The organism is Corynebacterium riegelii (genome assembly GCF_016728505.1).
GTDB lineage: Bacteria > Actinomycetota > Actinomycetes > Mycobacteriales > Mycobacteriaceae > Corynebacterium > Corynebacterium riegelii.
Map to the genome: position 1 here is coordinate 2,282,092 of NZ_CP068159.1, position 57,671 is coordinate 2,339,762.

Annotated in this window: 53 protein-coding genes (2 of these 53 only partly in view); 16 read left to right on the top strand and 37 right to left on the bottom strand. The window is 61.2% G+C overall.

Annotation, left to right across the window (positions count from 1 at the left end):
* From I6I71_RS10875 to hisD, 14 genes are all read right to left on the bottom strand, one after another.
* Nucleotides 1-2,061: the 5' portion of an excinuclease ABC subunit UvrA gene (locus I6I71_RS10875; protein WP_201821003.1), read on the bottom strand. It extends 363 nt beyond the left edge of the window; 2,061 of the gene's 2,424 nt are visible here — the first part of the coding sequence; its start codon is at nucleotides 2,059-2,061; its stop codon lies beyond the left edge, outside the window.
* An 18-nt stretch (nucleotides 2,062-2,079) separates the two neighbouring features.
* Nucleotides 2,080-3,504 (bottom strand): pyruvate kinase, encoded by a 1,425-nt coding sequence (gene pyk, locus I6I71_RS10880; protein ID WP_070495770.1) that lies wholly within the window; start codon nucleotides 3,502-3,504, stop codon nucleotides 2,080-2,082.
* Nucleotides 3,505-3,518: 14 nt separating this feature from the next.
* Nucleotides 3,519-4,400 carry a prolipoprotein diacylglyceryl transferase gene (lgt, locus tag I6I71_RS10885; protein ID WP_070496034.1) on the bottom strand — a complete coding sequence of 294 codons (882 nt, stop codon included), beginning with the start codon at nucleotides 4,398-4,400 and terminating at the stop codon, nucleotides 3,519-3,521.
* Between the two features lie 10 nt (nucleotides 4,401-4,410).
* Entirely contained in the window at nucleotides 4,411-5,226 is an 816-nt protein-coding gene (locus I6I71_RS10890) for an indole-3-glycerol phosphate synthase TrpC (protein ID WP_052206324.1), read from the bottom strand.
* A gap of 19 nt (nucleotides 5,227-5,245) precedes the next feature.
* Nucleotides 5,246-5,890 carry a TIGR02234 family membrane protein gene (locus I6I71_RS10895; RefSeq protein ID WP_201821005.1) on the bottom strand — a complete coding sequence of 215 codons (645 nt, stop codon included), beginning with the start codon at nucleotides 5,888-5,890 and terminating at the stop codon, nucleotides 5,246-5,248.
* Nucleotides 5,890-6,267, bottom strand: a complete 378-nt coding sequence (gene hisI, locus I6I71_RS10900; RefSeq protein WP_201821007.1) for a phosphoribosyl-AMP cyclohydrolase — start codon at nucleotides 6,265-6,267, stop codon at nucleotides 5,890-5,892. Before hisI ends, I6I71_RS10895 begins: the two co-directional genes overlap by 1 nt.
* Nucleotides 6,268-7,047, bottom strand: coding sequence for an imidazole glycerol phosphate synthase subunit HisF (gene hisF, locus I6I71_RS10905; RefSeq protein ID WP_201821009.1), 780 nt, complete (start codon nucleotides 7,045-7,047; stop codon nucleotides 6,268-6,270). It lies immediately after the preceding gene.
* A 25-nt stretch (nucleotides 7,048-7,072) separates the two neighbouring features.
* On the bottom strand, nucleotides 7,073-7,876 hold the full coding sequence (locus tag I6I71_RS10910; RefSeq protein ID WP_201821011.1) for an inositol monophosphatase family protein: 804 nt from the start codon (nucleotides 7,874-7,876) through the stop codon (nucleotides 7,073-7,075).
* Between the two features lie 2 nt (nucleotides 7,877-7,878).
* A complete protein-coding gene (gene priA, locus I6I71_RS10915) occupies nucleotides 7,879-8,616 on the bottom strand; it encodes a bifunctional 1-(5-phosphoribosyl)-5-((5-phosphoribosylamino)methylideneamino)imidazole-4-carboxamide isomerase/phosphoribosylanthranilate isomerase PriA (RefSeq protein ID WP_201821012.1) in 738 nt (245 codons plus the stop codon).
* Between the two features lie 10 nt (nucleotides 8,617-8,626).
* Nucleotides 8,627-9,274 (bottom strand): imidazole glycerol phosphate synthase subunit HisH, encoded by a 648-nt coding sequence (gene hisH / locus I6I71_RS10920; RefSeq protein WP_052203728.1) that lies wholly within the window; start codon nucleotides 9,272-9,274, stop codon nucleotides 8,627-8,629.
* A gap of 35 nt (nucleotides 9,275-9,309) precedes the next feature.
* Nucleotides 9,310-10,533 carry an MFS transporter gene (locus I6I71_RS10925; protein WP_236587316.1) on the bottom strand — a complete coding sequence of 408 codons (1,224 nt, stop codon included), beginning with the start codon at nucleotides 10,531-10,533 and terminating at the stop codon, nucleotides 9,310-9,312.
* 163 nt (nucleotides 10,534-10,696) lie between these two features.
* Nucleotides 10,697-11,317: an imidazoleglycerol-phosphate dehydratase HisB gene (hisB, locus tag I6I71_RS10930; protein WP_201821013.1), complete on the bottom strand. Its 621-nt coding sequence runs from the start codon at nucleotides 11,315-11,317 to the stop codon at nucleotides 10,697-10,699.
* On the bottom strand, nucleotides 11,310-12,398 hold the full coding sequence (locus I6I71_RS10935) for a histidinol-phosphate transaminase (RefSeq protein ID WP_201821014.1): 1,089 nt from the start codon (nucleotides 12,396-12,398) through the stop codon (nucleotides 11,310-11,312). Before I6I71_RS10935 ends, hisB begins: the two co-directional genes overlap by 8 nt.
* A 5-nt stretch (nucleotides 12,399-12,403) precedes the next feature.
* A complete protein-coding gene (gene hisD / locus I6I71_RS10940; protein ID WP_201821015.1) occupies nucleotides 12,404-13,711 on the bottom strand; it encodes a histidinol dehydrogenase in 1,308 nt (435 codons plus the stop codon).
* A gap of 50 nt (nucleotides 13,712-13,761) precedes the next feature.
* Here hisD and I6I71_RS10945 point away from each other — a divergent pair, with 50 nt between their 5' ends.
* Entirely contained in the window at nucleotides 13,762-14,793 is a 1,032-nt protein-coding gene (locus I6I71_RS10945; RefSeq protein ID WP_201821016.1) for a YbjN domain-containing protein, read from the top strand.
* Here the strand turns inward: I6I71_RS10945 and I6I71_RS10950 are convergent.
* Together I6I71_RS10950 and I6I71_RS10955 are read right to left on the bottom strand one after the other, a co-directional pair.
* Nucleotides 14,759-15,277, bottom strand: coding sequence for a hypothetical protein (locus I6I71_RS10950; RefSeq protein ID WP_201821017.1), 519 nt, complete (start codon nucleotides 15,275-15,277; stop codon nucleotides 14,759-14,761). The genes I6I71_RS10945 and I6I71_RS10950 overlap by 35 nt on opposite strands.
* Nucleotides 15,256-15,984, bottom strand: coding sequence for a hypothetical protein (locus I6I71_RS10955; RefSeq protein WP_157045273.1), 729 nt, complete (start codon nucleotides 15,982-15,984; stop codon nucleotides 15,256-15,258). The genes I6I71_RS10950 and I6I71_RS10955 overlap by 22 nt, the downstream gene beginning before the upstream one ends.
* Before the next feature lie 136 nt (nucleotides 15,985-16,120).
* Between I6I71_RS10955 and I6I71_RS10960 the strand changes: the two genes are divergently transcribed.
* From I6I71_RS10960 to I6I71_RS10985, 6 genes are read left to right on the top strand one after another with little or no spacing between them, the layout of a single operon-like run.
* Nucleotides 16,121-16,669 (top strand): TetR family transcriptional regulator, encoded by a 549-nt coding sequence (locus I6I71_RS10960; protein WP_070495752.1) that lies wholly within the window; start codon nucleotides 16,121-16,123, stop codon nucleotides 16,667-16,669.
* A gap of 36 nt (nucleotides 16,670-16,705) precedes the next feature.
* Nucleotides 16,706-18,883 (top strand): glycogen debranching protein GlgX, encoded by a 2,178-nt coding sequence (glgX, locus tag I6I71_RS10965; RefSeq protein WP_052203712.1) that lies wholly within the window; start codon nucleotides 16,706-16,708, stop codon nucleotides 18,881-18,883.
* 7 nt (nucleotides 18,884-18,890) lie between these two features.
* On the top strand, nucleotides 18,891-20,264 hold the full coding sequence (locus I6I71_RS10970; protein ID WP_052203710.1) for a 3'-5' exonuclease: 1,374 nt from the start codon (nucleotides 18,891-18,893) through the stop codon (nucleotides 20,262-20,264).
* Between the two features lie 56 nt (nucleotides 20,265-20,320).
* Nucleotides 20,321-20,926 (top strand): hypothetical protein, encoded by a 606-nt coding sequence (locus I6I71_RS10975; RefSeq protein ID WP_141738227.1) that lies wholly within the window; start codon nucleotides 20,321-20,323, stop codon nucleotides 20,924-20,926.
* A gap of 32 nt (nucleotides 20,927-20,958) precedes the next feature.
* Nucleotides 20,959-23,460 (top strand): malto-oligosyltrehalose synthase, encoded by a 2,502-nt coding sequence (gene treY, locus I6I71_RS10980; RefSeq protein WP_201821018.1) that lies wholly within the window; start codon nucleotides 20,959-20,961, stop codon nucleotides 23,458-23,460.
* Between the two features lie 2 nt (nucleotides 23,461-23,462).
* Nucleotides 23,463-24,473, top strand: coding sequence for a GTP pyrophosphokinase (locus tag I6I71_RS10985; RefSeq protein ID WP_201821020.1), 1,011 nt, complete (start codon nucleotides 23,463-23,465; stop codon nucleotides 24,471-24,473).
* A gap of 9 nt (nucleotides 24,474-24,482) precedes the next feature.
* Here the strand turns inward: I6I71_RS10985 and I6I71_RS10990 are convergent, their stop codons facing one another.
* The 3 genes from I6I71_RS10990 to I6I71_RS11000 are packed head-to-tail and all read right to left on the bottom strand — an operon-like array spanning nucleotide 24,483 to nucleotide 25,756.
* Nucleotides 24,483-24,866 (bottom strand): RNA-binding S4 domain-containing protein, encoded by a 384-nt coding sequence (locus tag I6I71_RS10990; protein WP_052203702.1) that lies wholly within the window; start codon nucleotides 24,864-24,866, stop codon nucleotides 24,483-24,485.
* A 3-nt stretch (nucleotides 24,867-24,869) separates the two neighbouring features.
* Complete coding sequence (locus I6I71_RS10995; protein WP_201821037.1) at nucleotides 24,870-25,103, bottom strand: hypothetical protein; 234 nt, start codon at nucleotides 25,101-25,103, stop codon at nucleotides 24,870-24,872.
* A 17-nt stretch (nucleotides 25,104-25,120) separates the two neighbouring features.
* Entirely contained in the window at nucleotides 25,121-25,756 is a 636-nt protein-coding gene (locus I6I71_RS11000; protein WP_201821039.1) for an IMPACT family protein, read from the bottom strand.
* A 28-nt stretch (nucleotides 25,757-25,784) separates the two neighbouring features.
* Here I6I71_RS11000 and treZ point away from each other — a divergent pair, with 28 nt between their 5' ends.
* Nucleotides 25,785-27,506: a malto-oligosyltrehalose trehalohydrolase gene (gene treZ, locus I6I71_RS11005; RefSeq protein ID WP_201821041.1), complete on the top strand. Its 1,722-nt coding sequence runs from the start codon at nucleotides 25,785-25,787 to the stop codon at nucleotides 27,504-27,506.
* A gap of 11 nt (nucleotides 27,507-27,517) precedes the next feature.
* On the opposite strand, the gene ilvA is transcribed toward treZ, so the two are convergent.
* On the bottom strand, nucleotides 27,518-28,792 hold the full coding sequence (ilvA, locus tag I6I71_RS11010; RefSeq protein WP_052203695.1) for a threonine ammonia-lyase IlvA: 1,275 nt from the start codon (nucleotides 28,790-28,792) through the stop codon (nucleotides 27,518-27,520).
* Nucleotides 28,793-28,906: 114 nt separating this feature from the next.
* On the opposite strand from ilvA, the gene I6I71_RS11015 reads away from it, so the two are divergent.
* The 3 genes from I6I71_RS11015 (at nucleotide 28,907) to I6I71_RS11025 (ending at nucleotide 31,787) form a co-directional block, all read left to right on the top strand.
* Nucleotides 28,907-30,760 (top strand): choice-of-anchor I family protein, encoded by a 1,854-nt coding sequence (locus I6I71_RS11015; protein WP_201821043.1) that lies wholly within the window; start codon nucleotides 28,907-28,909, stop codon nucleotides 30,758-30,760.
* A gap of 120 nt (nucleotides 30,761-30,880) precedes the next feature.
* Nucleotides 30,881-31,288 carry a hypothetical protein gene (locus I6I71_RS11020; protein WP_201821045.1) on the top strand — a complete coding sequence of 136 codons (408 nt, stop codon included), beginning with the start codon at nucleotides 30,881-30,883 and terminating at the stop codon, nucleotides 31,286-31,288.
* Between the two features lie 31 nt (nucleotides 31,289-31,319).
* Nucleotides 31,320-31,787, top strand: a complete 468-nt coding sequence (locus I6I71_RS11025) for a hypothetical protein (protein WP_052203689.1) — start codon at nucleotides 31,320-31,322, stop codon at nucleotides 31,785-31,787.
* Between the two features lie 75 nt (nucleotides 31,788-31,862).
* Here I6I71_RS11025 and I6I71_RS11030 read toward each other — a convergent pair whose 3' ends face one another.
* From I6I71_RS11030 to lspA, 8 genes are all read right to left on the bottom strand, one after another.
* A complete protein-coding gene (locus tag I6I71_RS11030) occupies nucleotides 31,863-33,068 on the bottom strand; it encodes a cobalamin-independent methionine synthase II family protein (protein WP_201821047.1) in 1,206 nt (401 codons plus the stop codon).
* A gap of 135 nt (nucleotides 33,069-33,203) precedes the next feature.
* Nucleotides 33,204-36,764 carry a DNA polymerase III subunit alpha gene (gene dnaE / locus I6I71_RS11035; RefSeq protein ID WP_201821049.1) on the bottom strand — a complete coding sequence of 1,187 codons (3,561 nt, stop codon included), beginning with the start codon at nucleotides 36,762-36,764 and terminating at the stop codon, nucleotides 33,204-33,206.
* 33 nt (nucleotides 36,765-36,797) lie between these two features.
* Complete coding sequence (locus I6I71_RS11040; protein ID WP_052203680.1) at nucleotides 36,798-38,069, bottom strand: ABC transporter permease; 1,272 nt, start codon at nucleotides 38,067-38,069, stop codon at nucleotides 36,798-36,800.
* Nucleotides 38,070-38,072: 3 nt separating this feature from the next.
* Complete coding sequence (locus tag I6I71_RS11045) at nucleotides 38,073-38,768, bottom strand: ABC transporter ATP-binding protein (protein ID WP_101734560.1); 696 nt, start codon at nucleotides 38,766-38,768, stop codon at nucleotides 38,073-38,075.
* A gap of 155 nt (nucleotides 38,769-38,923) precedes the next feature.
* Nucleotides 38,924-40,516: an efflux RND transporter periplasmic adaptor subunit gene (locus I6I71_RS11050; protein ID WP_201821050.1), complete on the bottom strand. Its 1,593-nt coding sequence runs from the start codon at nucleotides 40,514-40,516 to the stop codon at nucleotides 38,924-38,926.
* 40 nt (nucleotides 40,517-40,556) lie between these two features.
* Nucleotides 40,557-41,072, bottom strand: coding sequence for a hypothetical protein (locus I6I71_RS11055; RefSeq protein ID WP_201821052.1), 516 nt, complete (start codon nucleotides 41,070-41,072; stop codon nucleotides 40,557-40,559).
* A complete protein-coding gene (locus tag I6I71_RS11060; RefSeq protein WP_201821054.1) occupies nucleotides 41,044-41,973 on the bottom strand; it encodes an RluA family pseudouridine synthase in 930 nt (309 codons plus the stop codon). Before I6I71_RS11060 ends, I6I71_RS11055 begins: the two co-directional genes overlap by 29 nt.
* Entirely contained in the window at nucleotides 41,970-42,464 is a 495-nt protein-coding gene (gene lspA / locus I6I71_RS11065) for a signal peptidase II (RefSeq protein WP_083279074.1), read from the bottom strand. The genes I6I71_RS11060 and lspA overlap by 4 nt, the downstream gene beginning before the upstream one ends.
* Nucleotides 42,465-42,518: 54 nt before the next feature.
* On the opposite strand from lspA, the gene I6I71_RS11070 reads away from it, so the two are divergent.
* The 3 genes from I6I71_RS11070 to I6I71_RS11080 are packed head-to-tail and all read left to right on the top strand — an operon-like array spanning nucleotide 42,519 to nucleotide 46,351.
* The gene (locus I6I71_RS11070; protein WP_201821056.1) at nucleotides 42,519-43,469 is read left to right on the top strand and encodes a DUF6263 family protein; all 951 of its coding nucleotides are present in this window, start codon (nucleotides 42,519-42,521) and stop codon (nucleotides 43,467-43,469) included.
* Nucleotides 43,470-43,478: 9 nt separating this feature from the next.
* A complete protein-coding gene (locus tag I6I71_RS11075) occupies nucleotides 43,479-45,176 on the top strand; it encodes an ABC-F family ATP-binding cassette domain-containing protein (protein WP_201821058.1) in 1,698 nt (565 codons plus the stop codon).
* Nucleotides 45,177-45,193: 17 nt separating this feature from the next.
* Complete coding sequence (locus I6I71_RS11080) at nucleotides 45,194-46,351, top strand: chymotrypsin family serine protease (RefSeq protein WP_201821061.1); 1,158 nt, start codon at nucleotides 45,194-45,196, stop codon at nucleotides 46,349-46,351.
* On the opposite strand, the gene I6I71_RS11085 is transcribed toward I6I71_RS11080, so the two are convergent.
* Nucleotides 46,348-46,905 (bottom strand): WKL family lipoprotein, encoded by a 558-nt coding sequence (locus I6I71_RS11085; protein WP_201821063.1) that lies wholly within the window; start codon nucleotides 46,903-46,905, stop codon nucleotides 46,348-46,350. The two genes, I6I71_RS11080 and I6I71_RS11085, sit on opposite strands and share 4 nt — an antisense overlap.
* A gap of 43 nt (nucleotides 46,906-46,948) precedes the next feature.
* Here I6I71_RS11085 and I6I71_RS11090 point away from each other — a divergent pair, with 43 nt between their 5' ends.
* Nucleotides 46,949-47,842 carry an asparaginase domain-containing protein gene (locus I6I71_RS11090; protein ID WP_201821065.1) on the top strand — a complete coding sequence of 298 codons (894 nt, stop codon included), beginning with the start codon at nucleotides 46,949-46,951 and terminating at the stop codon, nucleotides 47,840-47,842.
* Here I6I71_RS11090 and I6I71_RS11095 read toward each other — a convergent pair.
* Nucleotides 47,839-49,221, bottom strand: a complete 1,383-nt coding sequence (locus I6I71_RS11095) for a DNA polymerase IV (RefSeq protein WP_201821067.1) — start codon at nucleotides 49,219-49,221, stop codon at nucleotides 47,839-47,841. The two genes, I6I71_RS11090 and I6I71_RS11095, sit on opposite strands and share 4 nt — an antisense overlap.
* 65 nt (nucleotides 49,222-49,286) lie before the next feature.
* Between I6I71_RS11095 and I6I71_RS11100 the strand changes: the two genes are divergently transcribed.
* On the top strand, nucleotides 49,287-49,757 hold the full coding sequence (locus I6I71_RS11100) for a carboxymuconolactone decarboxylase family protein (protein WP_052203661.1): 471 nt from the start codon (nucleotides 49,287-49,289) through the stop codon (nucleotides 49,755-49,757).
* A 40-nt stretch (nucleotides 49,758-49,797) separates the two neighbouring features.
* Here I6I71_RS11100 and I6I71_RS11105 read toward each other — a convergent pair whose 3' ends face one another.
* The 7 genes from I6I71_RS11105 to pgeF form a co-directional block, all read right to left on the bottom strand.
* Nucleotides 49,798-51,054 carry an HNH endonuclease signature motif containing protein gene (locus tag I6I71_RS11105; RefSeq protein WP_201821069.1) on the bottom strand — a complete coding sequence of 419 codons (1,257 nt, stop codon included), beginning with the start codon at nucleotides 51,052-51,054 and terminating at the stop codon, nucleotides 49,798-49,800.
* Nucleotides 51,055-51,110: 56 nt separating this feature from the next.
* Complete coding sequence (ileS, locus tag I6I71_RS11110) at nucleotides 51,111-54,293, bottom strand: isoleucine--tRNA ligase (RefSeq protein ID WP_201821071.1); 3,183 nt, start codon at nucleotides 54,291-54,293, stop codon at nucleotides 51,111-51,113.
* Between the two features lie 231 nt (nucleotides 54,294-54,524).
* On the bottom strand, nucleotides 54,525-55,496 hold the full coding sequence (locus tag I6I71_RS11115; RefSeq protein WP_201821072.1) for a DivIVA domain-containing protein: 972 nt from the start codon (nucleotides 55,494-55,496) through the stop codon (nucleotides 54,525-54,527).
* 60 nt (nucleotides 55,497-55,556) lie between these two features.
* On the bottom strand, nucleotides 55,557-55,868 hold the full coding sequence (locus I6I71_RS11120) for a YggT family protein (protein ID WP_219619651.1): 312 nt from the start codon (nucleotides 55,866-55,868) through the stop codon (nucleotides 55,557-55,559).
* A 14-nt stretch (nucleotides 55,869-55,882) separates the two neighbouring features.
* Nucleotides 55,883-56,338 carry a cell division protein SepF gene (locus I6I71_RS11125; protein ID WP_101734493.1) on the bottom strand — a complete coding sequence of 152 codons (456 nt, stop codon included), beginning with the start codon at nucleotides 56,336-56,338 and terminating at the stop codon, nucleotides 55,883-55,885.
* Between the two features lie 46 nt (nucleotides 56,339-56,384).
* On the bottom strand, nucleotides 56,385-57,080 hold the full coding sequence (locus I6I71_RS11130; RefSeq protein WP_201821079.1) for a YggS family pyridoxal phosphate-dependent enzyme: 696 nt from the start codon (nucleotides 57,078-57,080) through the stop codon (nucleotides 56,385-56,387).
* A gap of 3 nt (nucleotides 57,081-57,083) precedes the next feature.
* Nucleotides 57,084-57,671, bottom strand: partial view of a peptidoglycan editing factor PgeF gene (pgeF, locus tag I6I71_RS11135; RefSeq protein ID WP_201821088.1) — the 3' portion only. 138 nt of this gene lie beyond the right edge of the window; 588 of the gene's 726 nt are visible here — the last part of the coding sequence; the start codon falls outside the window, past its right edge; the stop codon is at nucleotides 57,084-57,086.

The window sequence follows — 57,671 nt, forward strand, 5'->3', positions numbered from 1 at the left end:
CAAGCGGAGATATCCCAAGCCCACTGCCTGCAGCGTTTCTACTGCACGCAGGATCTTCGGCTCGTCTGCAAATACCTCGGCCGCCTCATCAACGGTCAGGTCCAGCACCTGGGCGATGGTCATCCCCTGCCAGGTCACTTCGAGGGTCTCGTCGTTGTAGCGAGCGCCGCCGCAGTCCGGGCACGTGGTGTAGGAACCCGGTAGGAACACCAACTCCACCTCGATCTTGCCCGCACCCCCGCAGGTTGGGCATTGGCCTTGCTTGACGTTGTAGGAAAATCGTGACACGCTCCATCCGCGTCGCTTGGCTTCGTCGGTGTCGGCGAAGAGTTTGCGTACTGCGTCGAAAAGACTGGTGTACGTGGCCAGCGTTGAGCGCGGCGTGCGCCCAATCGGCTTTTGGGTGATCTGCACGATTCGGTTGACAGCGTCGGTGCCTTCTTGCTTATCGACGCCCCACGTACCCTCATCCACCCCTTCCCCATCTTCATCCGTGGCCGAGTTTGCTGTGTTGGTCGCTGCGCGAAGCACACCTGCGAGCACGGTGGAGACCAGCGTGGACTTACCAGAGCCAGACACACCAGCTACCGCGGTGAATTGGCCCAAGCCGAATTCCACATCCAGGCCGTCAATGGAGCGTGCGCGGATCCCTTCCAGGGAGAGGGTGCCTTGCGGGTTACGTGGGGCGTCGTTAAGCAAAAGGCTCCTGTTAGCAAGAGCACGGGCGGTGGGGGCATCGCCGCTGTAGTCGCTGGTGGGACCGGAGTAGACCACCTCCCCGCCACGTTCACCGGCGAGCGGGCCGACATCGACCAACCAGTCGGTTTGGGCCACGAGGTTCATGTCGTGCTCTACAAGCAGCACCGAATTGCCAGCGTCAATGAAGCGGCGGCAAATGTTGAGCACCGCATCGCGCTCTGCAGGGTGTAGTCCCGCGGACGGCTCGTCCAATACATACGCCACACCGAACAGGCCGCTGCGCAGCTGCGCTGACAAACGAATGCGCTGTAGCTCGCCAGCAGACAACGTGCGTGCAGGCCGGTCCAGACTCAAGTGCGCAAGCCCCAAATCCAGCGCGGACTGCAACGCCGGCAGAATCTGCTTCAGCAGCAAATCCTCCGCCGAGCCTGCCTTCGGCGTTTGCGCATCCAACACCTCATAGACGCGGTCAAGCGGCAACGCGCCAAGCTGATCAATAGGCATGCCCGCGTAAGTAACCTTGAGCGCCTCAGGGTTTAGGCGCCGCCCACCGCAAGTCTCACACACGCGCGACTCCATGTAGGACAGCACGCGTTTGCGCAGCGTATCCGACTGCGTCTCCGCCAACGTGGTAGTCAGATAGGAGGCCACGGAACGCCACGTCCCCTTGTAATTTCGCTGAATCTGATCCGCGCCGCGAACCGGCTTCACGGTTACCACAGGGCGCTCATCAGTAAACAGGATCCAGTCCCTGTCCTTCTTCGACAGGTCCTGCCACGGGCTATCAAGGTCATAGCCTAGGGTTTGCAAAATGTCGTGAAAGTTCTTACCCGCCCAGGCACCGGGCCAGGCTTGAATTGCGCCATCCTCAATCGACAGCGTCGGATCCGGCACCATCGACGCCTCAGTCGGCTCATGCACCACACCTGTACCTTGACACGTCGGACACATGCCCTCAGGTGTGTTGGGTGAGAAAGAATCCGAATAAAGACCCTTCGGGTTATCCCCGGCGCGCGAATACAGCAAACGGATGCTGTTGGACAACGCGGAAACCGTCCCCACCGTCGAGCGCGCCCCACCGCCGGAGGTGGACTGCTCCAGCGCCACAGTTGGCGGAAGGCCCTCCACTGAACCCACCTGCGGGTCAACGGCAGAACCGATCAGACGACGCGCAAACGGCGCCACCGACTCCAGGTAACGCCGTTGCCCCTCCCCGTGGATAGTGCCAAAGGCCAGCGATGACTTCCCAGAGCCCGAGACCCCCGTTACCGCCACCAGCGTCCCGCGCGGGATATCCACATCCACGTTGCGCAGATTGTGCAGGTGAGCGTCACGTACCTGGATGCCATCAGAAACAGTCATGGCATCCAGGGTAACTACTTAGGGGTTACGGGTGTCCTCGCCCAGCTGGTGCACGTGAATCGTGTTCGTGGTGCCAGCAACCCCCGGTGGGATACCGGCCACAACCACCATGGTCTCGCCCTTCTTGTAGTCATCCAGCGCAAGCAAGATGTCATCTACCGTGCGGATCATGTCATCCGTGGAGTATACGTCCGGGCACAGGAAGGTCTCCACACCCCACGTGACCGCCAGTTGGGAACGAACCTGCTGCACAGGGGTGAACACCAAAAGCGGCAGCTCCGGGTGCAGGCGTGCCACGCGGCGAGCCGTGTCACCAGAGGTAGTAAACGTGACAATCGCGCGCGCGTTCAGGCGGCTAGCAATGTCATTTGCGGAATACGACACCACGCCACGCTTGGTGCGCGGAATGTGATTGAGCGGCGGCACCGTGCCCATGGTCTCAGCAGAACGCACGATCCTGCTCATGGTGCGCACCACATTGTGCGGGTCAACACCCACCGACGTCTCGCCGGAAAGCATCACCGCATCCGCACCATCTAGCACCGCGTTAGCCACATCGGAGGCCTCAGCACGCGTTGGGCGCGAGTTATCAATCATGGAATCCAGCATCTGCGTTGCCACGATCACCGGCTTGGCGTTCTCACGCGCAATCTGGATCACGCGCTTTTGCACCAACGGCACCTGCTCGAGCGGGATCTCCACACCAAGATCACCACGAGCCACCATCACGGCATCAAACGCCAAAATGATGGACTCCAACGCGTCAACCGCCTCTGGCTTCTCCAGCTTCGCAATCACCGGGACGCGGCGGCCAACCTCATCCATGATCTCGTGCACCAAGTCCACATCAGACGGCGAACGAACGAAGGAAAGCGCGATCATGTCCACGCCCATACGCAGCGCAAAACGCAGGTCTTCCTTGTCCTTCTCGCTCAACGCCGGCACGGAGATAGCCATGCCAGGAAGAGACACACCCTTGTTGTTGGACACGGGGCCACCCTCGGTGACCTTGCACACCACATCGTTGCCATCAACTTCGAGGCAGACGAGGCCGACCTTGCCATCGTCTACAAGCAACCTGTCCCCCGGTTTCGCATCCAGCGCCAACTGCTTGTAGGTGGTGGAAACCCTATCGTGCGTGCCCACAACATCATCAACGGTGATGCGGACAATCTCACCGGTCTCCCAGTAGGTTTTGCCATCCCCCTCAAAGCGGCCCAGGCGAATCTTCGGGCCCTGCAAGTCAGCCAGGATGCCCACGGCGTGGCCAGTCTCATCCGTAGCCTCACGGACCCAGCGGTAATTCTGCTCATGGTCCGGGTAGTCGCCGTGGGAGAAGTTCAGGCGAGCGACATCCATGCCCTCTTTAACAAGGCCCACGATGGCATCTTTGCTTGCCACCGCGGGACCAAGAGTACAAACAATCTTCGTTCTTCTATCCACGCGCCTAACTCTACTCAGTTTTCACGCTCATGCGCGTTCGCGGGATCCACCTCCTGTGGAGTTTCACGTCCACGCTGCGCACGCAGGAACAACACCAGCGCCACAATGAACAAGATCCCAGACACCCACGTGTTCACACGCTGGCCCAAGATCATCGTCGCCGCATCAGTACGCATCAGCTCAATGAAGAACCTGCCGAAGGTGTAGCCGGCAACGTAGAGCCACAGCACACGCCCGTGGCCAAGCTTGAACCTGCGATCCGCCCAGATCAACAGAGCGAAAATGAGCACGTTCCAGATCAGCTCGTACAAAAAAGTCGGGTGCACGCTTGCAATGACCTCACCCGTGGAGTGGCCATTGAGCGGCGAGTAGTTGCCCGCTTCATCTACGCGGTAGTAAATATCCAGCGCCCAGGGCACGTCTGTTTCCGCGCCGTAGAGCTCTTGGTTAAACCAATTACCCAAACGCCCAATGCCCTGGGCCAAGATCACGCCCGGGGCAAGCGCATCCGCGAGCGGCAAAAACGGCAGCTTTTTCACCCGCATCATCACCATCAGCGCCACAGCGCCCAGTGCCACCGCACCCCAAATGCCAAGGCCGCCGGCGGTGATATTGAATGCCTGCCAGGGATCCTTGCCGGGTCCGAAGTACTTATCGTAATCCGTAATCACGTGGTAGAGACGCCCGCCGATAATGCCGGCCGGGATGACAACAATCAGCGCGTCCCACACCGTGTCCGCGCTGCCTCCACGCGCCTGGTAGCGGCGGATGCCAATAAACGTAGCCACGATGATGCCGGTCATAATGCACAGCGCATACGCACGGATAGGCACCGGGCCAAGGTGCCACACGCCCTGTGGCGGCGAAGGGATGTTAGCCAAGATCATGGTTTGCACCCCCAGCACACTACCGTCTCGGGCAGGAGGGGTGTTGGCCAGCTGCGGCGAGCTTGCGCGTAGCGGCAAAAATATCGTCGCCGCTCATGATCGCCTCAGCCGCCAATACGGCATCCGCACCACTTGCAGCCGCATCCAACAGGTCACGCACAGACGTCACGCCACCCAGCGAAATCTTGATCACCTCACTGGGCAGGCCCGGCACGATCTCGGCGAACACGCCATGGCGCAGATCATTGGTATCAAAGGTCCAGGAGTTCACCGCAATCACGCTCGCCCCCACCCGCAGCGCCAGATCCGCCTCCTGCGGGGTGCGCACCTCCGCCATCACCACCATGCCGAGTGACTCCGCGCGGTCTAGCAGCGCCGCCAGCCTGGCCTCCTCCAAAATCCCCACCTGCAGCGGCAGCACATCCGCACCGTAGCAGCGTGCTTCATGGATCTGATACGGATCCACAATCACGTCACGACACACCATTGGCAGACTCACCGCTGCCCGGGCGGCGGCCATGTCGTGCAAGGAACCATCAAAGCGCAGGCGCTCCGTCTGGCATGCGATCAGGTGCGCCCCACCGTCTTCAATAGCCTTCGACACATCAGCAATCGCCCGTCGATCAACCCTGGTCGGGCCGAAGACGGGCGAATTCAGCTTGATTTCTGCAATCACACTGCAGCCGGGCCGCAGAAGCGCGGCACGGGCATCACGCGTGGGTTCCATGTCGCGGGAGCGCGCCTTGATCTCCTTGAAGGGCACTTGGGCTTCCCGCTTTTCGACGTCACGCAGCACCCCATCCACCACCGGATTGACCACGCTCGACGCCAGCATGTGCATAAGGGTAGTGGCTCTAGCGTCCTGTGGAGAAATCGGTGGGATCAATATCCGCGTCCAGCGCGTCCCACATAACGCGGCCCGAATCGGGGCGCGCCTCCATGTCTTCTTCCAAATGTTTGCGCCGCACCGCTTCTTTTTCGTACTTGCTCAGCTTCGGCGCGTCCTGGCCTGGGCGCAACGCAACAACAACCGCACCTACCACGGCAAGCGCCGCACCAAGCAAAGTCAGCAGCGGAAACGCAGTGGAGATGTCCGTGGCGGTGATCTCCGCCCACTCCGAGATCAGCTCCGTCTTCGACGCCGTGGTCTGCGCCGCATCCGCACCTGTGGTCAACAGTGCGTGCACACGTTCCGCGTCTGCCCCTCGCGCAAGCAGCATCACAGGTGACACCGCCGCACCGACGGCGGCGATAGCGGAGATGATCGCTGTGGTGCGTCTGCCTAAGCGTCGTAAAGCAAAAGCCCCCAAAGCGCCGACAAACAGCAACAGCGCAACGGCAGTAGTCTCCGTAGACCAATCCGCGCCGCGGATCTGCGCAACACCACCGCCAGAGAGGGAATCCTCATAGGTGGCGGTAATCCATGGCACGCGCGAGAACACGGCCAACAACGTGGCACCGAGCGCGATCAGGATCGCTCCAACTTTGTGCGGGGCCATCACAGCAACACATCCGCATCAAAACACGTGCGATCACCCGTATGGCACGCACCACCCGTTTGCTGCACGGTCACCAAAACCGTATCGCCATCACAATCCAGCGCCACCGACTCCACCGCCTGCACGTTGCCGGAAGTCAAGCCCTTAATCCAGTACTCCTTGCGCGAACGCGAGTAGTACGTACCGCGGCGCGTAGCCAACGTGTGGGCCAAAGCGTGGTCATCCATCCACGCCATCATCAACACCTCGCGCGTGTCAGCCGCCTGCACAATCGCAGGCACCAAGCCATCCGCGTTGCGCTTCAGCCGCGCAGCAATGTCCGGGTCCAGCGCAAAATCTGCCGGATCGGTCAGCTCCTGAGACATCTCTTCAGACATCTAGCGCACCTCATAACCCGCATCAGCCAACGCCTTTTTCACCTCAGCGATAGACACCTCGCCGAAGTGGAAGATCGACGCTGCGAGCACCGCATCCGCACCCGCCTCCACCGCCGGCGGGAAATGCGCAGCGCTACCCGCGCCACCAGAGGCAATCACCGGAATGCTCACCGCCGCGCGAACCTGGCGCAAAAGCTCAAGATCGAAGCCTTCCTTCGTGCCGTCACCATCCATGGAGTTCAGCAGGATTTCACCAACACCCAGCTTTTCGCCGGTGCGCGCCCACTCAATGGCGTCCAGCCCAGCGGAGCGAGTGCCGCCGTGCGTGGTCACCTCAAAACCGGAAGGCGTGGGCTCTTCGCCGGAATTGGCAGGGCAACGTCGCGCATCAACGGAAAGCACAATGCACTGGGAGCCAAACTCCTGCGCCAGCTCACGCAGTAGCTCCGGGCGCGCAATCGCCGCAGTGTTCACGCTGACCTTATCCGCGCCAGCGCGCAGAAGCTCGCGCACATCATCGGCACTGCGCACACCGCCACCCACGGTCAGTGGGATAAAGACCTGGTCCGCGGTCCGGCGCACAACCTCAAGCATCGTGCCGCGGCCCTCTTTAGACGCAGTGACGTCCAAAAACGTCAACTCATCTGCGCCCTCTTCGCCGTAGCGCTTGGCCAACTCCACCGGGTCACCTGCGTCTTTAAGGTTTTCAAAATTCACACCCTTGACCACGCGGCCGTTATCCACGTCCAGGCAGGGAATCACTCGCACAGCTACGGTCATGGCTGCTCCTTATGTATGTGCTTAGTTATGTGTTTGCGGATATGTGCAACATGCTACTGAGCACCGTCTCATGTGCTGACGGCGCACCAACGATCGCCCCTACGCTCTCCGGCGTCCACGGCCCACCGTCCACGTCCGTAACTATCGCTCCTGCGCACCGCGCAAGCAGGACACCTGCGGCGTTGTCCCACACGTACGGGGAAAAACTCACTGCCGCCCGGTAAATACCAAGCGCCACAAACGCCAGGTCCACGCCAACGGATCCGGAAATGCGTGGGCGCAACGGGCCATCTGCAAGCAAGCCAATCAAGGCGAGGCGAAGCGGCGCCGGGAAGCGTACCCGGTCATCCGAGCCAACCGAGCCCACGCCTACCTGTGCGGCACGCCCCTGCCCACCGGTGTCCTCCAGCGGCGGCAGTACTTCACCGTTACACACCACCGGGCCACCGGCGCAGGCAGAAACGTGCAAGCCTAAAAGCGGCATGTCCACCACTGCCACAACCGGCTGGCCTTCCAACACGAGAGAGACCAAAATAGCGCAGTTCGGGTTGCCGGCGGAGTAATTCGACGTGCCGTCTATAGGATCGAGCACCCAGCAGGCCTCCGGGGTGAACTCGCCGCCGTTTTCCTCCCCAAAGACGTTGATACCGGTTTCCCTGCGCAGGTGTTCACGCAGCAGCGCCTCAATTGCCAAATCAGCCTCGGTAGCAAAATCGCCCTTGCCCTTGATCAGGGCAGGCGCCGCACCTCGGTGAGCCAACATCACCTCACGCGCCTTGGCCACTGCCTCAAGCGCAACGTCCAAATAGTGCTGAATATCCGCCGACACGGCTAGCAGGCACCTACTGCAGCAAGCGCCTCACGCAGAGTAAAGCGCTTCTCATACAGCGCCTTGCCAATGATGACAGAGTCAATACCTTCATCCGCGTAGGAGGCAATCTGCGTGACGTCTTCAATCGTTGCAATACCGCCGGAAGCCGTAACAAACGCGTCCGTCGCGGCAGAGACCTCACGCAACAGCTCCACGTTCGGGCCAGCTAGCGTGCCGTCCTTGCTCACGTCAGTGACCACAAACCGGGTGCAGCCCGCAGCATCAAAACGCTCGAGCACCTCCCACAGGTCCCCACCGTCAGAGGTCCAACCATTGCCCTTGGTCTGCCACTGCCCGTTTTCTTCACGCACCGCAAGATCAATAGCCACCTTGTCGCCGTAGCGCGCAATAACAGACTCCATCCACTCCGGATTCTGCAGCGCGGCGGTACCAATGTTTACACGCTTTGCTCCGGTAGCCAGGGCGCGCTCCAGACTTGCATCGTCCCGAATGCCGCCGGTCAGCTCCACATTGATGTCCAACTGGCGGGTGATGTCTGCCATCAGCTCATGGTTGGATCCGCGCCCAAAGGCCGCATCCAAATCCACAAAGTGCAACCAGGTCGCACCCTCGTCCTGCCACTGCTTCGCAGCAGAAAGGGGGTCCCCGTAGACTTTTTCAGTTCCGGCTTCCCCCTGGTCCAGGCGAACAGCCTGGCCATTAACCACATCAACAGCTGGCAGCAGAGTAAATGTCATAGCGGCTAGTCTAACTCAGCTGTTTCACCCAGTTGCGCAGTAGCGCAAGGCCCGCATCCCCAGACTTTTCCGGGTGGAACTGGGTTGCCCACAACGGGCCGTTTTCCACAGCTGCCACAAACCGGGACTGGGCGTGCTGCGCCCACGCCACCTTGGGGTATGCAATGAAGTCATCTTCTTGTAGTGGGAATTCCTGCGCGGCATACGAGTGCACGAAGTAGAAGCGCGCATCTGGGTCAATGCCAGCAAACATGGCGGTGTCCTCGGGCTGCTCCACAGTGTTCCACCCCATGTGGGGCAGCACTGGGGCTTCAAGCTTATCCACGCTGCCAGGCCACTCCCCCAGGCCTTTCGCCTCAACCCCGTGTTCCACACCTGTTTCAAACATGACCTGCATGCCAACGCAGATACCCAACACTGGGCGCGAACCTGCCAGGCGCTGGCCAACAATGCGCGGCCCACCTACCGCGTTCAGTCCCTGCATACAGGCCGCGAACGCACCAACGCCTGGTACGACAAGGCCCGTGGCCTCGACTGCCTCTTTGGGGTCGCGGGTGACGTTAACGCGTGCGCCGACGTGTTCAAGGGCACGCTGGGCGGAACGCAGGTTTCCGGCGCCATAATCTAAAAGCGCCACGGTGGGTTGGTGTGCAGACATGGGCGTTGATTTTAGCGCGTCGGCCCAACACAGCCTTAACGCTTCGGCCTTCTGCGCCTCGGTACCTGTACGGATTTGAGGCGAACCGCAAGGTTGTTCACTTCCACCACACGGTAGCGGCCCAGCTGCCTATCCAGCAGGGTCACAGCGAGGCCCACCAGGATCACCCCTGCAGCGATGCCAAACATCGGTGCAAAGCTCATGCCCACCAGCATCATGCCGTAGACGGTGGAGCCAATGCCTGTACCGCTGTCAAAGGAAATATTCCAGATGGCAGACGCTTGGGATGCCTTGGAGCGCGGCAGACGGTAGAACATCATGGTCAATGCCTCATTCTGGGCGGCACCGAAGCCAAGGCCGTAGAAGATCACCGCGAACGCCACCGTCCACACTGGCAGACCCATGACCAAGATCACCGCGGTCATAAACACGCCAAGTGCGGCACAAACCTGGAACGGGATGAGCACACTGCCGGGTTGGCCGGTACGGTCCGTGACTCGTCCGGCGTAGTAGCGGGAGCCCATCGCCGCCAGATTGAGCAGACCCAGCATTACTCCGCCAAGAGCTGCGCCGCGGGCGGCGTCCAGATCACGCATTGCAGCTGGCAGGAAGTTTGTAATCGCGCCGTAGGCGGTGGTGATAAACATCAGCGCCAGGGCAGGCACCAGCACGAGGTGCCAGGTTGGCACGCGGATCACGTTGGGGGTGATGTGTTCTTCCACACTCGGCGGAATGGTTGGGATCAGTACTGCAGACAACAGTGCAACCAAACCAACGGAGGCCCCGATTGCAAACACACCGTTGTAGCCAACCACGTCCACCAGCCCCAGGCCCAGCGGCAGAGCTACCATTTGCGACGCCCCGACGAACAGCCCCAACGTTCCCGTCGCACGCCCAAGCAAGCGCAGTGGCACAAGCTCTGCAATAATCGCAGCCTCTGCCACAGACAGTGCGCCGAAGCCTACACCACGGATTGCACTGACTGTCAGCAACACGCCGGGCTCCATGCCCAGCATGTAGCCAAACGCTGGGCCGCCAAGCAGGAAGGCGGAAACCACCATGACCACGCGGAACCCAAACTTCCGCAACAGCCATGGTGTGAAGATCTGCGTGATCACGGTAAAGAGCATGAACACGCCGGTACTCAACCCCGCCAGCGATTCCGCCCCACCAGCATCAAGTACTGCCGTGGGAACGACGGGCAGCAGCAGCGACCACGCGCCAAAGGCAGCGGCGACGGCAACTAGGACGGCTAGCATGCCTCGGGCTCGCCACACCGATGTCACACCACTTACTTCCTCTGGTGTTAACGGCCTGCGCGCCCTTGCGAAAGCGCCCATCAACGCCACTACCCCGCTCCCTTCTGGTTGCCCTTCTTGTTGTTCGCTTTTCAGTTACCTTTTTCGATCTTAGAGGTGGACTCTAAAGGGCACCCTTTGTGGAAGGGATACCGCTAATCTTCGGGTCCGCTTCGGCTGCTTGGCGGATTGCGCGGGCCACCGCCTTGTACTCGGCTTCCGTGATGTGGTGAGGGTCTCGCCCGTAGCGCACGTTTACATGCAGGGTGACGGCGGAGTTCAACGCCAGCGTTTCAAAAAAGTGGCGGTTGATCACGGTGGCGTAGTGGCCGCCGATGACCTGCCAGTCCATGTTTTCCGGCTCGCCGTTCATGACAAAGTAGGGCCTGCCGGAGAAATCCACAACCGCCTCGACCAGCGTCTCATCCATAGGAAGCAGCATCGAGCCGAAACGGCGAATGCCTGCCTTGTTCCCAATCGCCTCTGCAAGCGCGCGGCCCAGCACAATGGCGGTGTCTTCCACTGTGTGGTGCGCGTCAATGTGGGTGTCACCCTTCGCAGTCACGGTCAGATCAAACGCGCCGTGGGTGCCAAAGGCATTCAACATGTGGTCAAAAAACGGCAGACCAGTATCTACGTTGCACGTGCCCGTGCCGTCCAGGTTGATCTCTACCGTGATGTCCGACTCACTTGTCGTACGCGTTGCGCACCCGATACGCGGCGCGTTCACTCCCCCATCAGCCATTGATAATCTCCTTCGCTGCCTGCAAAAATGCGTCATTTTCCGTGTCCAGACCAATGGTGACACGCAGCCGGTGCGGCACACCAACGTCTCGAATCAGCACCCCGCGGTCCAAGAACTGCTGCCACGCAGAAGCAGCGTTTTCAAAGTGGCCGAAGAAAACGAAGTTCGACTCGCTCGGCACCACGTCATAGCCCATAGCAAGAAGCTCCGCCTGCACTCGCTCGCGCTCACGAGCAAGCTTCTCCACTGTTGCCAACGTGTCGTCGGCATGCTTCAGCGCCACCGTCGCCGCAGCCTGGGACAGCACCGAGAGGTGGTAGGGCAAACGCACCAGCATCACGGCCTCCACAAATGCGGGGTCCGCCACGAAGTAGCCCAGACGGCCACCAGCAAAGTCGAACGCCTTGCTCATCGTGCGGCTAACCACAAGCTTCTCCGGGTATGCAGCCAGCAGCGTGCACGCAGATGGGGAAGGCGAAAACTCCGCATACGCTTCGTCCACAATCACAATCCCCGGCGCGGCCTGGATGATGCGCTCGATGTCTGCGATGTCCGTGACGTCACCGGTCGGGTTGTTTGGGGTTGTGACAAAGACAACGTCCGGCTGGTGTTCAGCGATTGCGGCAAGCGCCACATCCATGTCAATGCGGAAATCTTCACCACGAGGCACGCCGATAAATTCCGTCTGGGTGCCAGCGCACAGGATTGGGTGCATGGAGTAGCTGGGAACAAAGCCCATGGCGCTGCGGCCCGGTCCGCCGAAGGCTTGCAGAAGTTGCTGGAGCACCTCGTTGGAGCCGTTTGCTACCCAAACGTGCTCGCGGGTAACTGCTACCCCGGTCTGCGTGGTCACGTATGCCGCTAGTGCGTCGCGCAGCACGACCGCGTCGCGCTCCGGGTAGCGGTTGAGCCCACGTGCCACCTTTTGTACCTCTGCAACCAGGTCTGCAATCAGCGCATCTGATGGCGGGTAGGGATTCTCGTTGGTGTTGAGGGCTACCGCAACATCCAGTTGCGGTGCGCCGTAGGCATGTTTGCCACGCAGCTCCTCGCGCAGCGGGAGCTTGTCTAGAGACGCCATGTGTTTTAGTCCTCCATCCTTGCGGCGATTGCTTCGCCGTGTGCGGGCAGCTGCTCGTCTTTGGCCAGCGCAATGATGTGGTGGCCAATGTCCTGCATGGCTGCCTTGTCATACTCAATCAGGTTGACTGGGCGCAAGAAGGTGTGCGTGCTCAACCCAGCGTTGAAGCGTGCAGTACCAGAGGTTGGCAGGACGTGGTTGGAGCCTGCAGCATAGTCGCCCAGCGGTACTGGCGAGTAGGGGCCGATGAAGATTGCGCCTGCGTTGGTAATGCGCTGCGCCACCTCACGTGCGTTTGCGGTGTGGATCTCCAGGTGCTCAGCGGCGTACGCGTTGGCTACGGCAATGCCCTGCTCCATGTCACGCACCAGCACCACACCAGACTGATTGCCCCCAAGTGCGGAGGCCGCGCGATCCGCGTTGAGGGTCTGTGCGCTGAAGCGTTCCACCTTGTCCACGACATCTTGCGCAAAGGTTTCGGAATCCGTGATCAGCACACTCGCGGCGTTCTCGTCGTGCTCAGCCTGCGAGATCAGGTCTAAGGCGACGTAGGTGGAGTTCGCACCAGCGTCTGCAAGCACCGCGATCTCACTCGGGCCAGCCTCGGCATCGATACCAACAACGCCGTTGACTAGACGCTTGGCCGCCGCAACAAAGATGTTGCCCGGGCCGGTAATCATGTCTACCGGCTCAAGCTCATATGCGTCATCGCCATAGGCCATCAGGGCCACCGCCTGCGCGCCGCCGACTGCCCAGACCTCGTCTACGCCCAGCAGCTTGCAGGCAGCCAGGATCGTCGGATGCGGCCAACCACCAAAGTCTGCCTGCGGCGGGGTGCACACCACCATGGACTCCGCGCCGGCTTCCTGGGCAGGGATCACGTTCATCAACACGCTGGATGGGTAGACCGCCTTGCCACCCGGCACGTACAGGCCCACACGTGCCACCGGCAGGAACGTCTCCGTCACCGTCGCACCATCTGCAAGCGTGGTGGTGTGCGCGGCAGGCTTTTGCTCCGCGTGTACCTTGCGAATGCGCGCGATCGCTTCCTTCAAGGCGGCGCGCAGCTCAGGCGTCAGACCAGCCTCGGCCGCGTCGATGACCTCGGCCGGCACCCGCACGGATGTTGGGCGCACATGGTCAAACTGCTCGCCGTAGGCAAGCGCGCGCTCAGCGCCTTCTTCACGCACAGCCTCAACAATCGGCGCCACCGTTGGCAGCACAGAGGCAACATCAACGCCACCGCGCGGCATGAGGCGGCGCAGCTGAGAAGTAGTTGGAGTTTGGTCCCGGAGATCGGTCACATGCAGCATTTGTCTAAGTCTATCCCTGTCAGCAGCGCCGCGGGCCTAAACTCACCCACATGGGTAGGCATAGGCGAGCGCGAGGGCGATTAGAGGACGGCCGAATTGATGAGCCGCTGGCAGAAGTCACCCTCGAACGCGTCGCCGAAGCGTTTTCCAGTCTGGGGTTGGAAGCGCTGTCTCGCCCCGATCGGGCGGTGGTCGGTCTACCCGCAGCAACAATAACGGTGTGGATCTCCTATCAGCGGCCGCAGACGCTGGTGGTTGATGCGGTAGATCGCATTCCTACAGCTTTTGAGGCTGCACCTGCCCTTTCCCGGTGGTGTAACCAGTGGAACCGCGATCAGTTGGGGCCCGTTGCGTCGTGCCGGCTCACAGATGCTGGTGATTTCCGGGTCCGTCTACGCGGCGCAATCCCCACCCGTTACGGACTGAGTGATTCGCAGTTACTGACCTTTCTCGCCCATTTTTACGGCCGGCTGCAGTCGTTCTCCACGCAACTGCGTGCGCAGACCTTGCCCATCGGTTTTGATACCCCCTTGCCGCCGGCACTGATGCGTGCGCAGGATCACCAGGCGTTGGTCAAGGAGCCTTTGCTTATCGACGCCCCATTGCACGCCCCCGACATCTACACCGCCACCCCCACACCCGTGTTTGCCCAGCCTGTGGACTTGGTGGCGCTCAAAGAATCGCTGGAGGCGCTTGATTTTTCTTATGCGGTGACCGACGGAGTGATCGCAACCGGGGTGAACGGGGTGACATTTGCGCTGATGGTGGACGCGGGCACACACATCCGCGTGGCGTCCATGTGGGATACCGGGCTGAGTGAGGATTCTGACTTCTTCAGCACGTGGCTTGCCTGCAACGATGTCGCCGAGCGAGCATTGGGCATCAGCGTGTACCTGCACGAAGATTTAGACACGCTCCACGTGCAAGCTGAGGCATCGTTGCTTATAGAGGATGGCTTAAGTGATCAGCAGCGCGACAACTTTGTCATCACCGCAATCCTGTCCTGCCTGGGCGCAATCGATCGTGCGAGCGTGATTATTTCTGGGGCTACGCATGTTCAGTGGCCGCCAAGTACGCAATAACGTTGCGCAGCCAGTAGATGATTGCCGCAACAGTCGGCGCGACAACCCACACCGCAGGCGTAGTCAGCGGCGGCGCAATACGGGTGGCATCACTGCGATGCTGCATCATGGACATCACGTCACCCACCGCGATCACCGCAAACGTCGCCGCCACGGCAACTACGATCAGCCACACCAGGTAGCCGACGCGTTTGTGCTGGTGCCACGCAAGCGTAGACAGCAATACGCCAATGACGGCGGTGATGACGCTGAGCCAGCCAACCGTGCCAAAGAAAGCGTTCGGATCACTGGCAACCTGATCAACCACCCCCGAAGCGTCAATCACCAAGGCGGGGCGCAGCAGCCCCCACGCCACCCCACCGACAATGCCAAACCCCAGCCCGGCAAGCAACAGCCCGGCGGCACTACCAATGGCTGGGGAAATACGCGGCATACTGCTGCTACTGCGGCGCTGCGGCTTGCTTAGTTCTTGCACACCTTCCACTTGCCGTCTTCCTTAGCAAAGAGCTGCACGCTCTCATTCTCACCGGCGTTGGACTTGCTGTGCACGGTGGCGGAAGCGCGGTCACCATCGACGCGGACGTCAGAGACGGTGATTTCAGAGCGCGGAATATCAAAGGCGCCGCCCTGGGCTTCCTGCTGCTCCATGATCTGCTCAACCATCTCCAGCGTCAGACCCTGGCTTTCAAACTGCTCCATCGCAGGCTCACGAACGTCAGCGCAAGAGTTGTCCAAGATCACGCGAGTCCACTTGGCAAAGGACTCAGGGTTGCTGATCTTGGTCACAACCTCTTCCATTTCCTTGCGCTCCGCCTCGGTGCCCTCACGGCCACCTGCCAGCGGTTCAAATTCTGGTGACTCCAGCCCGTCCTCAAGCGGGTTGATCAGGGTTGGAATCGCCTGATCTTCCTGCCTGCCTTCGTCCTTCTTCTCTCCCCCGTTGTTCTTCTTCTCCGCGCTGGTGGTCGGCTTCGACTCAGACGCCTTCGACTCTCCGCCTTCGGCGGAAGGTTCTTCAGCGACAGTGTTCTCCCCCGCCTCATTGGCAGCGCCCTGCGCAGTCGCCGCAGTGGAAAGACCGCCACCAGCGGTGGTTTCAGAATCAGAGCCGCACGCGGTGAGCGTGCAGGACATTACGACTGCTGCGGCGGCCACTGCGACAGACTTCTTCGAAGCAAAGGGAAGCGTCACGGAACTAATCTCTCCTCAAATTTGGACTACATCCAGTTGAAAATACTTCGGACTATTCTAACAGCGTCAAGCTGGGCTTATTGTCCAACAGCCTTGTAAGCCCTCTGAATCCTTTCTGTGAGTACAGTGGACAACTATGCAACTCACCGGCGCATCAATCACCGAGGCGGCGCTTGACATTCTGCGCCAATACGGGCTGGCGGATGTCACCATGCGCCGCGTTGCCACCTCTCTCGGCGTCGCCCCTGGCGCGTTGTACTGGCACATTGCCAACAAACAGGCGCTCATCGCATCCTTGGCAGAAGCGATTGTTGCCCCAGTTTTGGCCCCCGGAACGGACGATCCTGAAGCATTGTGCGCCCTACTTTATTCATGCGCGCTGGATATTCGGGACGGTGCTGAGGTTGTTGTCACTGCCCTCGGTTACCCGGATGCTTCCCTTGGCACAGCACTGACACAGCGCTTTGAAGAGGTGGTTGAGGCGAGGGTGGGCAACGTGGCGTCGATAAGCAACAAGCGCGCTGCAGCGAGCGGACTGCTGCACATGACTCTGGGGGCAGCCGCCGTGGAACAGGCAGGGGCCCAGCTTGCACAGCTAACGGGTGAGTCAGCCACACGCAGCGAGCACGATCATGCAACGGCTGTTCGACTGCTGCTCAACGGCTTGTGTACGCCGCGCGTATGATCGGGCTTGTGTACGCCGCGCGTATGATCGACCGACATGACTGAAACCATCAACCAGCCCTCCGGCACCCCCGAGACACCGGAGACCTGGCCAGGGTCCGCTTACCCGCTGGGCTCGACGTATGACGGGGCGGGCACCAACTTTGCACTTTTCTCCAGTGTTGCCACCAAGGTTGAGCTTTGTCTGATTGACCAGGACATGCAGGAAACCCGGGTCCCGCTGGAAGAGGTAGATAACCACGTCTGGCACGCCTATCTCCCCGGCGTTTCCCCGGGCCAGCGCTACGGCTACCGCGTCCACGGCCCATGGGACCCGGAAAACGGCAAACGCTGCGACCCGAACAAGCTGTTGGTCGACCCGTATGCGCGCGCGTTTGACGGGGAGTTTGACCAGCACTCCGCCCTGTTTTCCTACGACGTACACGCAGACAACCCGGGCACTGGCCGCAACGAGGAAGACTCGCTCGGCCACACCATGCTTTCTGTGGTGATCAACCCATTTTTTGATTGGGGCGATGACCGCTCCCCCAACATCCCGGATGAGGAAAGCGTGATTTATGAGTGCCATGTCAAGGGCATGACACAGCTGCACCCGGAGATTCCGGAAAACCTGCGCGGCACCTATGCCGGCATGGCACACCCGGCGATGGTGGAATACCTCACGGACCTTGGCGTAACCGCCATCGAGTTGCTGCCAGTGCACCAGTTTCTTCAGGACGATCGCTTGCGCGACCTGGGACTGCGCAACTACTGGGGCTACAACACGTTTGGCTTCTTCGCGCCTGAAAACCATTACGCCTCCTCCGACAAGCCGGGCGATGCGGTAGCTGAGTTCAAGCAGATGGTGCGTGCCTACCACGAGGCGGGCATTGAGGTGATCCTGGATGTGGTGTACAACCACACCGCTGAGGGCAACCACATGGGCCCGACCATCGCGTTTCGCGGCATTGATAATGAGGCCTACTACCGCCTGGTGGACGGGGATCGCTTCCACTACATGGACTACACCGGCACCGGTAACTCGCTGAATGTGCGCGACCCGCACTCGCTGCAGCTGATCATGGATTCGCTGCGCTACTGGGTCACTGAGATGCACGTGGACGGGTTCCGCTTTGACCTGGCTTCCACCCTGGCGCGTGAGTTTTCTGACGTGGACCGCCTAGCCACGTTTTTTGACCTTGTGCAGCAGGATCCGATTGTCAGCCAGGTCAAGCTGATCGCAGAACCCTGGGATGTGGGTGAAAACGGCTACCAGGTTGGCAACTTCCCCGCGTTGTGGAGCGAGTGGAACGGCAAATACCGCGACACTATGCGTGACTTCTGGCGCGGTGAGGCATCCACGTTGGGCGAGTTCGCTTCCCGCCTGACTGGTTCGTCTGACCTGTACCAGCACAACGGGCGCCGCCCAACGCACTCCATTAACTTCATCACCGCACACGACGGCTTCACGCTCAATGACTTGGTCAGCTACAACGAGAAGCACAACGCGGCCAACGGTGAGGACAACCGTGATGGTGAAAGCCACAACCGCTCCTGGAACTGTGGTGTTGAGGGCCCCACGGATGACCCGGAGGTGCTGCAGCTGCGTGCACAGCAGCGCCGTAATTTCCTAACCACGCTGCTGTTATCCCAAGGCACACCGATGATTGCGCACGGCGATGAGTTCGCGCGCACTCAGAACGGCAACAACAACGTCTACTGCCAGGACAATGAGATTGCGTGGATGAACTGGGAGCTGCTGGAGGAATCCAAGGAGCTGCACGATTTCACCAAACGCCTCATTGCCATCCGTAAGGCCCACCCGGTGTTTCGCCGTCGCCGCTTCCTCAGCGGTGGCGCCTTGGGCGAGGACGTGCCGGATCGTGAGATTGCCTGGCTGACCCCGGATGGTCAGCTGATGGAGCAAAGCGACTGGGACTTCGCATTTGGCAAGGCGCTGATGGTCTACCTCAACGGTGATGCCATTACTGAGGCGGATCGTCGCGGCCGCAAGGTCAACGATGATTCGTTTGCCCTGCTGTTTAATGCCCACTTTGAGGACATTGAGTTCACGGTGCCGCCGCAGCAGTTCGGCGCCAAGTGGGAGATGTTGATTGATACCACTGAGCCGCTTGGGTATCCCGAGGAGAAAACGGTGGTTGCGGCAGGCGATACGGTAGTGGTTCCGGCGCGTGCCACGCTGGTGCTTAAACAGGTCGAATCCCCGGTGAGGTAGATACAACATGTTTGCAGTCCACGGTGCTCGGGTGACGGTAACTAACCGTGAGGTGGTGATTTCGCCGACGGTGCTTGAGGCGTCCCTGCGCGGTAACTCCGCGGATCGTGTGATCCCGCTTGCAGAGATCACTGGCATGACCGCGTTTGAAGGCGATGCGTGGTCGCCTAGCTCTTTGGAGCTTTTGCTTGGTAGCGGCGCGCTGACCCTTCACTTCTACCCCACCGAGCCTGACGGCCCGAAGGCTTTGGTTGCGCTGATTGAGGCCGCTCGTCGCGGCGAGGCGCCAGAGGCTGCGGCAGTTGATGGCGCAGCTGGCATCCCGGGCCTAAGTTTTGTGGCCCTGGATGTGGAAACCGCGAACCAGCAATGGGGTTCCATCTGCCAGATCGGCATGGTGAAGGTCATTGACGGTGAGGAAGTTGACCGCGTGTCGTGGAAGTGCTGCCCGCCCAAAGGCCTTGACACGTTTGACCCGTTCAACGTGTCCATCCACGGCATTACGGCTGAAGATGTCGCTGACTGCCCGGCTGTTGGGGACATGATGGAAGATGTCGCCGCGTTTATTGGGGAGCTTCCCATGGTGGCGCACAACGCCCAGTTTGACGCCTCGGCGCTGCGCTACGCCTGCTTGGCCTCGGATGTGCCGGTGCCGCGGGTGATGTTTGCCTGCACGCTGGCGCTTGCGCGCGCCACCAAGCTTGATGTGCAAAACCACCGCCTGCCAACCCTGGCAGAGCATTTCAACGTTGCGCTGGATAATCACCACGACGCGGCAGCTGACGCCGCCGCCTGCGCGGGCATTCTGAACGGGCTTGCCCGGGGTGCTGGATACGAGGGCAGTCTCATGGGCTTTGTCCACGGCGCTGGGTTTGCGTTGGGTTCGATTGATCAGGACCGGGTGACCCCGGTGCTCAGGGACCGCTCTGGGGCAACGAGGGCGCTTCAGGCTAAGGCTGCCGAGGAAGGTTCGATGGCCGCGGTTGTGGATGCTGTGGTTGAGCCTGAGGGCAACAACCAGAATGTGGATGATGCCCCGAAGCGTAAGCGCCGGCCTGCTCCGTGGGATGCGGTGGCTACCCCGGATACGATCCCGGAGCCGGATGCGAAGGCGGACCCGAACTCCCCGCTCTATGGGGAGAACGTCACCCTGACGGGCGACTTTGAGCCCTTTGACAAGGGTGAGTTGTGGGCCGGCATCGCCGCGCACGGCGGCCAGGTGGGCAAGAACGTGACCAAGAAAACCACGATCTTGGTTGCTGGCGAGTGGGCGACGATGACGTCGAAGGAAAAGCGTGCCCGTGAGCTGCAGGAAAAGGGCCAGGAGATCCAGATCTGGACGGCAGCTCAGCTGTTGGAAGCGCTTGGCTACGACGAGTAGCAAAAGTTTTTCTCGGCGTAAGGGAACCGGGGCGGGTGATTCGCGGTCTAATACATATGCAGACAACACTTCTAGGCCACCGCTCCGTATCCCCTATCAACCACCAACTCTTTCCCCGGCTTGCCCGGCGCGACCCGCATGAGACAAGTAGCGCCAAGGCGTGGATGACGCCCGGCTTTGGCGCGTCGACCGCGTTTGTGAGCCTGTCGCCTGGCCTGGTGTGCGCCTTCGAGGGGCCCAATGGTGATGTACTCACCCACCAGGAGGTCGGTGAGCTGGGTTTCAGCCCGCACCAGGCGTGGAATGCTGCGGCCCAGTCGTTGCGGGCAACGGCGATTACGGCTTCCGGTGTGCAGTTTTTCTCCCGCCCTGCGTCCGTCACGCTTGGTGCGCATGCCCCGCGCGGCGTGGAGGTCCGCGGTGATCTGCACACCGCGGCTGCCTGGTGTGCGCACCCGTTGACGTTTGGCATGTTGCACGCGCACTTTTCTTCGGTATTGAGCCCAACGCGGGATCTGGTGTTCTTCTCACGAGATCAGCGTGAGCTGTTTGTCTTTGATGCGGATCAGTTTGATGTCGCTCGCGCCTTGGGGCACGAGGGTGTGCTGTTATTCTCGCTCGGGTTTCCGCTGCTTGCCCGCACTCGCGTTTCGTTGGCGTAGCCGATGGGCTGTGCGGCGCTAGGGTTGTCTGCATGCACCGGCCTATTACTTCTACGTACCGTTTGCAGCTTCGTGGTCCCCATGCGGACCCGGATGGCAGGGCGTTTGGTTTTGCCGAAGCCGCCCGTGAGGTGCCATATCTTCGTGACCTTGGAGTGTCGCACCTCTACCTGTCCCCCATTTTCACCGCGGTGCCCGACTCCAATCACAACTATGACGTGGTTGACCCCACCACGATCAACCCGGAGCTCGGTGGCATTGAGGGGTTACGTGAGTTAGCTCGCGTCGCCCACGAGAGCGGCCTTGGCCTGATCCTGGACATCGTGCCGAACCACCTGGGTGTGGAAAACCCGAGGATGAACCGGTGGTTCTGGGATGTGCTGAAGCACGGCCGGGATTCTGAGTTTGAGTGCTACTTCGACATTGATTGGCATGAGGACAACGGCGCCGGCGGCAAGATGGGCATGCCGGTTCTGGCCAAGGAGGGCGATGAGGACAAGCTTGAGCTGGTCCACCTGTCCGCCGAGGCGTTTCCCGAAGGTGCCGCGCCCGATGGCGAGGTGGTGCTGAAGTACTTCGACTCCTACTTCCCCGTTATGCCAGGGAGCTTTGCTTCGCTTGACGACGATGTGTTGGACGTCTACCAGCGCCAACCCTACAAACTCATGTACTGGCGCGACGGCGTGATCTCGTACCGCCGCTTCTTTTCCGTCAACGGCCTGGCGGGTGTGCGCCAGGAGGACCCGCTGGTCTTTGAGCGAACGCACCGTTTACTTCGCCAGCTGATCGCGGAAGACCTCATCGACGGCGTGCGCGTGGACCACCCGGATGGTCTTGCAGATCCCTTTGATTACCTCACCCGCCTGCGTGATTTGATCGGCCCGGACCGCTGGCTGGTGGTGGAGAAAATCCTGGAGGTCACCGAACCGCTAGATCCCCGTCTGCAGGTGGACGGCACCACGGGTTATGACGCCATGCGTGAGCTCGACGGCGTGTTTGTGAACCAGTCCGCCGAGGACGCACTTTCCGTCTTGGCCATGCAGCACACCGGCTCTACCTGGGACGAGGCAGCCCTGCACGCCGCGGAGCCACAGCTCAAGCGCCGCGTGGCAACCTACGAGCTGGCCGCAGAGGTGCGCAGGCTGGCGCGCGCGATCCGCCGCGACAACTTCTCCACCGCCGGCAATGACGTCAGCGACGAGGACCTCATAGACACCGTGGTGGAACTGATGTCCGCCATTCCGGTCTACCGCGCGGACTACCGCTCCTTGTCGCGCATCCTGTCCACCGTGATCGCAGAGATGGCTGTAGCCCAGCCTGACCGCGTGGACGCACTGAACTTGATCTCTGCCGCCATGCTGGCCAGAGGTGAGGCAGAAACCCGCTTCGCCCAAGTCAGCGGCGCCGTGATGGCCAAGGGCGTGGAAGACACCTTGTACTACCGCGCAAGCCGCCTTGTAGCCCTCCAAGAGGTCGGCGGCGCGCCAGGCCGCTTCGGGGTGAGCGCGGCGGAGTTTCACCTGCTGCAGCAGGAGCGCGCCCACTTGTGGCCGAAGGCGATGACCTCGCTGACCACGCACGACACCAAACGCAGCGAGGACACCCGCGCCCGCATGCTGGAGATTTCCGAGGTTGACGCAGCCTTTGGCGAGCTCACCCGAAGCGTGTTTGCGCTGGTGCCCCCGCCGGATACGTTCACCGGTCATTTCCTGCTGCAGAACGTGTTGGGCCTGTGGCCGGCAGACGGCAACTTCTCCGACGCGTTGCGTTTGCGCCTGCACGAGTACGCGCTGAAGGCGGTACGTGAAGCCGGGGTCAACACCACCTGGCTGGATCGTGAGGATGATTATGAGAGCGCCATCGTCGCCTGGATCGATGCGCTGATTGATGGTCCTGCGACTGCAGACATCGCACGCGTTGCTCGCGATCTCCACCGCGGTGGTGTGGTGGTCTCGCTTGGACGCAAGGCGCTGCAGTTGGCTGGCGCCGGCGTTGCCGATACGTACCAGGGCCAGGAGCTCTTCGACTACTCCCTGGTTGATCCGGATAACAGGCGGTTTGTGGATTACAGCGAACGGGCGCACATACTGGCTAGCTACCGCGAAGCCCGCGCAGACGATGACTTTGATGCAGCAGCGTTTATCGGTGATGTGACCAGCCCCGAAGGTGCCGACCGCGCGAAATTGCTCACCACCACCGAAGGCCTGCACCTGCGACTGGAGTACCCGGCGCTGTTTACGGCAGGTGACCACCAGGCAGTTTTTGCAGTCGGTGAGGCCCACGATTGCCTGATCGGCCTTGCGCGTGGGGACGCCGCTGGCCCAAGTGTCATCGCCCTTGCCACCCGCACCCCACTTGGCCTTGAGGCTCGCGGCGGCTGGGGTAATACCACGGTTCGACTGCCCGAAGGCGAGTGGACGGATCGTTTCACCGGCAAGGTCTATACGGGCTGCACGGACGTTGCAGACCTGTTTGAAGTCTTGCCTACTGCCCTGCTGGTCTCTTCCCAGCTCACCCAGACGGGACGTGTATAGCCGTGCCTAAACAAGACAACACCATTGCCCGGCTCGGCTCCACATACGCGGAGTGGGTCAAGGCCAACCCGGAGATTGCCACCCACTTTCGCGACGCGCTGCATGAGCTCATGTCTGATGCCGGCATCACCTTTGACAGGGTAGACGTGCGAGTGAAAACGTGGCCGTCGCTCAAGGAAAAAGCCCGCAAGAAAAACGACAAGGGCGAGTTTGTCTACCCGGATCCGTGGAATGACATCAAAGACATCATCGGTGCGCGCGTAACTGTGCTGCACTCAACTGAGATCCCGGCTGTGCAGCGCCTGTTGGCCGACCAGTTTGAGGTCCTACGCAGTGTAAACAAGGCGGAGGAAACGCGCGTCTCTGGCGGCTTCGGCTACGGTTCCCACCACCTGCAGGTGCGCGTTACGGAAGCCTCGGAAGGCCTTGAGGATTACATCGGCACCGTCTTTGAGGTTCAGATCCGCACCGTGCTGCAGCACGCTTGGGCGGAGTTTGAGCATGACATTCGCTACAAGCGCGCGGCGGAGGCACGCACGGATCCACAGGTGGACCGCGCCTTTACCCTTGCTGCGGGGCTTATTGAGCTGGCTGATCAGCAGTTTGACCAGATCGCCAGCATCTCCGGCAACCAGGAGCAAACAACACCGGCAGATGCATCCGACACAACCGCGGAGCTGACCCCGGAAACCCTGCCCGGAATTCTCACGATCTACCTGGGCCCGCAGTACCCGCTCTCGCGCGCCAACACGTACCGCTTCCTCAATGAACTCCTGCGCACCCACGGTATTGAGCGTGCTGACCAGCTGGCGGAGCTGCTCAACCCCGCTGACGTTGAGGCGGTCTTGCACTCCATCAAAAGCCCGTTTACCCCGGGCCAGGTGCGCATTGTGGATGACGTGTTGCTCAACCGCTTCGGCACCGAGCACATCGAGCTCACGTGGGATGCTGGCAACCGCCCGCGGGAGCGCAAACTACGACTGACCCGGCGTCTGGCCAAGCTGCGCAGCTAGCGGCCACAGTTAGCGGCCACGGCCAAGCAGCCTGTCGGTTTCGCGGCGTTCCTTCTTGGTTGGCCTCCCCGCGCCACGGTCGCGCTTCGGCATGGAGGCAAAAATATCCATCGGCGGTGGCGGCGGGGACACGTCCACGTAGCATTGGCGCGCAATCGGGGCGCCGACGCGTTTTCGCACGGTGGCGGTGACGTCGAACTCCATGTAGCGGTGGTCTTTCCACACGCGCACGTGATCGCCCGGCACTACTTGTGCTGCGGCTTTCACCGCCTCCCCGTTGAGTTTCACGTGCCCGGCGCGTACAGCTTCGGCTGCCTGACTGCGGGTTTTGAAGATGCGTACGGCCCACAGCCAGACGTCGATACGCACGGCGGAGCTTGCAGGCTGAGTCACTGCTTAGTAGTGATCCTTTGTGTTAACAATCTGCTGGACTTTGTTCCAGTTCACGTAGCCGCCAACAACGGCGATGACAAAGCCGAGCACAAGCACGGTCCAGCTTCCGGCAAGGAGGCCAAGCACAATGCCGCCTGCGACACCGCCGCCAGCCCAGAGGACTGCGTTGCGGGAGTAGGTACGCACGGCTTGCTTGCGTGCTTCGATGGGGTTGTTCGGTCGTGGCTGCAGCGTCATGGCGGTGATTGTACCTCTTAGCGTTCCACCCATTGGTGCCCGCCGGAGCGCGTCGTGGCGTTGCCTTGGGTGAGGGCGGCAATGTGGGCGTCGATCACCTCGCGCTCACCTGGTTCGTAGGCCAGGGTGTAGCGGGCGAGCCTGTCGTATTCCACACCGATCACGTCCACGCCGCGCACGCGCAGCTCCGCTTCGATGCGCCCGGCATCCGCGTGCGGCAGGTCAACGGTGACCAGTTCTTTCATCGCGCGGGTAACGCGTGTGGTTTTTGCCAGCGCCTCACTCACCGCGTCGGTATAGGCGCTGACCAGGCCGCCTGTGCCAAGTTTGATGCCGCCGAAGTAGCGGATCACCACGGCTGCCACGTCCAGCATGTCGGATCCTTTAAGCACCTCCAGCATGGGTTTGCCGGCGGTACCAGAGGGCTCCCCGTCATCAGAGGAGCGCTCGATCGGCAGCGCGCCGTCCACGTGCACGATGAATGCTGAGCAGTGGTGCCTCGCGTCAGGGAACGCCTCGCGGGCACGGTGGATCAAGTCGCGCGCCTCTTCTTCGGTGGTCGCGCGGTCCACCCAGGTGATAAAACGGGAGCGTTTAATCTCCAGCCCATGGGTGACAAGCTGAGCGGCGGGGCGTTGATACGAAGTGAGCATTGCTCTCAGACTAGTACGGTGGGTTTTTGTGACTACACCACGATTCAACATTTGGGCACCGGCGGCGCATAGCGCCCGCATCATCATCGACGGCACGGAGCACGACATGCGTGCCACCGACGGTGGGTGGTTTACCTGCGACGAGGTCCCGTCCCCCGGCCAGCGATACGCTTTTTTGCTTTTCGACGGCACGTCCTGGTCCACACCACTGCCCGACCCTCGTACCCGCTACCAACCTGAGGGCGTCCACGGCCCTTCCGAGGTCGTTACCACGGACTTTGCCTGGACAGATGCGGCGTGGGGCGGCATTGAGCTCAAAGATCAGGTGCTCTACGAGCTACATGTGGGCACGTTTAGTCCCGAGGGCACGTTTGATGGCGTGATTGGGAAGCTGGATTACCTGGCTGACCTTGGCGTCAACGCCATTGAGTTGTTGCCGGTGCAGCCGTTTGCCGGGGAGCGCAACTGGGGCTATGACGGCGTGGATTGGTTCGCCGTGCAGCATTCCTACGGCGGCCCGGAGGGGCTCAAGCGCCTGGTGGATGCGGCGCACGCGCGCGGCATCGCCGTGATTATGGACGTGGTGTATAACCACTTCGGCCCCGAAGGCAACTACAAGGGACTTTTCGGCCCCTACACCACCGCAGGGCACACGGCTTGGGGTGATGTGGTCAACATTTCCGGCCCTGGATCGGATGAGGTGCGCGCCTACATCCTGGATGCGGTGCGTCAGTGGCTGGACGAGTTCCACGTGGACGGCCTTCGCCTGGATGCGGTCCAAGCCTACGATGACCGCCGCGCATACTCGATTATGGAGGAGATCCGCCAGGTTGCAGATGCCACCGCCGAAGCCACCGGCGTGCCCCGCACCATCATCGGCGAAACGGACCAGAATGACCCGCGCATTGTCAACGACGAGTCCCGCGGCGGCTACGGCCTTTCCGCCCAGTGGTGTGACGACGTGCACCACGCCTTCCACTCCCTGATCGCCGACGAGCGCCAGGGCTACTACTGCGACTACGGCACGATCGAAGTGCTGGCAGAGACCATGGCGAATGCGTACCGCTTCCGCGACACGTGGTCGGCCTACCGCGGCCGCACCCACGGCCGTGCCTTGGATCTGTCGCATGTTGCGCCGTGGCGCATGGTGACCTACACCACGAATCATGATCAGGTGGGTAATCGTGCGGGGGGCGATAGGCCGTCGCAAAGCGAAAGCCCCGAACAGCTCATGCTGCGGGCGGCAACGGTGCTGCTCTCCCCCTTTACCCCCATGCTGTTTATGGGTGAGGAGTTTGGTGCGCGCACGCCGTTTCCGTTCTTTGTCTCGCACACTGACCCGGAGCTGGTGTGCCTGACGCGCGAGGGCCGCCGCCACGATTTCGCTCGCGAAGGCTGGAACGAGGCGGACGTGCCCGATCCGGCGGATCCGGCGACCTTCGACTCCGCCAAGCTGGACTGGGAGTTTGATGAGCAGCAGCAGAAGCTTCTTAACGCCTACCGAACCCTCATCCGCCTGCGCCACTCCCACGGGTTCAACCGCGACGACCTGCGCACGCTGGAGGTTTCCTACGATGAGGCCGGCTGGCTGTGCCTGCGCGAAGGCAACACGGCGTTTGTAGGCAACTACTCCCCCAACACAGTCACCGTGCCCGTGGGCGGCGAATTGGTGTATTCCTTCAGCAACCCGCAGGTGGGCCCAAGCGAAACCGTGCTGGGCCCGTGGGAATTCGCGCTGATTGAGGGCTAACTAGCCGGAGACTAGCCGGAGACGATGTACTCGTACTCCGGGGTACCGGGCTCGAGGCGCCGACACTCAATCGGGGATGCTGCCATGCGCTCAAGCAGCGGGTCTAAGTCACTTGCGCGGCTCAGCTCCAAACCGGCGAGCGCGGCGCCGGTTTCGCGGTTGTTCTTCTTCAGGTACTCAAACAGCACGATGTCATCGTCCGGGCCCAGAATGTCCGTAAGGAAGGAGCGCAGCTGGCCCGGCTCCTGCGGGAAGTTCACCAGGAAGTAGTGGCGCAGGCCGCGATGCACCAGTGAGCGCTCCATAACCTCGGCGTAGCGCAGCACGTCATTGTTGCCACCGGAGATGATGCACACCACGGTGGATCCGGGCTGGATCTTCAGGTTTGCCAGGCCAGTTACGGCCAGCGCGCCCGCGGGTTCGGCGATGATGCCCTCGTTTTGGTACAGGGCGAGCATCTCAGTACACACCGCGCCCTCGTCCGCGATCATCAGGTGGGTACGCCCCTGGTTTTCCTCGATGACCTGGTACGGGAAGTCACCGATGCGTTTGACTGCCGCGCCGTCTACAAACGGGTCAATATCGGCCAAGGTGACTGGCTCCCCCGCCTCCATCGCGGCATGCAGCGAGGCCGCACCGCGCGGCTCCACGCCAACGATTGCGGTGCGTGGGGACATATCCGCCAGATACGAGGTCACTCCTGCCAAAAGACCGCCGCCACCAACAGGTACGACGATGGTGTCAAGCTCGCTGCCCTGGCCGGTCAGCTGAGCAAGGATCTCCGCAGCCACCGTGCCCTGGCCCACCACGGTGTCGCGCGAGTCGAATGGCTCAATCATGGTTGCGCCGCGCGCCTCAGCGTCCTCACGCGCGGCCTGGGCTGCCTCATCAAACGTGTTACCGGTCACTACCAGCTCGATGTTGTCCCCGCCGTGGACCAGGATGCGGTCACGCTTCTGCTTCGGCGTGGGCTTAGGCACGAAAATCTTGCCCTGGATCCCCAGCGCGCGACACGCATAGGCCACGCCTTGGGCATGGTTGCCTGCCGACGCCGCGACCACCCCCGCCGCGCGGTCCTGCTCACTCAACCGGGAAATGCCGTAGTACGCACCGCGAATCTTATAGGAGCGCACATCCTGCAAGTCCTCACGTTTGAGGTAAATGTTTGCGCCGTACTGCTCCGAAAGGCGTGGGCAGTACTGCAAGGGTGTCGGTTCAATTACCGATGAGATGCGCGCCTGCGCCGCTTGAATGTCCGCTGCGTGCACTGGCTGGAACGAAGTCATGGTGGGTAATAGTAACCCCTTGTCACTCAATGTTCAGATTGAAGCAACCTGTAAGCAACGTGGACGGGATACATCTAGGTAGGTCTTGTCCTGTTATCCCTAGAAAGTTGCCACATGTTTACCCCTCGTACCGCACTTGCTTTGTCCACCGCCGCCGCGCTCAGCGTCGGCATGATCACCCCGGCACACGCCGTTGTTGTGGAACAGCCGGTCTATGACCAGGACCCGAACTCCGGCGTGAAGGTGTCCACGCTCGGTTCCTACGGTGCGGGCGTGTTTGATAAGTCCGCCGCTGAGATCGTTGCCTTCCACGCAGCTAGCAAGCGCATCCTGACGGTGAACGCGACAAGCGGCAAGATCGACGTGTTGGACGCGTCTGATCTGAGCAACCCGACGAAGATCGGTGAGGTCTCCGGCGGCGAGAACACCACCATCAACTCTGTAGCCGTGCGTGCCGACGGCTTGGCCGTAGCCACCGTCGAGCCGGAGAATAAGACCGACACCGGTGAGCTGATCTTCTTCGACGCCGGCGCCGAGACGCCTGGCGAGGTCCTTGGCCGCGTCGGCGTTGGCGCCCTGCCGGACATGGTGGCCATGACCCCCGCTGGCGACTACGCGCTGGTAGCCAACGAGGGCGAGCCTGCCGAGGACTACTCCGTGGATCCGGAGGTCACGGTCTCCGTGATCGCTTTGCCGGCTGGTGTTGCCGCCGCTACGCAGGCAGACGTGCGCACCGCCGACTTCCGCGCGTTTGAGGGCACCTTGGCCGCCAAGGGCGTACACATCTTCGGCCAGGTAGGCGCGTCCACCACCGAGGCGCAGAACCTTGAGCCGGAATACATCGCGGTTGACGGGGCAAAGGCGTACGTCACGCTGCAGGAGAACAACGCCATCGCCGTAGTAGATATCGCCTCCGCCAAGGTTGAGGACGTCTGGCCGCTCGGCTACATCGACCGCCGCGAGGTGCCTTTCGACGCCTCCGATAAGGACAAAACGATCAACATCACCACCTGGCCGGTCAAGTCCATTCTGCAGCCGGATGCCATCGCCGCCTACAACGTTGGCGGCACGACCTACCTGGTACTTGCTAACGAGGGCGACGCCCGCGACTGGGACGGCTACTCCGAAGAAGCCCGCCTGAAGAACTTTGGCAAGAAGGGCATCGCCCCGATCTGCGAGGGCTACGCGGGCCTTTCCGCCGAACAGCTCAAAGAACTGCAGTCCGACGAGCAGCTGGGCCGACTGAACATGACCACGGCGTTTGGCCTGAATGAGGAGAAGGGCTGCTACGACGACCTGTACAACTTCGGTGGCCGTGGCTTCTCCATCTTTACTGCGGACGGCACTCGCGTCTTCGACTCCGGCGCCGACTTCGAGCAGATCACCGCACGCATCCTGCCAGAGAACTTTAACTCCAACCACACCGAGACCTCCTTTGAAACCCGCTCTGATGACAAAGGCCCGGAGCCGGAGGGTGTAACCCTGGGTGAGATCAACGGCCGCACCTACGCATTCATCGGCCTTGAGCGTCTCGGCGGCGTGATGGTCTACGACGTCACCGACCCGGCCAAGGCGAGCTACCAGGCGTACATCAACAACCGTGACTTCTCCGTCAATATGAAGGAGCTAGAGGGTGACGAGGCGGTTGCCCAGGGCCTCTCCAAGGTCGGCGACCTCGGCGCCGAAGGCCTGACCTTCGTAACTGCGAAGGACTCCCCCAACGGTGAAAACCTGTTGATTGTTGGCAACGAGGTCTCCGGCACCACCACGATCTTCCAGGTGGACTCGTTGCTGCCAACCTCTGACGCTGATCCAGCCCCTGCCCCTGCCCCACAGCCGGCGGGTTCAAGCAAGGGCAACGCTCTGGCTGTAGCGTTGAGCGCGATTATTGGTGGAATCTTTGTCATTAGCGGTTTGGCAGCACTGTTTCCAGGTTTGAATAACCTGCTTGGCCAGCTTGGTAGGTAGACATTTGTAAGCCGAGGCTGTGTTTTGGCTCCAAACCTGATAGATTTCTACCCGTCCGAATTGCGAGGGCTGTGAATCATGCCCCATTGCAATCAATCCATTCTTTTGAGGAGAACTGCTATGAAGCGCATTTCCACTGCTCTTGTTGCTGCCGCTGTTGCAACCGGCCTGGCTATCACCCCGGCTGTTGCCGAGGGCGCTCCGGTTAAGGACGAGAACACCACCGCTCCGGCTGAGGGCACCGAGAACGAGGGCGCCGAAACCCCGGGCAACGGCAAGGAGAACCCGGAGCAGCCGGGCAACGGCAAGGAGAACCCGGAGCAGCCGGGCAAGGACGACCAGACGCCGGGCAACAACAAGAAGAAGAGCGGCGTAACCACTGGTTCCGCTGTTGGCTCCGTTGTGGGCATCCTGTCCGCAATCCTGACCGCTGCGATCGTGATCTTCTCTAACCCGAAGGGCATTGACAAGGCTATTGACCTGCTCAACGCTAACTTCGGCCTGGGTCTGCAGAAGTTCGGTTTCTAATTAACTCCTCCGAAGGGTTTCAGGCACGCTGATGAATTCCCGTACCGCGCTCGCACTTATTACTGCTGCAGGGCTGGCTCTGACTGGTGTGGCTACCGCTAACGCTTCGAGCAGCTCGAGCAATGGTTCTTCCGGTACCCAGACGAAGTCGACGGTGACCGCGACGACCACCGCCACCGCTACCCCGACCACCACGGTCTCGTACCCGGTCACTACGACCACGACGGTGACTGGCACGGATGGGGTTACCACTGTGGTGGAGTCTGTCATCGAGGAGCCGACGACGGTGACGTTTACGCCGCCGAAGCCGACGGATGCAAGTTCCCGTCTGATGGAGGCCAGCAGCCTGTCTGAGGAAGCTGAGGTAGCCTTCGCCGTGATCGGCGCAATTATTACCTCGCTGGGTATTCTGACCCAGGTGGCAACATTTGTACTAGCCACCAATCCGGAGTTGCTTGCCCAGGTACGCCACGCCCTTGGCGTCGTGCCTGAGGACTAGAACTAACCACAAAAAACCACCATCCCCGTTGTGTTGGGGGTGGTGGTTTTTGGTTTCACGTAGGCGCCGATAAGCCTAGAAAAGCTCCTTGGAAGCGATGGCCGCACCCTCAACCAGGGACTCGAGCTTGGCCCAAGCGATCTGGTGGTGCAGACGGCCGCCCAGGCCGCAGTCAGAAGACGCAACCACACGCTCCGGGCCGACAACCTCAGCGAACTGGATGATACGGTCCGCAACCAGGCGGGGGTGCTCAACCGCATTCGTGCTGTGGGAGATCACACCCGGGTAGATCAGGGTGTTCTCCTGCAGCTCACGGTTTTGCCACACGCGCCACTCATGAGCGTGGCGCGGGGAAGCACCCTCGAAGGAGTAACCGCCAACCTCAACGCGCAGGATCTCATCAACGATGTCCTCGAACGGAATGTCGGTCACGTGCGGGCCGTGCCAGGAACCCCAGCAAATGTGCAGACGGGTCTGCTCCTTCGGCAGGCCCTTGAGTGCAGCGTTGATCGCGTCCACACGGATGCGCAACCACGCAAGGTAGTCCTCCAGGCTCGGCTCCGGGTTGATCTGATCCCAAGACTCAGCCAGGTCAGGAGCATCCAACTGGACGGTAAAACCAGCGTCAGTGATCGCCTTGTACTCGTGGTGCATCGCGTCAGCACACGCCTGGACCAGCTCAGCGTCATTGCCGTAGTACTCATCCGTCAGACGTGCCGCAGACCCCGGCGACAGAGCTGCAACGAAGCCCTCCGTTGCACCGGCCTTGTCCATGGCGGCGCGCATGAGCTTGACGTCCGTCTCAACTTGGTCCTGGCCGATGTAGGTGACCGGACCGGTGAACTTCGGATTGCCCACCTTTGCACGGCCAGTGAAAATACCCGAGGTCGGATCCTCGTATGCTTCCGAGAACATCGCACGGTCACGACGATCCGGGAAACTGGTCAGCTGAATGTTACCCGGGGTGGAACGCTTGATTGCCTGGTTCGCCCAACGGTCCTCATCAGTCATGGTCAGGCCACCAAGGCGGGTGAACGAGTAGTTCCACCAGGCGCCGTAGTCCACGGCACCAGAGGTGATGTGACCGTACTCGCCCTCATTGATGATGTCGATGCCCAGATCAACCTGCTTCTGCACCACCTGATCAATGGAGGTCTGCAGAATCTCAAAGAACTCATTGTCCTCGATGGTGCCTTCGGCGCGGCGGGCATTCGCCTCAAGCAGTTCCTGCGTGCGCGGCAACGAACCTACGTGGGTTGTCCGGATCTTGTTAGTAGCCAATGAACGCTCCTTTGCGGGTACTCAGAATTTTTAAAATTACCTGAACCAGAGCGTACGCCAGCCCGCTTGTTTATCCACCTCAGACGATGTCTTCACTGCGCGGGTCAGCATAGGTTTCCGCGTCGCGGAACACTACTACCCCAAAATCCCCGGTCCCATCGAGGCTTTCAGGTCCCCCATCAGCGATGCGGAGCGATCCACCCGCAGGTGGTCTCCCAACACGAGCAGCTGTGAGTGCTCACCGTTGACAAGGTTCAGGTACACGTCCGTGTCACCCGGATTATTCAGCAGCACCGACTTCAGCCTGCTGATGTTGTCCACCGTGCATTGGTCGGTGCGCATAGTCAGGCGCAGCGGCAGGCCAGCGCCGCCGCCGGGGCCGAGCTCCGGCACCTTGACGTCGTCACCAAACAGGCTCATGCGCTCATCACGGATGGAAACGTGTGCCTTGACCAGGATGATGTTGTCTTCAACAATCTGCGGCGCCACAAGTGCGTAGACCTTGTTGAACAGCAGCACCTCAACCTGGGCACCGTGGTGGTCTTCAATCGTAACAATGGCCCACGGTGAGCCGTCCTTCTTGGAAAATCTGCGGTCCACTGAGGAAATCAGCCCGCCGATGGTCACCTCAGCGCCGTGGCGAAGCTCGCCCGCCAAGATGGTGGTCAGCTGCGTGTCAGTCTGGGCATCAATGGCCTCTTCAAAGCCATCCAACGGGTGGCCCGACACGTACAGGCCCAACATTTCACGCTCCAGTGCCAGGGCGTGCTTCTTCTCCCACTCATCATCCGGAACTTCAATGGCAAAAGCATTGGCCGTGGCCTCATCGTCACCACCGAATGAGGCGAACAGGTCAAACTGCCCCTTATCCGCGGCCTTCTTCGTGGCAAGCACGGAATCCACGGCGTCTTCTTGGATCAGCATCAGGCCCTTGCGCGGGTGCCCAAGTGAGTCAAACGCGCCGGCCTTAATCAAGGATTCTGTGATTCGCTTGTTGCACGGCAGCAGATCAATCTTGTCCAGGTAATCAGAGAAGCTTGTAAACGCGCCCTTAGCGTGGCGAGTCTCCTTGATAGATTCCACCACTTCCGCACCAACGTTGCGGATAGCGGCAAGGCCGTAGCGGACGTCTTTGCCCACAGCCATGAAGTTTTCTTCAGACTCATTAATATCTGGCTGCAGCACCGAGATACCCATGTGGCGACAATCTGCAAGGTAGATGGCTGACTTGTCCTTCTTGTCACCCACAGAGGTCAAAAGTGCCGCCATGTACTCGGCGGTGTAGTTCGCCTTCATGTAGGCCGTCCAGTACGACACCAGCGCATAGCCCGCAGCGTGCGACTTGTTAAACGCGTAGGAAGCGAACGGCTCGATCGTGCCCCACAGCGCGTCCACCGCCGCCTTGGAGTAGCCGTTATCAAACATGCCCTGGGAGAACGTCTCATACTCCTTGGCCAGCACCTCAGGCTTCTTCTTGCCCATGGCTTTACGGAAGCCATCTGCTTGGCCAGCGGTGTAGTTGGCCACCTTCTGGGAGATGTTCATGATCTGCTCTTGGTAGACGATCAGGCCGTAGGTCTCATCCAGAATCTCCCGCAGCGGCTCTTCCAGCTCCGGGTGAATCGGGGTGATCGGCTTGCGCCCATTCTTACGGTCCGCGTAATCCCAGTGTGCGTTCACACCCATCGGGCCCGGACGGTACAGCGCCAAAGACGCCACAATATCGTTAAAGCCCGTCGGCTTCATGCGCTTGAGTAGCTCCTGCATGCCGCCGGAGTCCAGCTGGAACACACCGAGGGTGTCACCGCGGCCGAGTAGCTCGTACACCGCCTCGTTGTCAGTATCCAGGCCCTCCAGATCGAGGGTTTCGCCGCGGTTCTTTTCGACGTTTTCCAGCGCATCACCCAGCACCGTCAAATTTCGAAGGCCCAGGAAATCCATCTTCAGAAGGCCAATGGCCTCACACGCCGGGTAGTCCCAGCCGGTGATAATCGCACCGTCCGCCGGACGCTTCCACATCGGAATGTGCTCCATCAGCGGCACAGACGCCATAATCACCGCACAGGCGTGCACACCAGCCTGACGCACCACGCCTTCAAGACCGCGGGCCGTCTCATAGATCTTCGCCACATCCGGGTCGGTTTCAATGAGCGAGCGCACCTCAGCAGCCTCTGCGAAACGCGGGTGGTCCGGGTCCGTAATACCGGCCAGCGGAATGTCCTTCGCCATGATCGCCGGCGGCAGCGCCGCGTTAATACGGTCCGCCATTTGGAAGCCGGGCTGGCCGAAGTTCACCTTCGCCGCGTCCTTAATAGCCTGCTTGGTCTTCACCGTGCCAAAGGTGATCACTTGGGCAATCTTGTCTTCGCCCCAACGCTCAGCGGCGTAGGTGATCATCTCTCCACGGCGGCGGTCATCAAAGTCAATATCAATATCCGGTGCGGACGGACGCTCCGGGTTCAAGAATCGCTCAAAGAGCAGGCCATGCTCCATGGGGTCAATGTTGGTAATGGTCAGCGCGTACGCCACCAGCGCGCCAGCAGCCGAACCACGGCCGGGACCTACGCGAATACCAATCTCGCGGGCGTGCTTAATCAGCTCCGCAACGATGAGGAAGTAGGACGGGTAGCCCTTCATATCAATAACTTCCACTTCGTAGCGCGCACGCTCGATGTAGCTTTGCGGTACCTCCTCGCCCGGGAAGCGGGCCTGCAAACCGCGCATGACTTCTTCCATCAGCCAGGACGTCGGCGTGTGGCCCTCCGGCACGTCCGCAATCGGCATGCGGTCATGCGGGTGCTCCTCCCACAGCTCCGAGTAATCCCCCACGCGCTCTGCAATCCACAGCGTGTTGTCACAGCCGTCCGGCACATCGGTGTCCCAGAGCTCACGCATCTGCTCGGCGGACTTGATGTAGTAGCCCGTGCCGTCAAACTTGAAACGGTCCGGGTCCATCAGCGTCTTACCGGTTTGCACGCACAGCATCGCCTCGTGCGCCGGTGCCTGGGACTCCAGCACGTAGTGACAGTCATTGGTTACCAGCGGCGGCAGGTCCAACGCCTGGCCAATGCGCAGCAGGTCTTCCCTCACGCGACGCTCAATGTGCAGCCCGTGGTCCATCAACTCCAGGAAGTAGTTGTCCTTGCCGTAGATGTCCTGCCACATCGCCGCGGCTTCCAGCGCTGCGTCATACTGGCCCAGGCGCAGACGCGTCTGCACGTCACCGGACGGGCAGCCCGTGGTGGCGATAATGCCGTCGGCATGTTCGGCGATCAGCTCTGCGTCCATACGCGGCCACTTACCAAGCTGCCCCTCATAGGACGCCAGCGAGGACAACTTGAACAAGTTGCGTAGACCAGTCGCGTTCTCCGCCAGCATGGTCTGGTGCAGGTACGCGCCAGAGGCGGAAACGTCATCCGACTTCTGGTCGGGGGTGCCCCACAGCACACGCTTCTTGTTAAAGCGTGACTCCGGCGCCATGTAAGCTTCAATGCCAATGATCGGCTTGATGCCAGCATCCACCATGCGGCGGTAGAACGCGTTCGACCCGAACATGTTCCCGTGGTCTGTCATACCCACCGCGGGCATGCCCTGGCGGGCAACTTCGTCTGCCAACAGATCCACCTTTGCCATGCCGTCAAGCATGGAAAACTCCGTGTGGTTATGCAGGTGAACGAAGGAAGATTGCTTGGCCATGCGGACTATCATATCCGCGCCATGACACAGGTGTTATTCGTAACGCAACGCGTCAATAGGCTGCATCTTTGCCGCCTTCGCCGCCGGATACGCGCCGAAGAACACACCCGTTCCCAAAGAGAACAACAGCGCGAACACCACCGCACTAACCGGCGGCCACGTAAACGCATCAAATGCCGCTGTGGCAATCATGCCAATCGCGCCACCAAAGACCACGCCAATGATGCCGCCGATCAAACAGACCATCATCGCTTCCACAATGAACTGCACGCGGATGTCATTTTGGGTAGCGCCCAGCGCCTTACGTACACCAATCTCGCGGGTGCGCTCGGTGACGGTGATCAACATAATGTTCATCACGCCGATACCACCAACCAGAAGCGAGATACCACCAATGGCGGACAGCACCGAGGACATAATGCGGAAGATACCGGTGAGCTCCTCCAGTGAGGACGACAAGTCCACCACCTCGGCCTCATAGGTCTCGTTCTTGGCGTAGATACGGTCCAAGTACTGCTGCAGGTCTGCCTGGAACACAGCACTGTCCTCATCCGGGGAAGACTGCACGCTAAAGGAAGACACCCAGCTTGCGTCCACGCCAACGCGGTCCATCGCGGTAGCCGGAACAAAGATCGACGCATAGGACTGCGGACCCGCTAGCATGCCGCCAGAGTTAAACGGCTCAAGTACACCGACCACAGTGAAGACTGCGGTAGTGGAACCCACCGTAACGTCAAAACGCTTGCCCAGCGCTTCCTTCGGATCACCCTTGAACAGCGCTTCAACGAACTCGGACGACACCACCGCAACTGGGCGCTGGCTATCCAAATCCGCACTGGTAATTCCGCGGCCGTACTGCACGGTTTGGCCACGCATGTCCAATGACCCCGGAAGTACCGCGGTCACGCTGGAGCTAGCGGTGACATCACCGTTAGCCACTTCGCCCTCGCTGCCGACTTCAATGTCCACGGCACGCACCCGGTCACCAAAGCTGGCCTGAAGATCCGCGAGCTGATCCAGGGTCACACCGTCACGCTCTTCGGTCGGCGGCATGTACGACAGCGCAGCAAACGGATCATCATCCGCCGCTTCCTCATCTGGCCGCTCGTGCACGACCACTGGGTGCGTGGTGGTACCCACGCCCTCCAGGCCGCGCAACACCTGGTTTTCAAGACCACGGCCAAGCGTCATGATGATGATCACGGCCATGATGCCGATGATGATGCCCAAAAGCGTCAGCAGCGAGCGCAGCTTGTTGGTATTCAGACTCGATGCAGCAAGCCTGATGGACTCCCTCACATCCACGGCTTATCCCGCACTTCCCTGCACACCGGCTGGGGTGCGTTCGCCGGAGATGCGGCCATCTTTAATCTCCACAATGCGCTGCGTTTCCTCCGCAAGCTCCGGGTTGTGGGTAATGAACACAATCGCTTTACCCATCTCCTGGTTCAGCTTGTGGAACAAGTCCATTACCAACCGGCCGGTCTTAGAGTCCAGGGCGCCCGTCGGCTCGTCTGCAAGCAGCAAGTCCGGGTCATTGGCCAGTGCACGCGCAATAGCCACGCGCTGCTTCTGACCACCGGAAAGCTCGTTCGGGTTGTGGTGGATACGATCCCCCATGCCCATCATCGCCAGCAGCTCTTCTGCACGTGCCTCACGTGTTTTACGGTCAACACCTGCGTACATCATGGGCATAGCCACGTTTTGCAACGCGTCGATGCGGCCAATCAAGTTGAAGTTCTGGAAGATAAAGCCAATGTTTTTGCTGCGGTAGCTGGCCAGTTCCTTATCGCTTTTCGCGTACACCGGCTCCCCGTTAAACGCGTATGCGCCGCTGGTTGGCCGGTCAAGCATGCCGATGATGTTCATCAGCGTCGACTTGCCGCCACCGGAGGGACCCACAATAGAGACGAACTCATGCTGTTTGGCATGGAAATCCACGCCGTGCAGCACAGTCAGCTCACTTGGCTCACCCACGTTGTAGGTTTTGATCACACTGCGCATGTCAATGAGCAGGCCAGTATCCGCAAGAGCTTCAGGCTTATCGACGTCAGCGTCAACCCCTTCAGCCTCTACAACCTGTTCAACGTCTTCAGTCTCTTCGGCTTCTTCCCCAAAGAAGAACGGATCTTTTTCCTCTGCGTCCATGGGCGCCTCCCTTAGTTCGCTGCGGCGTCGGCTTTATCGGCCTTGCCAGCTTCCTCGGCCTTATCAGCCTCGGCCTTGTCGATGCCGTCACGAGCGGCAGCAACGTCGGCAGGGTCAAAACCGTCGTCGGTGATTTCTACGGTCTCGCCGACGCGGTCCTTGTAGTCTTCCGGCCAGTTGATCACGATGTCGCCAGCCTTGAGCTCACCGCCGGTGATGGCAATGTCGATGTCGTTGGAGGCGCCGGTTTCAACGGTGCGGACTTCGACCTTGCCTGAGCGGGCGTCGTCAGCGTCGGTGGCCAGGACGAGGATCTGCTTCTTGCCGCCTTCTTCAAATACGGCGTCTGCCGGCACGTTGAGTGCGTTGTCGGATTCCGCGGTGATGATCTCAGCGCGTGCCGTGCCGCCCAAGAGCAGGCCCTCGGTGTCACCGGTGACCTCGATTTCCACTGGGAAGACCACTGCGGCATCGCCGCCGCCCTGCATGGCGTTCTTCGGGTCGCTCGGGGTAGCTGCCGCCGGGGAGATGCGGGTGACGCGACCTGCGAACTCCTTCTTGCCCGTGGCCGTGGAGGTGAACACCACGCGGTTCCCCTTTGCCACGTTAGGCACGTCCGCTTCGCGCAGCTCGGCGCGAATCAGCAGACGCGAGTCATCTGCAAGGCTGAGTACGCGCCCCTGTGGGATGTCGCCTTCCTGGACGTCCACGCTGGTGACTACGCCGTTAATCGGCGAGTAGATGGTGGCTTCCTTCACCTGGTACTCCAGGGTGCCGTCACCGGCCTCCAGCTGTGCCATCTCTGCCTGGCGGGAGGCGGAGTTGACCTGCGCCTGGAGCTGGCTGCGCTCTTGCTCGACCTGCGCACGCGCCGCAGCCAGGTTCGCCTTTGCATCCTGCAGTGCGGCGTAGGCTTCTTCAACGCCCACTGCTGCACCTACGGCAGGTACGTTTGGCGCGGCCGGTGCCGGCGCGGGTGCCGGTGCTGGCGCGGATTCAACGCCAGGCAGCTGGAATGGTGGCGGCACTTGCTCTGGGTAGAGGTAGGCGCCAAACATGTCGCCGATGCGCGAGGAGATGCGTACAAGGCGCGGGCCACCGTTGGCGGCTACAGCTGCGTCATACGCAGCCTGCGCCTGGTCCACCTGTGCTTGGGCTTGGCGGATGGTGGGATTCGTGCCGTCATTAAGACTCTGGTTCAGCGCGTTGAGCTGGGCCTGCGCCTGTTCAACGCCCGCCTGGGCTTCAGCCTGTGCGTTCGCCTGCTGGCGTTCCTGGACTGCCAGCTGGCGCTCCAGCTGCTCGGTGTCCATGGCGGCCAGGAACTGTTCCACCTGAACGCGGTCACCCGGCGCGACGGCGATGGTGCGCACCTCAGACTGCAGTGGTGTGGTGATGGACACGGCGCGCACAGGCGCGATCGTGCCGTTGACTACCACACTGTCGGTTACGCCTTCTGCGCTGGCGATGGTGTAGTCACCTGGGGCAAGGCCATCTCCGGCTGCCCCGTTTTCGCCACCGCTCACACCGCAGGAGGCAGCAAAGAGGCTTCCTGCCACGATGATTGCTGCGGTGGTGCGCTTAATGTGTTGCCGCTTCGCCAAGGTGTCTCCTCACAAACAGGCTGCATTCAACTCTGGGAGACTATACACCGGTGGCGGGGTGATCCCCATGCCAAGGAGTAACCGTAAAGCTGCCCCACACGGCATCGGGCGGCAGCATTTCCACAGCAGCCACATCAGTCCCATGCGCCACGTTTTTGAAGGTGTCTGATGTGTCATACGCCACTACCGCCCCGATGCGTTGGTCCGTGATTCGCGCAAACACATCGGCTCGCGTTTGGCCCGGTGGGGGTTCGGGGGTGGGGGTCAACGGGGCGTCGAGAAGCAAAAGCCCATTGACGCGCTGCAAGCTTTCCACAGCCGCCGCCGCCTCACTTGGGCTCAGCGGGCGGGCAAAAGTGACCAGCCCGAAGGCAGGTTCGGAGCCTTGGCTTATCGACGCCCCCGCGCGCCCCTCATACTCCGACCAACTCTCCCCCGGCTCAATGCCAAGCGTGTCGCCTTGGATGGTGGGTGGTGTGGCGGGGGTGGCAAGGCCAACGGCGTAGATGCCGGCGGCGACAAGCGCGCTACAGATCGCGAATGGTATCCAGCGCATGCTGCAGATCATCCGGGTACGGGGACTCAACCACCATGTAATCGCCAGTGCGCGGGTGGGTGAAACCAAGCTTCGTGGCGTGCAACCACTGGCGCTTCAGCCCCAGGGTTTTGGCCAGATTCGGGTCGCAGCCGTACATCGGATCACCTGCGCACGGATGGCCAACGGCGGACATATGGACGCGGATCTGGTGCGTACGGCCGGTTTCCAGGTGGACTTCCAACAGGCTTGCGTGGCGGAAGGCCTCGATGACTTCGTAGTGGGTCACGCTCGGGCGGCCGTCATCAACCACCGCAAACTTCCAGCCGGAGGACGGGTGGCGGCCAATCGGCGCGTCGATGGTGCCCACAATCGGATCCGGCAAGCCTTGGATAAGCGCGTGGTAGGTCTTGTCCACCGTGCGCTCTTTAAAGGCGCGCTTGAGCACTGAATATCCGGAAATGCTGTTGGCCACCACCATCACGCCCGAAGTACCCACATCCAGGCGCTGGACGATGCCTTTGCGCTCCGGCGGGCCAGCGTCTGGAAGCGTAAAGCCCATCGCCTGCAGACCACCGACAACAGTCGGGCCCTCCCAGCCCAACGTGGGGTGCGCGGCCACACCAACCGGCTTGTCCACCGCAATTACGTCATCATCCTGGTACAAGATGGTCAGCCCATCGACGGGCTCCGCCTTCGGCATGGGGGTGGTTTTCGGCTCTGGCAGGGTCGCCTCCAGCATCACACCGGCATCAACGCGGTGGGATTTGGCAACCGGGCGTGAGTCAATGAGTACGTCGCCCGCTTCCACCATTTCCGCAGCCACGGTGCGAGAGACGCCGAAGAGTTTGCTCAGCGCGGCGTCTACACGCATGCCGCTTAAGCCTTCAGGCACGGGCAGCGAACGAAAATCTCCGCTCATTTCGTGCGCTCCTTGCTCGAGGCACGGAACTCCGTGACAAACATGGCCACAACAAACACCACCACGCCGACGGTAATGCAGGCATCTGCAATGTTGAACACGGCGAAACTGCCCACAGAGATGTAGTCCACCACGTGCCCAAACCAGAAGCCGGGCTCACGAAACAGGCGGTCGCACAGGTTACCTAGCGCGCCACCGGCGATCAGGCCGATGCCAATGGCTTCCCACTTGTTGGTCAGCTTCGGCGCGTACAGTAGGGCGCCAACCACGAAGACAAGCTGAATGGCGGTAAACAGCCACGTCATATTCTCCCCCATGGAGAACGCGGCACCCGGGTTAAACAGCAGGTAGAAGCGGAACCAATCCCCAATAATGTTGACAGCTTGCCCCGGCTCCAGCCAGGACAGCATCACCTGTTTGACCACTTGATCTATAGCGGCAGCCACGACCATGATCACCGCGACCAGCCCGAGGAAGTTACGTCCTTTCATCACCGACACACTGTAGCCGCAAGATCTATAGGTGGTGTGGGGTAGGTTCAGAATGTGCTGAAAAACCGTCTTCGCGCTTGCGCCGCCGCTGTCCTTACTCTTGCTCTCACCGCCTGTGGGGGCACGACCGACCTGTTGGAGGGTGTTCCGTCCTTCCCCGTTGATGCCCCGCAGGTGGCTTTGGTGAGCCCCGGTGACAACCCGCAGATGTTGGCATACCAGGATGCCGAGGAGCCGTGGGAGGCCAACGTGGTGGTCTCCGGAGGCGTGGCGCAGGCTGCCGCGCCGAAGGATGATGCAAACTTTGACGCCACCGCGCCTGCAGGCGGCGACGTAATGGAAACGGATCTCACTCTGACGGTGACGTCGGGGCCAGCTCGCGCGCCGCAGGATGGTGAGGAAGACGCCGCGCGCGAGGTGGAACTGATCACCCGCGGCGGCGGCCACACTGATCTGGATCTTGGGCTGCAAGTGGCGGGCAATGACGGCTTCACCATGCGTTGGCGCGCAGCGGAATCCGGTGCGGTGCAGTCGGTGAAGATGCTGCCGCCGGTGGATTCGCCGGAGGCTGGCCGCGAGGTTGTGGAGCGCGCGCTGCTGAGCGTGATGAATTCCACCGTGGTCTTCCCTAAAGAGCCCGTTGGTGTTGGCGGCCAGTGGACGGTGACCACGCGCGTGACGGGTGATGCCGCGATGGTGCGCACCACAACCTACACCGTGCGTGAGATCAACGGCAGCGACGTCCACCTGGATGTGGATATTGAAGAGTCCCCCACCCAGAAGGAACTGCGCATTGACAATGAGGTTGCCGGTGATTTGGACGGCGCAATGCTCAGCGTGGAGTCCACCTCAACTACCTCTACCGGCGAGCTGACGGTGGACCTGACCAAGCCACTGCCCACAGGCGGCCGGATCGCCGCCACCACGCGTTTGGTGTACGCCGGTGAGGACACGCAGTTCCGCATTGTCCAAGACGTTACTAACGCTGTGACGTACGGAAAGTAGGATTTCTCCATGGTTGCCCCTTTACACATTGGCCTTGATGGCATTTCGTTTTCTTACCCTGGTGGCCACCGGGTGCTCACGGACATTTCCTTTGCCGTGCCGTCCGGCTCCGTCACGGGATTGATTGGTGAAAACGGCGCGGGCAAATCCACCCTGCTTGGGGTGATCTCCGGCGAGCTGACTCCGGATGCGGGGGTGCTGATCACCCCTGAGGTGACCGGGTTCATTGCCCAGGAGACGTCGCTGCCGTTTTCCGAGCCAGCACAGATGCTTATCGACGCTGCCGTGGCCGAACTCCGCGCCATCGAATCCGAGATCACCACCTTGAGCGAGCGTATGGCCACCGAGCCGGATAACACGACGGTGGCCGAGGAGTTTGACCGTGCGTTGGCGCGCGCGGAGAACTCGGGCCTGTGGGAGCTGGATGCGCGTATTGCCACGGTGCTCGCTGGTTTAGGGTTGGCGAACGTTCCGCTTTCCACCCCGCTGGGCGAGATGAGTGGTGGCCAGCGCCGTCGCTTCGCGCTGGCGACGCTGCTGCTGCGCCCGGTGGACGCCATGGTGCTCGATGAGCCGACGAACCACCTTGATGATGAGGCGGTGGACTTCCTCATCGGCGAGCTGGAGGCGTTCAAAGGCCCGGTGCTCGCCGCGTCGCATGACCGCTACTTCCTGGACACGGCGTGTGATGGCATTGTGGATCTGGATCCTGGTTTGGGCCCGGAGGGCGGCTATGGCGAGGAGACCCGCCAGGGCGCGCGCTTTACGGGTGCGTTTAGTGATTATCTGAAAGCGCGTGAGGCTCGCCGCGCGCGCTGGGAAACTGACTACGCCGCCCAGGAACATGAGCGCGAGCGTTTAGAGAAAGCCAGCAACCAGACCGCCGAGGATGTTTTTCACTCACACGAAAACAAGACGGAGACCCGCAAGGCGGCGAAGTTCTACGCGGACCGCGCGGCGAAGACGGTGACCGGGCGGCGTCGTGCGGCGGAGCAGCGTTTGGAGGCACTGGAGCGCGAGGCCATTCCGGCCCCGCCGACCGCACTGAAGTTCCGTGGGCTTCCGCCGCATGCCGCCACGTCTATTGGTGTGCCGGCTATTCACGCCATCAACCTGCGTGTGCCTGAGCGCCTCTCGCCGCTTTCCATCAAGGTGCAGCCGGGCCAGCAGTTGCTTGTGGAGGGCCCGAACGGCTCCGGCAAGTCCACGCTGTTGAAGATTTTGGATGGCACTCTGCAGGACTATGAGGGTGAGCTCATCATCCCCGAGGAGCTCACCGTCGCGCGCCTGGCGCAGGACGATGACTGGGAGAACCTCGAACTGACTGCCGCGGAAATGTTTGCCGCACACACCCCCGCCGGCTCCCCCGACCTGGTGGAGATGGGGTTGATGAATGAGGAGCAGGCGGCGAAGAAGCTTGAGGATTTGTCGCTTGGCCAGCGCCGCCGCGTCTCCCTTGGCATCATCTTGGCCTCTCCGCCGGACTTGTTGCTTCTCGACGAGCCAACGAACCACCTCTCCCTCGCCCTAGCCGAGGAGCTCGAAGCTGCCTTGGTGGACTTCGCTGGCACCGTCGTGATCACCAGCCATGACCGTTGGGTGCGCCGCCAGTGGCGCCGCCGGAGCGAGCAGGGCGATTCCCGCGCACGCGTGCTGGCGTTGGCCACGATGTGGACGCAGGAGCTGTGGCGTGAGGACCGCGACTAACTGGCATACTGTTTGCTGTGAAATCCTGTAAAGCTCTTGGCAGCATCCTCGCAGTTTCAGCGCTGACCCTTTCGGGCTGCAGCAACTCTGGTGACACAGACATTGTGTACGAGACCAGTACGCAGTGGGTGGAGCCCACCGATGAGCAGACCACTGGCGCTCTGAAGCGCAACGAGATTGCGTTGGCTTGCGAGGACGAGCTGGCCTACTTCTTGGACACCACAGGCTACGAGTTTGATTACCTTTCTGCAGACCCGTTGTCGCTGCCGATGTCTGTAGTGAACACTTCAAGCTATGACGGTCCGGTGAGTGCTTCTATTAGCAGCCCGGCATATTCAGGCACGTTTAGCTTTGAGTGCTCGACTGACGGCTACACTACCGAGGTAGACCAGATTGAGCTTCCGGACCCACGCGAAGCTACGCAGGTGACCACCCAGGCCGCACCCACACAGACTGCGGTGCCCATCGCGCCGAGGCAGATTGACCCGCAGAACTACGACTCGGGCCGCAGCGCGCGCGATAACGACGGCGGCATTAGATACCACAACTCTGTGGACTGGGAGTTTCTCAAAGCCCCGGGCAAAATTACGCCGGGTGCTCGCATTTACAAGGTTGGCACTTCGAGTTTCTGCTCCACGGGCTTCATTGCGTCGCTGGGTGACCGCGCGTTCATCGTTACCGCTGGTCACTGCGGTGATGTGGGTGATCAATTCCTCGTCGAAGACCGTCAGGGCAACACGCTTGTGATCGGCGAGATGGTGGAGTCCTACGTTGACTATGAAAGTGACGGCAGCATTCTTGGCGCCGACATCGGGCTGATTGAGATTTATGATGAGGCGAAGCAATACGTCGACTCGTCGCTGCCTCCTGGGCAGCAGCTGAAGGGCTACATCACTCCCCAGTACGCGCAGCAGCAGGGCATGTTGATCTGCCGTATTGGTTCCACCACCGGATACGCATGCGGCGTTTTTGAAGATATCGGAAGCGACGGTCAGTTCTACTTCCGCAACATCGTAGACCGTGGTGATTCCGGCGGTGCCATTTTCGCCCTTGACGACAACGGGGCTTACGCACTCGGCGTGACCTCGAATGTGAGCGACTTTAACAAGACGCTCGCTGGCGGTATGGAAATCGCCAGCGCCATGGAGTACTGGGGTTTAACCCTCCACGGTTAGCTCGGGTCGACCGGCGCCGGTGCTACAGGTGCGCCGGCGGCGCACATTTCAGGCACCTGGTCTGGCGATAGCGTCGAGGAGATCAGGTTGCAGGCCCACTGCTGGGACAGCTTCCAATGGCCGTCTTCGTGGACAAACATCACGTCATTAATCAGCGTCGGCTCCGTGTCCGGCGCGGTGAGGTTGACCGGTGCGAGCACCTGATTCGGCTCAAAGTCCGCCAGCACCGGGTCCACTACCTGGAACTGAGCACCGGATTCGAGCTGGGACTGCGACATCACGTCGAACAGTTCCGGCACGGTTTCGCCGCCCTGGACGGTGAGCATGCGCTCTTCAATCGGCAGGTTCGGGTCAGCTGCGCGCTGGAGTACGCCGTTGAGTTCCTCAGCGCTCGGCAGTTCCGCAGCCGGTGCCGCGGGTGCGGCTTCCTGCGAGGTTTCCTGTTCCGCAGCGGTGGTCGGGGTCGTGTCCGTCTCCGCGTCGCCCGAGCAGGCGGCAAGCGAAAGGCTCAGTGTTACAGCCGCTATGGTGGCGGCAATCTTCGGTGCATGCATAGTTTCTAGCGTAACCCACTTCCCATCTGGCACCATCATTCACATGAGCAACTCCGTTCTCGTCATTGCCACGGGCGGCACCATCGCATGCACCACCAACGCCGACGGCGCGCGCGTACCTACCCTCACCGCCGCCGACTTGATCGCACGTTCCGGCCGCAGCGCCGAGCCCTACGATGCGATCAGCCTTGACTCCTCAGCTATCTCGTTTGCTGATTTGGACCTGCTTTTAGAGCTTTTGCTTGCCGACGCCACGTCCACCTCCCCCATCGTGCTCACCCACGGCACCGATTCTCTCGCCGAGACCGCACTCGCCATCGACCTCGTCTTGCCCGCCGGCAGGACCGTGGTCTTGACCGGCGCCCAGCTGCCTGACGACCACCCGTATGCCGACGGCCCCGCTAACCTCCGCGGCGCCATCGATATTGCCGCCAATCCCCCTGGCCCCGGTGCATTTGTACACTTCGGCGGCGACACCTTGCCTGCGCGTGGGCTGTACAAGTGCTCCACCCAGTCACTTCGCGCCTTCGCTTTGACCACGGATACGCCTGCTGCGCGCCCTGCGCCTGTTCCCCGCGCTCCACTCGCTGACGTGAAGGTACCCATCCTGCGCGCGTGGCCCGGCGCGGACGCCTCGTTTGTGGACTACGTGGCCGACTCGGGTGTCGACGGCATCGTGATCGAAGCTCTCGGCTCCGGCAACGTGTCCGACCCGATGGGCGCAGCGATCGCCCGCGCCTGCGAGCGCGGTATCCCCGTAGTCATTGCAACCTCTGTCCCCCACGGTGGCGTGGAGTTTGCCTACGGCGGTGCCGGCGGTGGTGCCACGCTGGGGACCGTCGGCGCCCTTCCCGCTGGCCCCTTAAGCGCCGGCCAGGCACGGATCGCCTTGGCTACCGCCCTGGCCAGCGGCACAGACCCGCGCCGAGTTCTCTAGTGCTGCTCTAGCCAGTCACCCCAGTCCAGGGAGTCCAGGGGGTCGGCTGGGGTGAGCAACGGGTCGTCCACACGCAAACTGCGCATCCTGCCCGGGCCGGTCGCACGGGTTTCAAAGCGAACCGTCACCCAGCCCTTCCCTGTGCCCTGCACCCAGCCGTGGCCGTACTCGGCGTGGCGTACGTCTTGGGTGGCCTGCCACTGCCCCGCCTTCGGCGCAGTTTCGCTGACTACCTCCACGTGCGGTGTGCCAACGTGGTCGCTCACGCCGCTTTCGTAATCACTGGACGTCCGCGACGGCTGCACGATCACCTGGTCAAGCTCCGGAAACAGCACGTCCTGCAGCGTGTCCTCCAAACCGGAGTAAGACACGCCCACCAGCCTGATGGGGCCCACCTCGTCCGGGTAGCGCACGATCTTGAACGCGGTGGCCAACAGCGTGTCAGCGTCATCGGTGGCGTACGGCAGCGTCGCAGAGCGTGACTCAATACGAAAGTCCGCCATCTTCAGCTTCACGGTGACTGTGCGGGCGCCGCGTCCGTCCTTCAGTAACCGGCGATGGGACTCTGCGGCGGCTCGTCGCAACGCTGCATCGACCTCGGGCACAGTAGTCAGATCCTGCGGGTAGGTGTGTTCCGAGGAAATCTGCTTCGACTCCGCGCGCGGCGCCACCGGGCGATCATCTACCCCTCGCGCCAACTGCCACAGCTGTTGCCCCACCACCCCACCAAGGGCGATCTCCACTTCCTTTTCGCTCAACGCGGCCAAGTCACCGATCGTTTCAATCCCCGCCGCTGACAGCTTCGCGGCCGTCACCGGCCCCACACCCCACAACTCGTCTACAGGCAGCGGGTGCAAAATCTCCAGCTGCTCGGCGTGCGGGATGAGAAACACCCCGTCCGGCTTCGCCAGCCCGGAACCGATTTTCGCGTACTGCTTGCCAGAGCCAGCGCCGATAGAACTTGGAAGGCCCGTTTCGCGTTTAATCTCAGCTCGGAGATTGTTAGCCCAGGTGAGGACGTCGTTCGGTGTGGCGTCGATAAGCTGCTGTGGCTCCATAAACGCCTCGTCAATAGACAGTTGCTCCACCACCTCCGCGTACCTGCCGATGATCTCAAACACGCGCCGTGATGCCGCCTGGTACACCGCCCGGCGCGGGGCGACGAGCACCGCTTGATTGCCCACCAGCCGCGCCGCCCGGTGCGTAGGCATGGCGGAACGAGCACCATACTTGCGCGCCTCATAGCTCGCGCCCGCGACCACGCCGCGACCACTTACGCCCGCCACCAACACGGGCCTGCCCTTCAGTGTGGGTCGGGTCAGCTGCTCGACGGAGGCATAAAACGCGTCCATATCTATGTGCAGTACCCAGCGAGGCATAGCCCCTACCGTACCGCCCGTGATTTTCCGCGCCGCGGAAACTCACACAGGTAGGGTTGTCTCCCATGACCAATCGCAAACCACTTCCGAAAGTTGCCTATGCACCCATGCTTGGTCTCGAAGCATTCGTCCGAGCACGAGTAAATAAGGATTACTCACATCTCGTGCAACTGCGTGCTTCAGCGTTAAACCAGTGCGTCTACTGCCTGGCTATGCATCGTCGCGACGCTCGCAAGGATGGATGGTCTAAAGAGCGCATTGCCCATGTTGAAGATTGGACAGAACACCGTGAAGCATTTAGTGACACTGAAATTGCGGCACTTGAACTCACCGACGCAGTAACCCGCATCAACGGCGAAGAATCCGTGCCGGACCAGCTTTGGAACCGCGTTGAGACTCTGCACGGTGAAAAAGATGCACGCAACTTGCTCATGGCAATTGTCACCATCAACGCTTGGAACCGAATCGGCATCACCACCCGCCTCGATCCAGGAAGTCTCTCCGGCGTAGATGCCTTCGATCTAGGCGAGGCATAGCCCTTACCGTACCGCCCGTGATTTTCCGCGCCGCGGAATATCAGGCGAAGCTCGCACCGGTTCGCACCTCCTCGACACCTCCCGCACGCACCGGCAAACCACGGCTCCTCGAGATGAACTTGGAGCCGTCCATGAAACGGAACTCCACATTCGCACCGTGCGACACAACCTCAGCAACACCGTGGCTGACTAGCGAGTGGCAGCTCGAACACAGCGGGATCAGATTGCCAATGTCAGTCGTGCCACCATCGGACCAATCCATGATGTGGTGGATTTCAATAAACCGCGAGTGGGTACACCCCGGCATGGCGCACTGGTGCCCCCACACGTCAAGCAAAGCTTCCACTTGGCCGTCGCTTGCTAGCCTGCGCTTCCTGCCGAAATGCATGGTCAGACCCTTCGAATCCAACATATGCACCCGCGTCACCGCGTCTACAACGTAATGACGCAGCGTGCTCGACGGCGCCTGCGGGTTTGTGGGCATCCACGCCTTGCCGTCCTCAGTCAACATGATCGTGACCTGGGCGCCCGGTGCGCGCACCGGGGCCTGCGGGTTGCTTCGCACCATCTGCACCATGGTCACCAGCGCGGCGTACAAATCCGCTTTCACCGGCGGGCCGTAGCGCGAGGGCACACCGAGAATGCTGTCCACAGTCATGCGGCGCTCCGGCTTTGCGTCCTCCACCTGCTCAGCGGGGCACGCTTCCGCGGCGTCCTCACCACCGTCGCCAGCAGCGGCAAGCTGCGCGATCTTCAGCGCCGCCATCAGCTCCTGGCCTTCTACCGGTGGCAGCAGGAACTCCCCCACCACCATCCCGTCTTCGCGCACCCACGTTTTGAAAAACGGCGCCTCGGGCTTCTCCTGGTCCTGCTCGCCGCCGGCAAGTGCTTTTTCCAGCTCGGAATAGCACATGCCTCGCGCCAATTCGAGCAGCTCAAGCTCATTTTCTAACGTCATGTACCGCAGCAACAATCTGACTACGGTGTAGTCCACTTCGCCGTTGAGGAAGGAGAGCATTAAAGCGTCGAAAAGCAAGAGTTTCCGGCCAACCGCAACGTACTCATACGCCGTTGACGTTTTCATGCCAAGGTTGCGCACAAGCCACGCGCCGGTGCTGGCCGCGCCGAGCTCTTGAGCGCGGCCAAATGCGTCGAACTGCGCGATTTCATAAATCAGCCGCGCGCGCGACGTGTTGGAATGGTGGCTAACCAGATAGATACGTAACGCGTGCTCATACGCCGCATCTTCACCGGTGTTTAGGCTGGTAGCGAGGGTATTTTCTAAGGTCATCGTCATGCGACAACCCTATAACACACACCCCACACACCAGCCTCAGCACTCGAACGTGTGAGCTATTGCTTCACGACGTTCGCACGCACCCCATCAACCACCTCAACACCCGACTCAAGCGCCACGGTAGTCACCTCAAAGCTGGTGGCCAGGGTCTCGGCGGCGATGTGCTCAGCGTGGCGCTGCGCCCACTCTTCACGTTCCGCAGGCACGGACAGCGTAACCGCGATACGGTCAGAGACCGCCAGGCCAGCGTGCTTACGCGCGTCCTGCAGGCCACGGATCACGTCCGCAGCCCAGCCCTCAGCCTCAAGCTCCTCAGTGACCTCGGTGTCAAGCACGACCAGGCCAACAGTGCCGTCGGTGGACTCAACGCGGGTGGTGGAATCCGGATCCTCAGCAACCAGGCGCTCCGTGTAGAGCTCCGGGGTCAGCACAATGTCACCGTCAACCACCACGTTGTCGCCCTCGCGCACGTAGTTGCCCGCCTTGACGTTCTTGATCGCGCGCTGCACGTCCTTGCCCAACGTCGGGCCAGCGACCTTGGCGTTGACCACGACTTCGAAGGTGCCGGCGGCATCCACATCGTCGCTAAGCACAAGCTCCTTGACATTGACCTCATCGCGGATGACACCCGCAAACGGCTCAAGCACCTGCGCATTCGTCATAGCCACAGTCAGCTTCGGCAGCGGCAGACGGTTGCGCAGCTTACGGGCCTTGCGTACCGACGACGCCGCGGAGCACACCGCACGCGTTGCATCCATCGCAGCCACCAGATCAGCATCCGCCGGGAACTGCTCAGCCTTCGGGAAATCCGTCAGGTGCACCGAACGCTCACCCGTCAGACCACGCCAGATCACCTCAGTGATGTACGGCAACAGTGGCGCGGCCGCACGGCACGTAGCCTCCAGCACCGTGTACAGCGTGTTAAACGCCTCCGGATGCTCCTCCTGGCCAGCCCAGAAACGATCACGGGAACGACGCACGTACCAGTTGGTCAACGTGTCCGCGAAGCGACGCAGCTCATCACACGCGTCCGCAATACGGGTGTCTTCCAACGCGGCACCAACGGCCGCAACCATGTCATGCGTCTTAGCCAAGATGTAGCGATCCAGCACATCCGTGGAATCCACCGACCACTTGGCGTCTTCCGAGGAGTACAGCTGCAAGAACGTGTACGCGTTCCAGATGGGCAGGATGGCCTGGCGTACGCCCTCGCGAATGCCCTGCTCGGTGACGATCAGGTTTCCGCCGCGCAGAATCGGGCTGGACATAAGGAACCAACGCATCGCGTCAGAACCATCACGGTCAAACACCTCGTTGACGTCTGGGTAGTTGCCCTTCGACTTGGACATCTTCAGCCCGTCATTGCCCAGCACAATGCCGTGGGCGACAACCTTCTTAAACGCCGGCCGGTCAAACAGTGCCGTGGATAGCACGTGCTGCACGTAGAACCAGCCACGGGACTGACCCGAGTACTCCACAATGAAGTCTGCCGGCTGGCGAACATCGTGCTCTTCAACGTTCTCGAATGGGTAGTGGTACTGCGCAAACGGCATAGAGCCCGACTCGAACCAGCAGTCCAGGACGTCCGGCACGCGGCGCATCATGGACTTACCAGTCGGGTCATCCGGGTTCGGACGCACCAGCTCATCAATGTGCGGCCGGTGCAGCGACTTCGGACGCGTACCAAAGTCACGCTCCAGCTCGTCCAGGGAACCATAAACGTCTACACGCGGGTACTCCGGATTATCCGAAACCCATGCCGGCACCGGCGAACCCCAGTAGCGAGTACGCGAGATGTTCCAATCACGCGCGCCCTCCAGCCACTTGCCAAACTGGCCATCACGCATGTGCGACGGGATCCAGTCAATCTGCTGATTGAGCTCCACCATGCGATCACGGATGTCCGTCACCTTCACAAACCATGCCGGCAGCGCCATGTAGATCAGCGGCTCACCCGAGCGCCAGGAGTGCGGGTAGGAGTGCATGATCGTCTGATCACGCACAACACGGCCCTTGGCGCGCAGGTCACGGATGATGTCACGGTTCGCGTCAAAGACCAGCTGGCCCTGGTAGTCCGGAACCAGCGAGGTGAACTTGCCGTCCGCATCCACCGGGATGACCAAGCCGATGCCGTAGTCCTCACAGGTGAACATATCGTCCTCACCAAATGCCGGAGCCTGGTGGACAACGCCGGTGCCGTCCTCAGTGGTGACGTAGTCAGCGTTAAGCACCATGAAGGCGTTTTCCTGGTCACGGAAGTAGTCAAAGACCGGCTCGTACTCCAAGCCTTCCAGCTGTGCGCCGGTGAAGGTGGCAACGGTGGTGAACTCGCCCAGCTCCTTCGCGTACGCACCGGTCAGGCCAGAGGCCAACAACAGCTTGCTGCCAGCAAAGCCCTCAACCCCATCCTGGCCAACCTCAACCAGGCTGTACTCCACCTCCGGGTGTACGGCAAGCGCCAGGTTGGACGGCAGGGTCCACGGCGTCGTGGTCCAGGCGATCGCAGCTGCGTCATGCAGCTCCGGGTGCTCCGCCCAGGTCTTCTCCGCGGCAAAGCCAGCGCGCGCACCGGTAAACGGCATGGTCACCGTCACTGTCGGGTCCTGGCGCTCACGGTAGGAGTCATCCAGACGAGTTTCCTGGTTAGACAGCGGGGTGTGCTCCGCCCAGGAGTACGGCAAAACGCGGAAGCCCTGGTAGATCAAGCCCTTGTCATAGAGCTCTTTAAACGCCCACATGACGGACTCCATGTACTCCGGATCCATCGTCTTGTAGCCGTTCTCAAAGTCCACCCAACGCGCCTGGCGGGTGACGTAGTCCTCCCACTCACCCGCGTAGTGCATCACAGACTTCGCGCAGTACTCATTGAAAGCCTCAAGACCCATGTCCTCGATCTGAGCCTTATCAGTGATGCCAAGCTGCTTCTCCGCTTCAAGCTCCGCGGGCAGGCCATGGCAGTCCCAGCCAAACACGCGCGGGACGTGGAAGCCAGCCTGCGTGCGGTAACGCGGCACGATGTCCTTGACATAGCCGGTAAGCAGGTGGCCATAGTGCGGCAGGCCGTTAGCAAACGGCGGGCCGTCATTAAACACGTACTCTTCGCAGCCTTCGCGGTTCTTCAGCGAAGCCTGGAAGGTGTCATCCTTCTTCCAATAATCCAGCACCTCGCGTTCCATATCAGGGAACTTGGTGCTGCCAGCCGTCATGTCGGCTTTGGGGTAAACGCCGCCAACTGTCATGAGTTGTTCTCCTCCACTACGTTTCATTCACCGCAGGGACGCAGCCTCAAAGGCCACGCGGTACCACCCTGCTTGAGCCCCAGTTTCCTGGGACCCCGCTTCGTTGTGGAGGAAGTGACGCCTTCCATGTACGTCCGGTTCTACTGAGCCTAAACGGGCCGTTCTTCCGGAACGCTCCCCGGTGATTGCCGGATCAATGCGTATGTGGGCTACATACTAGCCCACGTTGAGTTACTTGTCGCCGTTCGGCGCGAAGCTGCCGCGAGACTCCAGCTCTTCCAACTGGGAGGTCAGCAACGTCTTCAGACGGGTGCGGTACTCACGCTCGAAGGTGCGCAGCTCAGCAATGCGAGCCTCCAGAGCGGACTGCTGCTGCTTCACCGTGTTCATAATCTCGGTGTGCTTACGCTCAGCGTCAGCCTGCAGCTGCTTCGCCTTCTCCTCAGCCTGGCGAACCTGTGCCTCTGCACGCGAGGTTGCGTCAGCGGTGGTCTCCTTGGCCTTCTTCTCAGCCTCAGCGACAAGCTGGGTTGCCTGCTGCTCAGCGTCACGGGTCGTACGCTCAGCCTTTGCCTGCGCTTCCTGCACCTGCTTCTTGGAGGAAGCATCCGCGTCTGCCAGCTGGCGCTGTGCAGCGGTCTTAGCCTCTTGGAGCATGGTCTGTGCCTCGTTCTGAGCGTCAGAGGTCAGGCGCTCTGCCATCTCCTGCGCCAGGCCAAGCACCTTGGCTGCCTGCACGTGGGTGTCAGCGGTTGCCACACCAGCCGGCGCCTTCTGCTCCGCCGGGCGGGCCGGTGCCGCAGCAGCCGGAGCGGACGCGTTCTTCGCAGCCTTCTCAGCGTCCTCGCGCGCCTTCTTAGCCTCCTCGCGAGCAGCGGCCAGCTCAGCCTGCGCCTTCTCCTGAGCCTTGGTTGCCTTGTTCAGGCGCTCCTCATACTCATCACGCAGCTTCGCCTCTACTTGACGACGCACCGCCGCCTCATCAACGTCACCGCCCTTCGCAACAGGAGCTGCCGGGGCACTCTGGCCACTGGAAAGCTCCTCAACGCGTGCACGCAGGTCATCGTTTTCATCCTGCAGCTGGGCGAGTGTGTCCTCGACGAGGTCAAGGAACTGATCAACCTCGTCCTCGTTGTAGCCCCGCTTGCCAATCGGTGGCTTGCTAAAGGCTACGTTGTGCACGTCTGCTGGTGTCAGCGGCATGAGCGGTCCCTTCGATGTTGGAAAGAGTTAAACACGGATAGTTTAACCCAACGTTAAACGTTAGACATGCAAAGCCGGTCGAATGAGCACTCCCTGAATCAGCGACTGCACAATTGCCAGCGCAAAAAACAGGACCAAAACGCTCACATCAAGGCCCACGCCACCGCCCATGCGCAGCGGCGGAATCAGCTTGCGCAGGGCTTTGACCGGCGGATCCGTAACCACGAACACCGGCTCCGCCGCAAGGGTGAACCACGTTGGCGGATCGAAGTGCTTGGAGAACGCCTGCACCATCTCAATGATGATGCGGATGATCACCGCAAGCATGTACAGCCCAACGAGGGCGTAGAGAATTGCGCCGAAATAAACCACGAAGCAATCCCCCGCTACAGGCGGGCGACGCGCTTGAGCTCATCGGTGGAGATGCGCGCGTTTTCCGGAACGATGGCAAACACGCGACGACGAGAGCCCGTGTTGCGAGCCAGGTTCAGCATGCTGCCACGAAGGGCAAAGCACAGGCCAGCGGCAAAATCCACAACACGCTTTGCGTCCGCTGCGTCCAGATCGGTCAGGTCCATAATCACGGCGTCACCGTCACGGAATGGCTCGCCGATCTCCTTCGCGTCGTTGTAGGAACGCGGGGCGGTGGAGATGATCTCCGGAGTAAACGAGCGCGCGATCGGCTCGCGCGGGGTGCGCTCAACATGCTGGGCGCGCTGCGGTGCAGCGTGCTCGCGAGCTTCACGCGTTTCGCGGTACTGCTGATCGTCGTAGTAGGCGTCCTCGGCGTCGTCGTACGGGCCGAAACCGAAGAATTCTTTGGCGGTGCCGATAAAGGACATTAGTGCTGCTCCTCGCATGTTTGCGGGTGGTGGGAAGATATGGGAATTAGCCTACGGGTCGCGGGCCAAACACTGCGGTTCCGACACGCACGATGTCCGAACCACAGGCAATCGCCTGCTCAAAATCTCCACTCATACCAGCAGAGAGTTTCAGAGGGCGGTGGAGTTGGTTGGCGTAGGCGTCGGTAAGCAAACGAAGCTCCGCAAACACCTTGGTCGGATCAGCGTCGAGCGGCGGTACAACCATGAACCCCTTGAGCGCCAAGTACTCATGCTTTTCGACGACCTCCGCCAACTCTCCCACCCCATCCAAGGCAACCCCGCCCCGGGCAGTGTCGCCATCGAAGGACACCTGGATCATGCACGGCAGGATCTCGCTTGTGCGATCACCACGCTCAAGGGCAAGCGCCATCCCGCGGTTCAAACCGTCAGCCAGCCTGACCGAGTCCAGCGAATGCACTTCCGCAGCCCAGCGCGCCACCGCGTTGGCTTTCTTTGTCTGGATCTGACCGATCATGGCGATGCCGCATTCGTCTCCCAGCTCAGCGGCCTTATCGCGCGCCTCCTGCTCGCGGTTCTCCCCGACAAGCGTGATACCGCAATCTGCGACCTCGCGGATTGCCGACGCCGGGTGGAACTTGCTCACCGGAAGCAACTGCACACTGCCAGACTCACGGCCAGCGGCCTGCTCAGCGGCGCGAATACGTTCCTGTATAGCGTTGATATTTTCTGCAATAGTCATGGTTTACGCTCCCGTCAGCCAAATCACGCCCGCCTGCCGGCCCGTCGTGCCCTCGCGGCGGTACGAGAAAAAGTCAGTATCAGTCACCGTATCGCGCGGATCCGCATCCACATGCGTCACGCCCAGAGACAACAGCTGGCGCACCAGGCCCGCACGGATATCTACACCGGTAGTTCCTTTCGACGTCTTCGTAATAGACCCCGGCAGCCGCGACTCCACATCACGCGCCATCTCAAGCGGCACCTCATAGGAAGCGCCCGCCGCGGCGGGGCCCAGAAGCACCTGGATGTTCGCAGGGTTTGCACCCAGCTCCACCATCTTTTCCACGGTCTTTTTCACAATGCCGTTGCGTGCACCAAGACGTCCCGCGTGCGCTGCAGCGATCACCCCAGCATTGTGGTCTGAGAGCAGCACCGGCACACAGTCTGCAACCAACACGCACAGAGCCAGCCCGGGCTGGGTGGTCACCACCGCATCGGTTGCCTCCACCGGCTCGGACTGCGGAGCGCCAACCACGGTCACAGTGTTGGTGTGCAGCTGCTCCATCCACACAAACTGCTCAGGTGCAAGCCCCAAGACGTCGGCGAGGCG

Excerpts from the sequence above, each read along its gene's own strand:
- I6I71_RS10935 (WP_201821014.1), bottom strand. The coding sequence starts at position 12,398 with ATGGCGTCTCTAGACAAGCTCCCGCTGCGCGAGGAGCTGCGTGGCAAA.
- hisD (WP_201821015.1), bottom strand. The coding sequence starts at position 13,711 with ATGCTGCATGTGACCGATCTCCGGGACCAAACTCCAACTACTTCTCAG.
- hisI (WP_201821007.1), bottom strand. The coding sequence starts at position 6,267 with ATGTCTGAAGAGATGTCTCAGGAGCTGACCGATCCGGCAGATTTTGCG.
- I6I71_RS11090 (WP_201821065.1), top strand. The coding sequence starts at position 46,949 with ATGAGCAACTCCGTTCTCGTCATTGCCACGGGCGGCACCATCGCATGC.
- I6I71_RS10890 (WP_052206324.1), bottom strand. The coding sequence starts at position 5,226 with ATGCTGGCGTCGAGCGTGGTCAATCCGGTGGTGGATGGGGTGCTGCGT.
- glgX (WP_052203712.1), top strand. The coding sequence starts at position 16,706 with ATGACTGAAACCATCAACCAGCCCTCCGGCACCCCCGAGACACCGGAG.
- I6I71_RS10995 (WP_201821037.1), bottom strand. The coding sequence starts at position 25,103 with ATGACGCTGCAGCCACGACCGAACAACCCCATCGAAGCACGCAAGCAA.
- ileS (WP_201821071.1), bottom strand. The coding sequence starts at position 54,293 with ATGACAGTTGGCGGCGTTTACCCCAAAGCCGACATGACGGCTGGCAGC.
- I6I71_RS11055 (WP_201821052.1), bottom strand. The coding sequence starts at position 41,072 with ATGCGCTGGATACCATTCGCGATCTGTAGCGCGCTTGTCGCCGCCGGC.
- hisF (WP_201821009.1), bottom strand. The coding sequence starts at position 7,047 with ATGACCGTAGCTGTGCGAGTGATTCCCTGCCTGGACGTGGATAACGGC.
- I6I71_RS10970 (WP_052203710.1), top strand. The coding sequence starts at position 18,891 with ATGTTTGCAGTCCACGGTGCTCGGGTGACGGTAACTAACCGTGAGGTG.
- I6I71_RS11045 (WP_101734560.1), bottom strand. The coding sequence starts at position 38,768 with ATGCGCAGTGTGATCAAAACCTACAACGTGGGTGAGCCAAGTGAGCTG.
- I6I71_RS10925 (WP_236587316.1), bottom strand. The coding sequence starts at position 10,533 with ATGCTAGCCGTCCTAGTTGCCGTCGCCGCTGCCTTTGGCGCGTGGTCG.
- priA (WP_201821012.1), bottom strand. The coding sequence starts at position 8,616 with ATGACATTTACTCTGCTGCCAGCTGTTGATGTGGTTAATGGCCAGGCT.
- I6I71_RS11060 (WP_201821054.1), bottom strand. The coding sequence starts at position 41,973 with ATGAGCGGAGATTTTCGTTCGCTGCCCGTGCCTGAAGGCTTAAGCGGC.
- I6I71_RS11075 (WP_201821058.1), top strand. The coding sequence starts at position 43,479 with ATGGTTGCCCCTTTACACATTGGCCTTGATGGCATTTCGTTTTCTTAC.
- I6I71_RS10975 (WP_141738227.1), top strand. The coding sequence starts at position 20,321 with ATGCAGACAACACTTCTAGGCCACCGCTCCGTATCCCCTATCAACCAC.
- hisB (WP_201821013.1), bottom strand. The coding sequence starts at position 11,317 with ATGGCTGATGGGGGAGTGAACGCGCCGCGTATCGGGTGCGCAACGCGT.
- I6I71_RS11130 (WP_201821079.1), bottom strand. The coding sequence starts at position 57,080 with ATGACTATTGCAGAAAATATCAACGCTATACAGGAACGTATTCGCGCC.
- hisH (WP_052203728.1), bottom strand. The coding sequence starts at position 9,274 with ATGTCTGCACACCAACCCACCGTGGCGCTTTTAGATTATGGCGCCGGA.
- I6I71_RS10960 (WP_070495752.1), top strand. The coding sequence starts at position 16,121 with ATGCAACTCACCGGCGCATCAATCACCGAGGCGGCGCTTGACATTCTG.
- treY (WP_201821018.1), top strand. The coding sequence starts at position 20,959 with ATGCACCGGCCTATTACTTCTACGTACCGTTTGCAGCTTCGTGGTCCC.
- I6I71_RS11095 (WP_201821067.1), bottom strand. The coding sequence starts at position 49,221 with ATGCCTCGCTGGGTACTGCACATAGATATGGACGCGTTTTATGCCTCC.
- I6I71_RS11115 (WP_201821072.1), bottom strand. The coding sequence starts at position 55,496 with ATGCCGCTGACACCAGCAGACGTGCACAACGTAGCCTTTAGCAAGCCA.
- I6I71_RS11015 (WP_201821043.1), top strand. The coding sequence starts at position 28,907 with ATGTTTACCCCTCGTACCGCACTTGCTTTGTCCACCGCCGCCGCGCTC.
- I6I71_RS11000 (WP_201821039.1), bottom strand. The coding sequence starts at position 25,756 with ATGCTCACTTCGTATCAACGCCCCGCCGCTCAGCTTGTCACCCATGGG.
- I6I71_RS11025 (WP_052203689.1), top strand. The coding sequence starts at position 31,320 with ATGAATTCCCGTACCGCGCTCGCACTTATTACTGCTGCAGGGCTGGCT.
- I6I71_RS11125 (WP_101734493.1), bottom strand. The coding sequence starts at position 56,338 with ATGTCCTTTATCGGCACCGCCAAAGAATTCTTCGGTTTCGGCCCGTAC.
- I6I71_RS11100 (WP_052203661.1), top strand. The coding sequence starts at position 49,287 with ATGACCAATCGCAAACCACTTCCGAAAGTTGCCTATGCACCCATGCTT.
- I6I71_RS11020 (WP_201821045.1), top strand. The coding sequence starts at position 30,881 with ATGAAGCGCATTTCCACTGCTCTTGTTGCTGCCGCTGTTGCAACCGGC.
- ilvA (WP_052203695.1), bottom strand. The coding sequence starts at position 28,792 with ATGACTTCGTTCCAGCCAGTGCACGCAGCGGACATTCAAGCGGCGCAG.
- I6I71_RS11085 (WP_201821063.1), bottom strand. The coding sequence starts at position 46,905 with ATGCATGCACCGAAGATTGCCGCCACCATAGCGGCTGTAACACTGAGC.
- dnaE (WP_201821049.1), bottom strand. The coding sequence starts at position 36,764 with ATGGCCAAGCAATCTTCCTTCGTTCACCTGCATAACCACACGGAGTTT.
- I6I71_RS10945 (WP_201821016.1), top strand. The coding sequence starts at position 13,762 with ATGGGTAGGCATAGGCGAGCGCGAGGGCGATTAGAGGACGGCCGAATT.
- lspA (WP_083279074.1), bottom strand. The coding sequence starts at position 42,464 with ATGAAAGGACGTAACTTCCTCGGGCTGGTCGCGGTGATCATGGTCGTG.
- I6I71_RS11105 (WP_201821069.1), bottom strand. The coding sequence starts at position 51,054 with ATGACGATGACCTTAGAAAATACCCTCGCTACCAGCCTAAACACCGGT.
- I6I71_RS10895 (WP_201821005.1), bottom strand. The coding sequence starts at position 5,890 with ATGGCCCCGCACAAAGTTGGAGCGATCCTGATCGCGCTCGGTGCCACG.